The following is a 55,727-nucleotide window of genomic DNA, read 5'->3' on the forward strand; positions in this document are numbered from 1 at the left end:
TAGCCTTTGGGGCCGCAGTTTTTCATCACCAGCACCGAGTCGGCATCGACGTCCAGGTCCTCGTCGACGATGCGTGCCTTGTAGTGCTCGAAGTCCTCGAACACCACCGCCCGGCCGCGGTGCTGTAGCAGCGCCGGCGTGGCGGCCGAGGGCTTGAGCACCGCGCCGCGCGGCGACAGGTTGCCGCGCAGGATGCAGATGCCGCCGTCGGCGATGAGCGGGTTGTCGAGCGGGCGGATCACCTCGTCGTTGTAGCTGGGCGCTTCGCGCACGTTGTCCCAGAGCGAGCGGCCGTTCACCGTCAATGCATCCGGATGCGGCAGCAGGCCGTTCTCGCCGAGCCGGCGCAGCACGGCGGGCAGACCGCCGGCGTAGTAGAACTCCTCCATCAGGAACCGACCCGAGGGCATCAAGTCGACGATCGTCGGCGTGCCGCGGCCGATGCGCGTCCAGTCCTCCAGTTCGAGCCCCACGCCGATGCGGCCGGCGATCGCCTTCAAGTGGATCACCGCGTTGGTCGAGCCGCCGATCGCCGCATTCACGCGGATCGCGTTCTCGAAGGCCTCGCGCGTGAGGATCTTCGAGAGCGTAAGGCCCTCCTTCGCCATCTCGACGATGCGCATGCCCGACATCTGCGCGAGCACGTAGCGCCGCGCGTCGACCGCCGGAATGGCCGCGTTGTGCGGCAGCGAGGTGCCGAGCGCCTCGGCCATGCAGGCCATGGTGGAGGCCGTGCCCATGGTGTTGCAGGTGCCAGCCGAGCGCGACATGCCGCCTTCGGCCGAGAGGAAATGGTGCAAGTCGATCTCCCCGGCCTTCAGCGACTCGTGCAGTTGCCACACGGAGGTGCCCGAGCCGATGTTCTTGCCTTCGAGCTTGCCGTTGAGCATCGGCCCGCCTGTCACGACGATGGCCGGGACGTCGCAGCTGGCTGCGCCCATCAGCAGCGCGGGAGTGGTCTTATCGCAGCCGGTGAGCAATACGACGGCATCGATCGGGTTGCCGCGGATGGCCTCTTCCACGTCCATGCTCGCCAGGTTGCGCGTGAGCATGGCGGTGGGCCGCAGGTTCGATTCGCCATTGGAGAACACCGGGAACTCGACCGGAAGGCCGCCGGCCTCCGAGATGCCGCGTTTCACGTGTTCCGCGATCTTGCGGAAGTGAGCGTTGCAGGGCGTGAGCTCCGACCAGGTGTTGCAGATACCGATGACCGGGCGACCGTCGAACTCGTGGTCGGGAATGCCCTGGTTCTTCATCCAGCTGCGGTACATGAAGCCGTTCTTGTCGGCAGAGCCGAACCATTCGGTCGAGCGCAGTTTCTTCTTGCGGGTGTCTGGCATGGGTGTCCTTGACGGCGGGGTGAGGTGGGAAGGGTCAGCGCGTCGGGGTGCGCGCGTTGAAGAAGCGTTGCAGCAGGCAGAAGACGAAGAGCAACGCGCCGACCACGATGCGCGTCCACCAGGAGCTCAACGAGCCGTCGAAGGAGATCAGCGTCTGGATGATGCCGAGCATCAGCACACCGAACAGCGTGCCGGCCACGTAGCCAACGCCGCCGGTGAGCAGCGTGCCGCCGATCACCACCGCGGCGATGGCGTCGAGTTCCAGGCCGACCGCGTGCAGGCCGTAGCCCGAGAGCATGTAGAAGGTGAAAATCACGCCGGCCAGCGCCGAGCAGAAGCCCGACAGCGTGTAGACGCCGATCAGCGTGCGGCGCACCGGCAGGCCCATCAGCACTGCCGAATGTTCGCTGCCGCCGACGGCATAGACGGCGCGTCCGAAGGGCGTGCAGTGCGCGACAAACACGGCGACGAGCACCACGGCGATGGCGATCACTGCGCTGATCGACAGCGAGGCCTCGCCCCAGACCGGGATGCGGATCTGCGACACCTCCGAATAGAACGCGTTGGTGATGCTGATCGAGTCGATGCTGATCAGGTAGCAGAGGCCGCGCGCCAGGAACATGCCGGCCAGCGTCACAATGAACGGCTGCAGCCGGAAGCGCTCGATCACCAGGCCCATGAAGGCACCGAACAGCGTGCCCATCACCAGCACCAGCGGGATCACCACGGCCGGACTCCAGCCATGCTTTTCGACCAGCGAGGCCGAGACCATGGTGGTGAGGGCGATCACCGAGCCGACCGAGAGATCGATGCCGCCCGAGAGGATCACGAAGGTCATGCCGACCGCGACCACGATCAGGAAGGCGTTGTCGATCAGCAGGTTCAGGAAGACCTGCGCGGAGAAGAAGCCGTCGTAGGCTATCGAGCCCAGCGTGGCCATCAGCACGAAGAGCGAGATGGTGGCCGTGAGCGGCAGGTATTTGGGATTGAGCTTCATTCTCCCTCTCCCTCTCGCGGGAGAGGGCTGGGGTGAGGGTGTGACTTCAATCACCGCGCTCATGAACGCACCTCCCCGAGTGCCCGCCGCTGAGCCCAGACACGCACCGTCGCCCGGAACTCCGGCGACTGCAGCAGCATCACCAGGAACACCACCACGGCCTTCACCACCAGATTGATCTCGGGCGGTACGCCGAGCGAATAGATCGCATAGGTCAGCGTCTGGATGATCAGCGCGCCGATCACGCTGCCGACCAGGCTGAAGCGCCCGCCGGTGAGCGCGGTGCCGCCGAGCGTGACGGCGAGGATCGCGTCGAGCTCCAGCAGTTGGCCCGCGTTGTTGCCGTCGGCGCTTTTCACGTTGGAGCTGATCAGCAGCCCGGCGATGCCCGCGCACAGCCCGCAAAATACATAGGCACCGACCACCAGCCGGCGCGACTGCACGCCCGCCACGCGCGCCGCCGTGGGGTTGATGCCGATCGCCTGGATGAACAGGCCGAGCGCCGTGCGCGTGATCGCCAGGTAGAGCAGCGCGAACACGCCGGCCACGATGAACAGCGAGAACGGCAGGCCGAGCAGGGAGCCGCTGCCGAGGAAGAAGTAGGGCTTGTAGTAGACGGTGATGATCTGCCCGTTGGTGATGAGCTGGGCGATGCCGCGGCCGGCCACCATCAAAATCAGCGTGGCGATGATCGGCTGCATGCCCACGCGCGCCACCAGCAGCCCGTTCCAGAGGCCGCAGGCCAGGGCGATGGTCAGAGCCGCGAGGATGGCCAGCGGCAGCGGGAAGCGGCTCGCATCACCCGACACCGCTCCGCCGATCATCCAGGCCGCGGTGGCCGCGGCGATGGCGACCACGGCGCCGACCGAGATGTCAATGCCGCGCGTGGCGATCACCAGCGTCATGCCCAGCGACACCAGCACCAGCGGTGCGGCGCGGTTCAATATGTCGATCAGGCTGCCGTAGAGATGGCCGTCGCGCCATTCGATGTGCAGAAAGCTGGGGTTGAAGGTGGTATTGAGGGCCAGCAGGAGCAGCAGCGTGATGATCGGCCAGGCGAGGCGATGGCTTGTGAGGGTCGAAAGGCGCTTCATGTCAGCACGGCCCCGTTCTCTGTGCGGGAGACGCCGCGGAACCGGTGCGCGAAGCTTGGGGGAGAGTCATGTTGTCGCAGCAATCAATTCGTAGACCTCGTCTTCGGTGCTGCCACCCGGCAGCTCGCCCACCTTCTTCCGGTCGCGCAGCACCACGATGCGATGCGCTACACGCACCACTTCGCTCATCTCCGACGAGATGAAGATCACCGCCATGCCCGCCTGGGCCAGCCGCAAGATCTGCTCCATGATTTCCTGCTTCGCCGCCACGTCGATGCCGCGCGTGGGCTCGTCGAGGATCAGGAGGCGCGGCTCGGTGGCGAGCCAGCGCGCGATCATGGCCTTTTGCTGGTTGCCGCCGGAGAGCAGGCCGATCGGCGTCTCAATGCTTGCGGTCTTGATGCCCAGCGCCGCGACGAAGCGCTCGGCCAGCGCTGTCTGTTCGGCATGCGACAGGAAGCGTTTCGTGCCCAGACGCGCCTGCAGCGCGAGCGCGATGTTCTCGCGCACCGACAGCTCGGCCACGATCCCGTCGGTCTTGCGCTCTTCGGGACACAGCGCGAGGCCGCGGCGGATCGCATCGGCCGGGTCGGCGAAGCTCACGGCCTGCCCGTCGATGCGCAGCACGCCGCGGTCCGGCGTCTCCATGCCGAAGAGCAGGCGCGCGAGTTCAGTCCGGCCGGCGCCGAGCAGGCCGGCCAGGCCGACGATCTCGCCCGCGCGCACCCGCAGGTCCAGCGGCTGCAGCTGGCCGGCCTGCGCCAAGCCCTCGGTCTGCAGCAGCGCGGCGGCCGTGTCGTCGAAGGCCGGCGGCACGGCGGGCCGAGCCGACTGCGCCGCGAGTTCGCGTCCCAGCATCGCGGCGATCAGGGCCTGCGGCTCGAGTTCGCTCGCGCGCCATTCGCCGACCCACTGGCCGTTGCGCAGCACGGTGATGCGGTCCGACACCGCGTAGACCTGGTTCAGGAAGTGCGTGACGAAGACGATGGCCAGGCCTTCGGCGCGCAGCCGGCGCAGCACCTCGAACAGCTTGTTCACTTCTTCATCGTCCAGGCTGGAGGTCGGCTCGTCGAGGATCAGCACCTTGGCCGACACGCCCAGCGCGCGCGCGATCGCGACCAGCTGCTGCACCGCCACCGGGTAGCTGGAGAGCAGCCGCGTGACGTCGATGTCCAGACCGATGCGCGTGAGCAGTTCACCGGCCTGGCGGTTCACCGCGGCCCAATCGATGCGGTAGCCCTGCGCCAGGCCGCAGCGTAGGTAACGTCCGGCGAACACGTTCTCCGCCACCGAGAGGTTGGGGCAGAGGTTGACCTCCTGGTAGACCGTGCTGATGCCGAGCTGCTGCGCCGCCAGCGGCGTGCCGGGGCGGATCGCCTGGCCGTCCAGCCGCATCTCGCCGCCGCTGGAGCCAAGGACGCCGGTCAGCACCTTGATCAGCGTCGACTTGCCCGCGCCGTTCTGGCCCATCAGCGCATGGATCTCGCCGGGGTAGAGCCGCAACTGCACGTCGCGCAGCACCGGGATGCCTGTGAAGGACTTGTGGATGCCCGCGAGTTCCAGCACGGGCTTGGCGGCGACCGGGTCCATCGTCACTTGTTCTTGTTGTAGACGTCGATGAACACCGCGGCTAGCAGCACCAGGCCTTTGATCACCTGCTGGTAGTCGATGCCGATGCCGAGGATCGACATGCCGTTGTTCATCACGCCCATGATGAAGGCGCCGATCACCGCGCCCATCACCTTGCCGACGCCGCCCGAGGCCGAGGCGCCGCCTATGAAGCAGGCCGCAATCACGTCGAGCTCGAAGCCCAGGCCGGCCTTGGGCGTGGCAGTGTTGAGCCGTGCAGCGAATACCAGGCCCGCCAGCGCCGCGAGCGCGCCCATGTTCACGAACGTGAGAAACGCGAGCCGTTGTGTCTTCACGCCCGACAGCCGCGCCGCCTTCTCGTTGCCGCCCAGCGCGTAGATGCGCCGGCCGATGGTCGTGCGGTTGGTGACGAAGTCGTACATCACGATCAGCGCCGCCATCACGATCAGCACGTTGGGCAGCCCCTTGTAGGTCGACAGCAGGTAGCTGAAGAAAAGAATGATGGCCGCGAAGAACAGGTTCTTCACCAGGAAGAAAGCGTAGGGCTCCTGCTCCATGCCGTGCGCCTTCAGCTTGGCGCGCCCGCGCAGCTTGAAGAACACCAGTGCCACGGCGGCCAGCGCGCCGACGACCAGCGATGTGGTGTGCAGGGTTTCACCGCCCAGCGGATCGGGAATGAAGCCGGAACTTAGCCGCTGGAACTCCACCGGGAACGGCCCGACCGATTGGCCTACCAGCAGCGCCAGCGTGAGTCCCTTGAACACCAGCATGCCCGCGAGCGTGACGATGAACGACGGGATCTTGCGAAACGCCACGAACCAGCCCTGCGCCGCACCGATCGCCGCACCGGTCAGGATGCTCACGATGGCAGTGGGTACGAAGTGCCACTCGTACTCCACCATCAGCACCGCCGCCAGTGCGCCGATAAAGCCGCACACCGAGCCCACCGACAGGTCGATGTGCCCCGCCACGATCACCAGCAGCATGCCCAGCGCCATGATGACCACGTAGCTGTTCTGCAGTAGAAGGTTGGTGAGGTTCAATGGGCGTAGCAATGTGCCGTCGGTCAGCACCTGGAACAGCACCATGATCGCGACCAGCGAGATCAGCATGCCGTACTCACGCAGGTTGTTCTTCAGGAAGCCGGCATGCAGCTTCGGCGCATTGGCCAGGGGAACGGCGGACATCACTGCGTCGACGTCAGGCTGCGACATGAACCGAACTCCCCGCGCTCACGATGGCGTGCATGATGCGTTCCTGCGAGGCCTCGGCCGCCCCGAATTCGGCGACGAAGCGCCCCTCGTTCATCACGTAGATGCGGTCGCACATGCCGAGCAGTTCCGGCAGTTCCGAAGAGATCATCAGAATGCCTTTGCCCTCGCTCGCGAGCCGGTCGATGATGGTGTAGATCTCGTACTTGGCACCGACGTCGATGCCGCGCGTGGGCTCGTCGAGGATCAGCAGTTCGGGTTGGGTGAAGAGCCACTTGCTCAGTACCACCTTCTGCTGGTTGCCGCCCGACAGATTGACCACCGGTTGCTCGACGCCCGAGCAGCGGATGTTGAGCGCCTTGCGGTAGTCGTTGGCGATACTGAATTCGCGACCGGTGTCGATCACCAATTTGTCGGCCACAGCGGTCAGGTTGGCCAAGCTGATGTTCTTGCGGATGTCTTCCTCGAGCACCAGCCCCAGTCCCTTGCGGTCTTCGGTGACGTACGCGATGCCGTGGTCGATGGCCTTGCGCACCGTGCCCACGTCCACTGGTTGGCCGTGCATGAACACCGAGCCGCTGATGCGCTGGCCGTAGGACTTGCCGAACACGCTCATCGCGAACTCTGTGCGCCCCGCGCCCATGAGGCCGGCGATGCCGACGATCTCGCCGCGGCGCACGTTCAGGTTCACGCCCTTGATCATCTCGCGCTCGGCATGCAGCGCATGGTGCACGTACCAGCCGCGCACCTCGAACACGGTCTCGCCGATGACTGGATGACGCTGTGGATAACGGTGTTCCATGTCGCGGCCGACCATGCCGCGGATGATGCGATCCTCGCTGATCGGCTGCGTTCGGCAGTCCATGGTCTCGACGGTCTCGCCGTCGCGCAGGACGGTGATGGCGTCGGCCACCTTGGCGATCTCGTTGAGCTTGTGCGAGATCAGGATCGACGCGATGCCCTGACGCTTGAGTTCGAGCAGCAACATCAGCAGCGCATCGCTGTCGCGTTCGTTGAGGCTGGCGGTCGGCTCGTCAAGGATCAGAAGCTTCACGTGCTTGGACAGCGCCTTGGCGATTTCCACCAGCTGCTGCTTGCCGACGCCGAGGTCGGTCACCAGCGTGGTGGGCGTCTCGTTCAGGCCGACCTTGGCCAGCAGCTCGCGCGTCTTCGCATACGAGGCGAACCAGTCGATCACGCCACCTCGCACGATCTCGTTGCCGAGGAAGATGTTCTCGGTGATCGAGAGCAGCGGCACCAGTGCGAGCTCCTGATGGATGATGATGATGCCCAGCTTCTCGCTGTCGGCGATGCCGCGGAAGCGTCGCAGCTCGCCCTCGAAGTGGATCTCGCCCTCGTAGCTGTCGCAGGGATAGACGCCGCTGAGCACCTTCATCAGCGTCGACTTGCCCGCGCCGTTCTCGCCGACCACCGCATGGATCTCGCCCGCGCGCACGGCCAGCCGGACATTGCTCAGCGCCTTCACGCCGGGAAATGTCTTGGTGATGCCGCGCATCTCCAAAATGATGTCCGCGACCTGATTCACTTGACCTGGCTTTCCTTGTAGTAGCCGCTGTCGACCAACGTCTGCTTCCAGTTGCCGAGGTCGACGCTCACCGGCTTGAGCAGGTAGGAGGGCACGACCTTCACGCCGTTGTTGTAGGTCTTGGTGTCGTTCACCTCGGGCGTCTTGCCGGCCAGCATGGCGTCGACCATCGCCACCGTGACCTTGGCCAGCTCGCGCGTGTCCTTGAACACCGTGGCCGTCTGCTCCTTCTTCAGGATCGACTTGACCGACTGCACCTCGGCGTCCTGCCCGGTCACCACCGGCATCGGCAGCTTCGGCGTGCCGTAGCCCACGCCCTTGAGCGAGGAGATGATGCCGATCGAAAGGCCGTCGTAAGGCGACAGCACCGCGTCGACATGGTCCTTGGTGTAGTAGGCCGACAGCAGATTGTCCATGCGGGCCTGCGCCACCGCGCCGTCCCAGCGCAACGTCGAGACCTTGTCCATGCCCATCTGCTTGCTGCGCACCACCAGCTTGCCGCTGTCGATGTAGGGCTTGAGCACCGACATCGCGCCGTTGTAGAAGAAGAAGGCGTTGTTGTCGTCCGGCGAGCCGCCGAAGAGTTCGATGTTGAACGGACCCTTGCCGGCCTTCAGGTCGAGCGCCTTCTCGATGTAGCTGGCCTGCAGCACGCCGACCTGGAAGTTGTCAAAGGTGGCGTAGTAGTCGACGTTCTTCGAGCCCTTGATCAGCCGGTCGTAGGCGATGACCTTCACACCCTTGTCGGCCGCTTTCTGCAGCACGTCGGACAGCGTGGTGCCGTCGATGGCCGCGATCACCAGCACCTTCGAGCCCTTGGTCACCATGTTCTCGATCTGCGCGAGCTGGTTCGGGATGTCGTCGTCGGCGTACTGCAGGTCAGTCTTGTAGCCCTTTTCCTGGAAGTACTTGACCATGTTGGCGCCGTCGGCGATCCAGCGGGCGGAAGACTTGGTAGGCATCGAGATGGCGATCGGGCCCTTGTCCTGGGCCTGGGCAAGCTGGGCGATGGCCAGAACGCCGGTGACGGCAAGGGCGAGCAGGGTGCGGAGGAAGTTGCGCTTCATGGTGGGGCTCCTGGGCTCAGTACTTGCGCTTCGGGAACTCGGCCGCGGCCACTTCCATCGGAAAGATCGACTCCTCCGTCACGATGCGTTTGGGCATCGGCTTGTTGGCCTTGATGTCCTTCACCGCGCTCATGAGCTGCGGGCCGAGCAGCGGGCTGCATTCGACGGTGACGTTGAGCTTGCCGGCCATCATGGCCTCGAATGCGCCCTTGACGCCGTCGATCGAGATGATGGTGATGTCTTTGGCCGGCTTGAGTCCGGCCTCTTCGATGGCCTGGATTGCGCCGATCGCCATGTCGTCGTTGTGCGCGAACAGAACGTTGATCTTCTTGCCCTCGGCCTTGAGGAAGGCTTCCATCACCTCCTTGCCCTTGGCACGCGTGAAGTCGCCGGTCTGGGATCGAACGATCTTGAATTTCGGATCGGCCTTGATGATTTCTTCGAAGCCCTTCTTGCGGTCGATGGCCGGCGCCGAGCCCACCGTGCCCTGCAACTCGACGATGTTCACGTCGCCCTTTTGGTCTTTCATCTTGTCGACCAGCCAGCGTCCGGCCTTGCGGCCTTCCTCGACGAAGTCCGAGCCCATGAAGGTCACGTAGAGCGTGTCGTCCTTGGTATCGACTGCGCGGTCGGTCAGCACCACCGGAATCTGGGCGGCCTTGGCTTCGCGCAGCACCGTCTCCCAGCCCGACTCGACCACCGGCGAAAACGCGATCACGTCGACCTTCTGAGCGATGTAGGAGCGGATGGCCTTGATCTGGTTTTCCTGCTTCTGCTGGGCATCGGAGAACTTGAGTTCGATGCCGGCGTCCTTCGCGGCTGACTTGATCGACTCGGTGTTGGCGGTGCGCCATTCGCTCTCGGCGCCGACCTGGGCGAAACCGAGGACGAATTTCTTCTGCGCCAGCACGCGGGCGGGCAGCAGGCCCGCAAGCGTTGCAGCCGCCAGGGCACCGGTGAGGGCGCGACGTTGGATGGTCATGGGAGTCTCCTTTTGTTGTCGATGAAAGCGTTGACTTGCTGCCCTTTGGAGGGCCGCTGTAGTGAGGTCTCTAACCGGCCGCCAGTCTAGAAATGATTTTGATATCAATCCAATCATCTTTTGAATAAAATAGATATCGATAGCCGAATTCTGGAAAACCCCATGACCACCTCCATCCACTGGTTTCTTCGTGCGCGACTCAAGACCCGGCAACTGCTGCTGCTGGTCACGCTGGCGGAAGAAGGGAACATCCACCGGGCCGCGCAGGTGCTCAACATGACGCAGCCGGCTGCCTCCAAGTTGCTCAAGGATCTCGAGGACGTGCTGGAAGTGCCGCTGTTCGAGCGGCTGCCGCGCGGCATGCGTCCGACCTGGTACGGCGAGACCATGATCCGGCACGCGCGCATCGCACTGGGCAGCCTGAATCAGGCGCACGAGGAATTGCAGGCCTTGAAGGCCGGAAGCTTTGGCCAGGTGTGCGTGGGCGCGATCACCTCACCAGGCCTCGCGTTGCTGCCGCCTGCGGTGGCAGCAGTCAAGCGGGAGCAGCCAAATCTGCGTGTGTCGCTCGAAATCGAAACAAGCCCGGTGCTTCTCGAGCGGCTGGAACAGGGCAAGCTCGACATTCTTGTAGCGCGCCTGTTCGAAGAGCACGACAAGTCACGTTTGCGCTACGAGGCCCTGACTCAGGAACTGGTCTGTGCCGTCGTGCGGCCAGGCCATCCCCTGCTGGGCACTGCGGACCTCGCGCTGCCGGATGTGGTCGACGCCAGCTGGATCGTGCCGCCAGCGGGCAGCGTGCTGCGCCACCGCTTCGAGCTGATGTTCCAGGAGGACGGTTTGGCGCCGCCCGTCAACACCGTCGAGACCGCAGCGCTACTGTTCCTCACCAGCATGCTGCAGCGAAGCGACATGATCGCGGTGCTCGCGGCCGACGTCGCCCGCTACTACGCTGCACACGGCATCGTGGCCTTGCTGCCGCTGGAGATGCCCTGCCATATGGACAATTTCGGGATCATCACGCGCACCGACCGCCTGCTGTCGCCTGCGGCGAAGGTGATGATGAAGGCGCTCAAGGTGGCCAGCCTGTCGGTCTACAACCGCAAGCTGGACCTCGCGGACTCAGCGCCCGCCCGGGCGCTCAGATCCAGCCCGCGTCCACCGTGAACTCCTGCGCCGTGCACATGGCCGCATCGTCCGATGCGAGGAACAGCACCATGCGCGCGATGTCTTCCGGCATGAGCTTGTCCGGCAGGCACTGGTTGCGCTGGAGCGCCTTCTCTCCCTCCTCGTCGAGCCAGAGCCGCACTTGGCGCTCGGTCATCACCCATCCCGGCGACACCGTGTTGATGCGGATGCGATCGCGGCCCAGGTCGACCGCGAGCCCCCGCGTCAGGCCGTTTACCGACGACTTGGCGATCGCATAGCAGGGATAGCCCGCGCCCTTGCCCTGCCAGCCCGTCGAGCCCAGGTTGATCACCGACCCGCGGCCGAGGCGCTTCATGCCCGGCACCACCGCCTGGATCGCAAACAGTGCGGGCCGCTCGTTGATCGCCATGCGCTCGTCGTAGTAGCTCGGCGTGATCGATTCCAATGTATGGCGGTCGTCGCTCGCCACGTTGTTCACCAGTACCGAGAAGTCGCCCAGCGCGGCCGCCGCGTCGGCGATGGCGACCTGCAGCGCGTCGATGTCCCGCACGTCGCAGCGGCGCCACCAGGGCGCTGGGTGCCCGTCGCCGGCGATGCGTTGCGCCAGCGCGCGGCTCGCCTCTTCGGCGATGTCGATGAATGCGACCCGCGCACCCTGCGCAGCAAAGGCCGACACCATGGCCGCCCCGATGCCGCTGCCGCCGCCGGTCACAAAGACCGTACGACCATGCAAGCTGGGGAAGTGGGCGTTTTTGGAAAGAGGGGAAGGGTTGGTGCTCAAGGAGGTCTCCACGTCGAATCTTGTCATTGCAAAAGAGATATCAAATAATTAGATATTTTCTATTTCTCATATCAATATGCCCTGATACGATCCGGCGCGTCAAGGCCCCCGGACTCTCCGTGGCGCCGCATTCGACGGAGTCGTCCATGACCGCACCCGCTGCCCCTGCCTCGATCCCGCCGCGCGCACTCGGCGCGCCCGAATGCGTCTGGTCCGCCGGCGCCACGCTCGGCGAGGGCGCGCTGTGGTCGCCCCGTGAGCAGGCGCTCTACTGGGTCGACATCCTGGCGCATCGGCTGCACCGCTGGCACCCCGCAGAAGGCCTGCGCCGGAGCTGGCAGTTCGAAGAGGCCGTCTCGGCGCTCGCCGAACGCGCAGACGCGCCCGGGCTGCTGGTCACGCTGCACCGCGGCTTCGCGCTCTTCGATCCCGCAGGGCCCGCGCAGGCGCCGCACTACCTCCATCAGCCGGAGCCGGACCGGCCCGGCAACCGCTTCAACGACGGTAAGTGCGACGCCCAGGGGCGCTTCTGGGGCGGCACGATGGATTTCGCCTGCGAGTCACCGACCGGTGCGCTCTACCGCCTCGACTCGGACGGCCGCTGCACCCGCCACGACCATGGCTTTGCCGTGACCAACGGACCGACCTGGTCGGCCGATGGCCACACGCTCTACTTCAACGACACCGTGCGTGGCCGCGTGCTGGCCTACGACTTCGACCCTGCCGCGGGCACGCTCTCCCAGCGCCGCGAGTGGATTCGCTTCGGGCCTGGCGACGGCCTGCCGGACGGCATGACGACCGATGCCGCCGGCCGCCTCTGGATCGCGCACTGGGGCGGCGCCTGCGTAAGCTGCCACGACCCGTCGAGCGGTGACGAACTCTGCCGCATCGCGTTGCCGACCTCGCACATCACGAACTGCGCCTTCGGCGGCTACGACTTCCAGACGCTGTTCATCACCAGCGCCTGCAGCGGGCTGAGTGCGGATCGGCGCGCGGCCGAGCCGCTGGCGGGCGGGCTGTTCGCGGTACGGATCGACAGCCCCGGCCTGCCCGCGCACCGCTTCGGCGGCTAAAAAGCCTGGAACGACGGCGCCCGGGCGGGCCGCCTCAGCGCACGCTGAAGCGGTGCACCGTCGAACTGCGGAACAGTTCGCCCGGCCGCAGCACGATCGACGGAAACTCCGGCCGATTCGGCGAATCCGGGAAATGCTGGGTCTCCAGGCAGAGTGCGTCGCCCTGACGCACCACTTCGCCCGAGCGCCCGACCAGGGTGCCGTCGAGGAAGTTGCCCGAGTAGAACTGCACGCCGGGCTCGGTCGAGAAGACTTCCATCACGCGGCCAGAGCCCTCGTGCTCGAGCCGGGCCGCCAGCGCCAGACCGTCGGCAGGGCGATCGAGCACCCAGTTGTGGTCGTAGCCGCGGGCGCGCACGAGCTGGGGGTGCGGCATACGGATGCGCTCGCTGATGCGCGTGGGCGTGCGAAAGTCGAACGGCGTGCCTGCAACCTCGGCGACGCCGGTCGGAATCAGCATGGCATCGACCGGCGTATAGCGCGAGGCTGGCAACGTCAGCACATGGTCGAGCGCCGAGCCGTGACCCGCGAGGTTGAAGTAGTCGTGGTGGCTCAGGTTCAGCACCGTGGCACGGTCGGTGCGGGCGCTGTAGTCGATGCGCCAGCATTCGGCGTCGAGCGTGTAGCGCACCTCCACGTCCAGCCGACCCGGGTAACCTTCCTCACCATCGTCGCTCGTGTAGCGCAAGGTGAGCGCGGTCTCGCCCGGCACGCCGGTATCGAGCGGAGAGATGGCCCACCAGCGCGCGCCGAAACCAGCAATGCCGCCGTGCAAGGTGTTCGGCCCGTCGTTGAGCGGCAACTGGAACTCTTCGCCATCGAGCGTGAACCGGCCGTTCGCGATCCGGTTGGCGCAGCGCCCCACGATGGTACCGAAGTGGGGGTTGCGCGCGATGTAGTCGTCCAGCGTGGGCAAGCCCAGGACCACGTTCGCGCTGGCACCGCTGCGATCGGGCACTTCCAGGGATGTGACGATCCCTCCCAGGTTAATGGCGCTCAGACGCAGCCCGGAGCCGTTGTCGAGCGTGTATTCGGTGACGGGATGACCGTCAGGCAACGCGCCGAGCAGGTTCGTGTCGAAGGTGGTTGGCATGGTTAACTGAGAGGCCTGACGCTGCGCGCCGACCCTTCTTTGGCCGAAGAGGACGGCTGACACGAGCCCGCAGCAAGAACGGTTTTGAATTCACTGCCGGCCCGGAACCAACGAGGGTTCGTGAGATGGTAGCCCGAGCAGGACCGGTTCACCGACGGGCACTTTCTGAGGTGGCTTCCGGTCGGCGGCCATCCGGCTAGGCAATCAACTTCGACAGATTTGCCAGCACATTTCGACCTAAGCGCAGCGGCGCGCAGTTCAATGTTCAACCTCAAAGGCGGCAATGGCGAAACCGTTCTGACCAGCGAGCGCTACACGACCAAACAGAGCGTCCGATTTCAGCTGGCAGGACATGCACCTTCACAGAGTTCGCGGCGGCCAGTGTGACCACTGGGCGCGAAAAGAAATGCCACATCGCATCGCATCGCATCGCATCGCATCGCATCGCAGCATGGTGCGTCCTCGACGGATTGCTACAGCAAAGCTCCTCTCCGGCGCGGTCGCGACGTGTCACAAGGTCACACGCACTTTGATAGGTGCTCGGGTGGGTGAAGGCAGTACCAGACGCCAATGGATGGCGTCCTCCGCCGGCGGCAGCCTCCCCTGCTTGCGTTCATGCGGTCAAACCCGCTTGACAGGATTTCACGAATTGATGATATTTATGATCATAAACACCAAACGCACATGCCACCCCAACCCAAGCCTCCCCTGCCGCGCGCCAAGCGCGTCAAACGCTCCGACCAAGTGGTCCACGGCATCAAGCGCTGGATCGTCCAGACGCAGCAACAGGTGGGCAGCAGGCTGCCCCAAGAGAAAGAGCTGATCGAACAGATGGGCGTTTCGCGAGGCACAGTGCGCGAAGCGCTGGCCGCGCTGCAGGTGCAGGGGCTGGTGGCCCTCAGCACCGGACCGAACGGCGGCGCCACGCTCACGCAGACCTCCTACGAACAGTGCCTGGAGGCGGTGTCCAACTTCCTCTACTTCCAGCCCGTCGACATCACCATGCTGTACGCGTTGCGCCGCGTGGTCGAGCCCGAATTGGCCGCCAACGTGGCCACGCGCCTGAGCGAGGCCGACCTGGCCGAGCTCGAGGCCCTGATCGGCCACAGCCACCCGGCGCATGGCGGCAGCGAAGACTGGAACGAGCGCCGCGAGGCCGACCTGCGATTCCATGACCGGCTGATCGACGCCTGCAGCAGCCCCTTTCTGGGACTCGTCTGCCGCCTGCTCAACGACGTCATCCGGCGAGTGATCATCGTGCGCCATGCGCTTCCGGAGTTCGACCGCTTCGACGAGGAAATCCTGCACAGCCACACCGACTTGCTGGATGCACTGCGCGCCCGCGACGCCTCGCGGGCGCGCGAGATCATGCGGCTGCACATGGAGCATGCCGAAGCGCTGGCCCTCGAAGCCGAGTCCCGGGTCGACCGCGGCAGTCTGCTGATGAACCCGAGCGGCTAGGCGCGATCGCGGCGCGGATCACCCGCTGCCGCCGCCTCACTTCCAACACCTTCCTTCACCCCGGTCGAGCCGGGGTGCCGGGTTTCCTTTGCCTGAATTTTCTGGAGTCCCTACATGAATCAGCAACAAGCGCTGTGGCAACTGAGTGCCGTCGATATTGCCGCTGCCGTGCGTCGGCGCGACCTGTCCTGTCGCGAAGTGACGACCAGCGTGCTGGCGCGCATCGAGCAACTCAACCCGCAGATCAACGCCCTGGCCGAAGTGCTGGCCGATGAAGCGCTGGCCAGCGCCGATGCCGCCGACCGGCTCACGCTGCGTGGCGATGAACTGGGCCCGCTGCACGGCGTGCCGGTCAGCATCAAGATCAATGTGGACCAGGCCCACCATGCGACCACCAACGGCGCGATCCCGCTGCGCGAGCACATCGCACGCGAGGATGCGCCGCTGGTGGCGCACTGGCGCAACGCCGGTGCCATCGTCGTCGGGCGCAGCAACACGGCCACCTACTCGTCGCGCTGGTTCACCGACAACGGCCTTCATGGGCGCACGCTGAATCCCTGGGATGCGGCCATCTCGCCCGGCGGCTCCAGCGGCGGCGCCGCTGCCGCAGTGGCCAGCGGCATGGGCGCATTGGCGCACGGCAACGACATCGGCGGCTCCATCCGCTACCCGGCCTATGCCTGCGGTGTGCTCGGCCTGCGCCCCACGATCGGCCGAGTGCCGGCCTACAACCCGAGTGCAACCGCCGAGCGCGGCATCACGCCACAGCTGATGTCGGTACAAGGGCCGCTGGCGCGCAACCTCGCCGACCTGCGCCTGGGTTATGAGGCGATGGCACGCCACGACCCTCGCGACCCCAACTGGGTGCCGGTGCCGCTCGAGCTGCCGCGGCCTGCGGGTCCGATTCGCGTGGCGCTCTTCAGAAGTTCCCCCGGCTTCCCCGTGGACCCGGCCGTGACCCAGGCACTGAACGACGCCGCACGCTGGCTGCAGCAAGCGGGCTATGACGTGCAGGAAGCCGAATTGCCCTTCTTCGCCGAAGCCGCCGCCTTGTGGCGCACGCTGACGGTCGACGACAGTCGCCGCAACATCATCGCCGGCGTTGAAGACCACGGCGACGAGATCATGCAGCGAAGTCAACGCAACCTGCTGGCCGGCATGGCCGAAACCGATCGCGACGGCTTTCTGGATGCACTGGCGCGGCGCCAGGCGCTGGTTCGCAGCTGGTCCGTCTTTCTGCAATCCCATCCGCTGGTGCTGATGCCGGTGTCATGGCAACGCCCGTGCCCGCAAGACGAAGACGCCGGCACGCTGGAACAGGCGCGCGCGTTGATCGACGCCCAGAGTCCGCTGCTGGCGACCGCCGCGCTGGGCCTGCCAGGCCTCTCGGTGCCCACCGGGATGGCAGGTGGCGTGCCCATCGGCGTGCAACTGCTGGCTTGGCGCTTTCGCGAGGATCTGCTGCTGGACGCGGGCCAGGTCCTGGAAGAGGCAGCGCAGTTCACCCCATTCACCGCCCGGTGATTCCCTCTCCGTCTCCATCACTTCAACCAGGAGTTTTCCGATGAGTCAACGCAACCCCGCCTCCGCCACCCCGCTTTCGCGTCGCAACGTGCTGGCGGCTGTCGCCATGGGCCTCGGTCTGGGGGGCATGCTTCCGACCGCAGCGCTGGCGCAAAGCGTCAATCGCATCATCGTGCCCTTCCCGCCCGGCGGCCCGGCCGACTTCATGGGCCGCCTGCTGTCGGAGAAGCTGAAGGACGAACTCGGCCGCACCATCATGGTCGACAACCGTCCCGGCGCCGGCACCCGCCTGGCCGCCGAGGCGCTGAAGAACGCGCCTGCCGATGGCACCACCGTGCTGCTGGCACCCGTGGACCCGATGTTCATCGGCCCGGCGATCTACACCAACATGCGCTTCAATCCCGCCACCGATTTCAAGCCCATCACCGACGTGACCGGCGTGCAGTTCGGTCTGGCCGTCAGTGCGGCCTCGCCGATCAAGACACTGGCCCAGTTCGTCGAGGCCGCCAAGGCGCATCCCGACCAAGGCTCGATCGGCATCACCACGGTGGGCTCGCTGCTGCACTTCCTGGCGATGGACTTCGTGGCCCTGTCGCACTCTGGCGCCACCCTGGTGCCCTATCGCGGCGGCGCCCCCATGGTCACGGAACTGCTCGGCGGCCAGGTGAGCGCCGGCATGGACGCCACGACCACGCTCACCGAGTACCACCGGGCCGGCAAACTGCGCGTGCTGGCGGTGGCCGGCAACAAGCGTGCCGACGGACTGCCCGATGTTCCGACCTTCGCCGAAGCCGGCTACCCGACGCTGGTGGCCTCGTCGCGCTACGTGCTCTATGCCCATGCCAACACGGCACCGGCCACCATCGCACAGTGGAACCGGGCCATGCGCAAGGTGCTTGCCATGCCCGACGTGCGCGAAAAATTGGGCCGGGTCGGCTACGACCTGCTGCCCGGCGCGTCCACGGAGGAGGTCGTCCAGTACACCGACGCCCTCGCCGCACGCTGGCTGCCGGTGATCAAGGCCTCGGGCTACAAGGGCGACTGAAGAGTGGCGTACGACGCGCGGCCGATCGCCAGCAGGCGGTCCTTGTCGTCGAACACATCGACGTCGGCCACGCCCACGGTGCGGCCATTGCGGCGCACGCGCGCGACCACCTTCAAGTCGGTGGCGATGGCCGGACGCGAGAACCCCCAGGGGTTCGCCGATTCGCTGCTGAATGCGTTGAAGCCGGCGCCGTAGACCGGCGGTTACACATTTTTCATGACACGCCGACTACAACTTGGCTCATGGCCGCCGATACATAGGCAGCATGGACAAGCCACATTCAAACCGGTCGCCGGCGCTGCTCACCCAGCTCCCGAGAGAAAGCGTCCTCCAGGACGACGGAGTGCATATGCTCGTGTCGACCAAAGGCGTGGAAGGCTCGAGGAGCGATGGCATGCTCCTTCGCCGATGCGCCTTTTCGCTGGCTGCGCCGCTTGGCTGCGAATTCCTGGGCCAGCACAGGCAGCTTTCGGATGGGTTCTGGCACGCGTCCATGCGCAGCAGGGCCCGCAGCGACGGCTCCTTCGGCCCGCCCCAGGTGGCGATCTATGCGACGGAACTCGACGCGCTGGTCAACCTCTGGGCGAACCGCCGGCGCTTCGATCTCGGTATGCGGGTCTGAGGGCCTGGAGGCCTCGCGGGAGCACTCAGGCCGCGGGCACGGCCGCGCCCACCTGCTGGTACACCGCCATCTCGAAACCCATGAGCGTCTCGATGACGGGCATGTCGAAGAAGGGCAGCAGCTGCGTCATCAGGACCCCGCCGATGCCCTTGGCGCGGTCGATCCAGTAGTACGAGTTGAAGACGCCCGCCCAGTCCCCGGTTCCGTTGCTGCGCATGCCCGGCAGATCGGCCAGCGTGAGATGGAAGCCCAGGCCCCAGCTCTGCGGCACCGGCAGTGCGGGCACGTCGTTCGACAGCTCGGGCACCGTCGACTTCAACAGCGTCGGCAGCTGGATCCGGCCGAGGTGGTCTTGCAGCGCCATCTGCACGGTGGCGGGTTTGAGGATGCCGGCGCCGTCGTTCAGCCAGGCCTGCACGAAGCGGCCATAGTCCTGCACCGTGCCGTAGGAGCCGTGGCCGGCCGCGTCCCACTCCGAGGTGGGCGGCAAGTCGAGCGGCGATGGCGCGAGCTTGCCATCGCCTTGGCGCTGCATCACGCGCAGCAGCCGTTCGCGCTGTTCGGCGCTGGGCGCGAAGGTGGAATCATTCATTCCCAGCGGCCCATAGACGAATTGCTGCAGGTAGCTGCCGAGGCTCTGCCCCGAGAGCTTCTCGACGACGAGCCCCAGCCAGTCGGTGTTGACGCCGTACTCCCACGCGGTGCCCGGGTCGTTGACCATCGGCACCGACAGGCTGCGCTTCAGGCCCGACAAAGGGTTGGGCTCCCCCGTCAGCGCGTGGTACCGAAGCAGCTTTTCGTTGAGGAAGAAGTACCCCAGGCCGGCCGAGTGCGTCATGAGCTGGCGCACCGTGGCCTTGCTGGCCGGCGGTCGAAGGCGCGGCGTGTCGCCGTCGAAGCCGTCCAGCACGGACAACCGACCGAATTCCGGAAGGATGGATTCGACGGTGGCATCGAGGCTCAGCCGCCCCTGCTCCACCAGCTGCAGTGCCGCCGTCGTGGCGACTGCCTTGGTCATCGACGCGTTGCGGAACAGCGTGCGCTCGCCCGCTTCGCCGGCCGCATGATGGAACAGCGGACCGTTGCGGTCGACCACCACCGCCGCAACGCCGTGCAGGGCGCCCCTCGATACAGCGCCATCCAGCAATGCCACGATGGCCGAACCGTTGAATGCCATGATCGCCTCCGATGTTCAGGTGGAGAATCCGCGCGCGGGGTTTGTTGCTGGCACGGGTGGGACATTCTGCCCAAACGAGCAGGACAGTGCCACCTCGGCCGGCGTGCGGCGAAACGCCCCGCACCCCTGCATGGCCTGCCCTTTGGTGCAAGACCCTTTGCATCCAAGGCCACTTGATGCACGCCCCATCTTCGAAATAATGCAGGCCAAACAGGGGGCGGCTCTTCCAGGATCGGAACATGAAAAAGTCGGACGCGAGCCAAGGCCAGTCGGCCTCGGCGCTCATCTCGGAACGGATCGCCGAGCTCGGGGACTGGCGCGGGGAAACCCTCGCCCGGATGCGCAAGCTCATCCAAGAGGCAGACCCGGAGGTCGTCGAAGAGTGGAAATGGATGGGCACCCCGGTGTGGTCGCACAACGGCATCCTCTGCACCGGCGAATCCTACAAGGACAAGGTGAAGCTCACCTTCGCCAAGGGCGCGTCCCTGAAGGACCCGGCCGGTCTCTTCAACGCGAGCCTCGACGGCAACATGCGCCGCGCGATCGACATCCACGAAGCAGAGGAAGTGGACGAGTCCGCCTTCAAGGCGCTCGTTCGCGAGGCGGTCGGCCTCAACGGTTCCACCAAGTCGAAACCTGCGAGGCAAGCGAAGTCCTGAGGAAATCCGCCCCCTGGGCAGCTTCTGCATCGGGGTGTGGTGGATACCGTTCTCGCGCGATTCCCTTCGGGCGTATAAAGCGTCCCGGGAGAATCCATCACTTGAACATCATCATCCTCGGCGCAGGCCGGATCGGCGAGAGCGTGGCCGGCACGCTCGTGTCGGAGCGCAATGACATCACCGTCATCGACACCGATGCGGCGCGCCTGCGCGAACTCGAGGAACGCCTCGAACTGCGCGGCGTCGTGGGCAGCGGCATCGAGCCCGACGTGCTGGCCGAAGCCGGTGCGCGCGATGCCGACATGCTCATTGCCTGCGCCGCGCAGGACGAGACCAACCTGGTCTGCTGCAAGGTCGCCCATCAGGTGTTCGGCATTCCGACGCGCATTGCGCGCGTGCGATCCGATGCCTACAAGGAAGACAGCCCGCTCCTTGGCAAGGAGGGCTTCGCCGTCGACTGCGTGATCTGCCCCGAGGAATCGCTCACGCGCTACATCGGCAAGCTGGTCGAGTACCCCGAGGCGCTGCAGGTGCGCGAGTTCGCCAACGGGCTGGCCTGCCTGGTGTCGGTGCGGGCGGTAGCAGGCGCGCCGTTGGTGCGCCACAGCATCGCCGAACTGCGCGAATGCGTGCCCGGTGCCGACATGCGCATCGTCGCGATCTACCGCCGGCTCGAAAACGAGCCCGACCGCTTCATCATCTGCGAAGGCCAGACGCTGATCGAGCCCGGCGACGAGGTGTTCGTGCTGTCGGCGCGCGAGCACCTGCAATCGGTGCTGTCGGCGCTGCACCGCTACGACCAGGCGGATCACCGCGACGTCGAGCGCATCATGATCGCGGGTGGCGGGCGCGTGGGGCTGCGGCTGGCAAGACAGCTCTTCGAGACCGGCCGCAACTATCAGATCAAGGTGCTGGAGCGCAACCATGCACGCTGCGTTCAGCTCGCGTCCGAACTGCCCGCCGGCGTGCTGGTGCTGCATGGCGATGGCACCGACGAGGATTTGCTGGAGGACGAGGGCATCGAGGGCATCGACCTGTTCCTCTCGCTCACCAGCGACGACGAGGACAACATCATGGCCAGCCTGCTGGCCAAGCGCCTGGGCGCGCGGCGCGTGCTGGCGCTGATCAACCGGCGCAGCTATGCCGACCTGATGCACGGCACGCAGATCGACATCGCGCTGTCGCCGGCGCAGACCATGCTCGGCGAGCTGCTGGCCTATGTGCGGCAGGGCGACGTGCAGGCGGTGCACAGCCTGCGCCGCGGCGTGGCCGAAGCGCTGGAGATCGTGGCGCGCGGCGACCGCAAGACCTCGCGCGTGGTCGGACGCAAGATCTCGGACATCCGGCTGCCCAAGGGGGCGCAATTCGGCCTCGTCATGCGCGGCTTGCCGGAAGTCGGCGCGGGCGTGGTCCCGGCCGGCGAGGTGCCGCCGATGCCGGCCCAAGTGATCATCGCGCGCGGCGACACCGTGATCGAGAGCAATGACCACATCGTGATCTTCGTGCCGCGCAAGCGCCAGGTGCGCGACGTGGAAAAGCTGTTCCGCGTGAGCGCCACCTTCTTCTGACGGCACCGGCCTCGTTCCATGAGCGACTTCTTTCCGGTGTTGCGCGTGCTCGGCGCGCTCTTGGGCTTCTTTTCGTTCGGCATGTTCGTGCCGTGGGTCATCTCGTGGACGCACGCCGACGGCCTGCGCCATGTGTGGGCCATCTCGGCGGCGATTTCGTTCGTCTGCGGGGTCGCGTTGTGGGGCGGCCTGAACCGCCACCGGCGCGAGCTGCAGCCGCGCCACGGCATCTTCCTGGTGTCGCTGACCTGGGTGCTGCTGCCGCTGTTTTCCACGCTGCCGCTGATGTGGGCGCTCGACAGCATCGGCCGGCCGGTCAACTTCGCGCATGCGTATTTCGAGTCGGTGTCGGGCCTCACGACCACCGGCGCGACGGTGCTCTCCAGGCTCGACGAGCTGCCGGTGTCGATCAACGTGTGGCGCACCTTCCTGCAATGGATCGGCGGCATGGGCATCCTGGTGCTGGCGGTGGCCATCCTGCCGCTGCTGGGCGTGGGCGGCAGCCAGCTCTTCAGGGCCGAGGTGGCGGGCCCGATCAAGGACAGCAAGCTGACGCCGCGCGTGAAGGAAACCGCCAAGGGGCTCTGGGGAATCTACGCGACCTTCTCGGCGGTCTGCTTCCTCGCGTACTGGGCCGGCGGCATGACGGCCATCGACGCGATGATGCACATGTTCACCACCGTGAGCCTGGGCGGGCTCTCGTCGCACGACGCGAGCTTTGCGTACTTCAAGTCGCCGCTGCTCGAAGGGGTGGCCGTGATCTTCATGCTCGCGGCCAGTTGCAACTTCGCGCTGTATTTCATCGCGATGCGAAAGGGTCACTGGCGCGGCTTCTGGCGCGACCCGGAGCTGCGGGGCACGCTCATTGCGCTGATCGGCGGCGGCCTGCTGGTGGCGGTGGTGCTGTGGGCGAAGGGCGTCTACGGTCCGGTGGATGCGCTGCGCTACGGCGTGTTCAACGCCATCTCGGTCGGCAGCACGACCGGGTATGCGACCGTCGACTACCTGGCCTGGCCGGTGTTCGCGCCGCTGTTCATGCTGCTGCTCTCGGGCGTGGCGACCAGCGCAGGCTCGGCCGGCTGCGGCATCAAGATGGTGCGGGTGCTCATCCTGGTGAAGCAGGCGCGGCGCGAGATGACGCGCCTCGTGCATCCGCGCGCGGTCCAGCCGGTGACGCTCGGCAGCATGGTGGTCGACCACCGCGTGATCTTCTCGGTGCTGGCCTTCATGCTGGTCTACGGCGTGACCACGATCTCGCTGAGCATGCTGCTGGTACTGACCGACCTCGACCCGGTCACGGCCTTCAGCGCGGTGCTGGCCAGCGTGAACTGCACCGGCCCGGGGCTGGGCAGCGTCGGGCCGGCCGGCAATTTCAGCAGCCTGACCGATTTCCAGGTGTGGGTCTGCACCTTCGCGATGGTGCTCGGCCGGCTCGAGATGCTGAGTTTCATCGCCCTGCTGACCCCCTCGTTCTGGCGCAAGTGAGCATGGGCCGCCGCGCCTGGCTGGGTGCCAATGAGACGCAAGCGGAGATTTCTGGTTGGGGAAAGTCCTCAGGCAAGAAACCGATTTCCAGGCGCTCCACTGTTGCTGCAGCGCAATAGAGGCCGTTTGGCGCCCGCTACGATGGACGCATGGACTGCACGACCAAACTGGAGGCCGAACTGGACGTCTGCTTCGCGTGGCTCGCCCAGTTCGAGGCCGACATTCCTCACGCGCACGATGTGGTCTCGCGCTGGTACACGAGCCCCGAGCTCCAGGCGTACATGCGCTATTCCTGGTTCAAGGCCTCCACGCCCGGAGAGCCTGCCCTCTGCCTGGCCCACATCCACGTCGCCGAGGGCGCGAGGGGCCAAGGGTATTTCGCGAGGCTGATCGAGCGCTTCCTGGATGGAAGCGACGGCCTGCAGGCGCGCGTGCTCTACCTCGAGAACATCGCGAGCCCGCGGTTCGAACGCTGGCTGCTTCGAGTCGGGTTTCAGCGCTGCGCGCACAGCGCCGGCGAATTCTCCGCGTACTACGTGGTCCGATAGGCGGCGGCGGAAACCGCTCAGGCTGCGGACGGGTCGCCGCTTTTCGGCGGCTGCAACTGCGTGGCGATCCCGTAGAGCGCCAGCAGGCCCAGCACGTGCCCGATCGCGACGCCTGGTTCACCCGATTCGATCCGGGCGATGGTCTGGACATGCACACCCAGTCGGGCGGCAGCCGCGGCCTGGCCGTCGCCGGCACTGGTACGGGCCAGCCTGGCGGCCGCACCCATGTCCTTGATCGCCTGCAGGGCGTCGCCGCCGATGTCTGCCGAAATCCGCTTGCCTTGAGCCATCTGCGGATTGTCGCCGCACAATCGAAGCGTGCCTCGAACCCTGCCCGACCCGCCACCCAAGCCCTACTGGCTCTACCTCCTGGAATGCAAGGACGGCGCGTACTACGCGGGGATCGCGCTCGATGTGGAGCAGCGCTTCTTTCAGCATGTCTTCGGACTGGGCGCCAAATTCACGCGCGCGCGGCCTCCAGTGCGGGTATTGGCGGCCCGCGAATACCCGAGCAAGGGAGATGCATTGCGAGCGGAGCTCAGGCTCAAGGCACTGCCGCGCGCCAGGAAGCTGGGCTTCTTCGACGCCGAGGCGTCCCCCTGAGCGTCTCGATTCCCGCGCAGCACGTCGCCCTATGCCTTGAGCCCCAACCGCCGCGCCAGTTTGTGCAGGTTGCTGGCATCCAGTTCCAGCTGACGCGCGGCTGCGGCCCAGTTGTCATCGTGCAGGGCCAGGGCCTGCCTGATCGCCTCGCGCTGACTGGCCTCCACGACCTGGTGCATGCTGGCGAGGCGTGAAGCGGCCGCACCGCCCGCGGCCTCCACAGGCAAAGGTGCGCCTGCGCTGGCGGGCATTTCCAAGGCATCGAGATCCAGCATGTCCGCCTCCAGAGTCACGATGTCCGTGCGATCCGCGCCCCGGCTCACGGCTTTCAGCGCGGCGCGGCTGATCACGTGCTCCAGTTCGCGCACGTTGCCGGGCCAGCGGTAGTGGCGCAGCGCGTCCTCGGCCTCGATGGACAAGCGCAGGCTGCGCAGGCCCAGGCGTGCACGGTTGAGTTCCAGGAAGCGCCCAGCCAGCAGCAGCACGTCATTGCCGCGCTCGCGCAGTGGAGGAATCGGGATCGGATAGACGGACAACCGGTGGTACAGGTCGGCCCGAAACGATCCGTCGCGCACGTGGTCGCGCAGACTCCGGTTGGTCGCGGCGATCACGCGCACGTTCACGCGTCGCGGCCGGTCCGCGCCCAGGCGCTGGATCTCGCCGTTCTGCAAGGTACGCAGCAGCTTGGCCTGGATCGACAGCGGCAACTCGCCCACCTCGTCGAGAAACAGCGTGCCGCCCTCGGCCGCTTCGAAGCGGCCGGGCCGGTCGCTCACCGCGCCGGAAAACGCGCCACGCGCATGGCCGAACAGTTCGCTCTCCGCCAGCGACTCCGGCAATGCCGCGCAGTTGACATGCACCAGAGGCTTGCCGGCGCGTCGCGACAGTCGATGCAGCCGGTGAGCGAAGAGTTCCTTGCCCACGCCGGTTTCACCCAGCAGCAGCACTGGCAGCTCGGAATCGGCGACCACCTGCAACTCGTGCAACAACTGCGTGATGGCTTCGCTCTGGCCCACGACGTCGCTGTCCTCGCGTGGCGCATGCGCATCGGCAGGCAAGGCGCCCCCTGACAAGCGCAAGCCGCGGATCTCGGCTTCAAGGCGGGTGACGCGCACCGCGGCTTCGACGGCGCAAGCGAGCTCCCCCAGATCGCGCTGGGCCTGCGCATCGAAAGCACCGACCTCCAGTGCGTCCAGCGTGATCACACCCCAGCGCTCGCCCTCGACGTCGAGCGCCATGCCCATGCAGTCGTGCACCGGCATCGGCTCGCCGGCGCGCTCGGCGATCAGGCCGTCGTAGGGATCGGGCAGCACGCTGTCGTGATGGAAGCAGGTGACGCCGCGCCGCTGCAGGATGGCCGCGAGGCGCGGATGGTCCTTGACGGCGAAGCGGCGCCCGAGCGCGTCGCTGACCAGTCCATCCACGGCCAGCGGACGCAGGTGCTCCTCTTCCAGTTTGAGCAACGCCACGGCCCCGCACCCGAAGTGCGCGCGCAGGCTGCCCACCAGCCGTTGCAGGCGCACCGCCACCGGAAGATCGGCCACCAGATCGGCCAGCAGAAGGAGGGAGGTCGCAGCAGTGGTCATAAACACCCCAAATGGTACATGAGACCATTTTCAAATAGGGTTGTATGTACCATTTACTTTTCAAGGCATTGATTCATAAGGACTTTTTCTTGGCATGCCGTTCGCATAGGACCTGCAACCCTTTCCCACCACCAAGGAGATCTCCATGGACCTGATGAACCAATCCCTGGGCCAGTTGGCCCGGCGCATCCCGGGCGCCACGCGCGTTTTCGATGCACACCAATTCGACTTCTGCTGCGGTGGCAACCAGACCCTGCGCACGGCGGCCGAGGCGGCCGGCGTCGATGCCGCGCCGATCGTCGAGGAACTGCGCACGCTGGAAGGCCGCGCTGCGGCCGGCGACGCGCAAGACTGGGGCGAAGCAAGCGCCACCGATCTGGTCAACCACATCCTCGCGCGCTTCCACGCCGTGCACCGCGAGCAGCTGCCCGAGCTGATCCGCCTGGCGCGCAGGGTCGAGCAGGTGCATGGCGAGCGCGCCGACTGCCCGCGCGGCCTGGCCGACCACCTCGTGGCCATGGCGCAGGAACTGGAGAGCCACATGCGCAAGGAGGAGGACGTGCTGTTCCCGATGATCGCGCGCGGCCTGGGCGCCAGCGCCACCGCGCCGATCACGGTGATGCGCATGGAGCATGACGAACATGGCGCCGCGCTGCGCCGTCTGGCCGAACTGACCGATGACATCACGCCGCCGCGCGCGGCCTGCACCACCTGGCGTGCGCTCTACGCCAACCTGCGGACTTTCCGCCAGGACCTGATGGCGCACATCCATACCGAAAACAACATCCTGTTCGAGCGCTTTGCGCCGGCCGTGGTGCATTGACCCAGGAGAGACCGACATGGGTCCCTACAAGAAGCTCTGGTTCACGCTGATCGGCGTGTTGATCGTGACCTTTTCGCTGCTGGGCTACTACGGCGCCGAGGTCTACCGGCAGGCGCCGCCGATTCCCGCGCAGGTTGCCACTCAAGACGGCAAGGTGCTGTTCGACCGCGAGGGCATCCTCGACGGCCAGACGGCCTGGCAGTCGGTGGGCGGCATGCAGCTCGGCTCCATCTGGGGCCACGGTGCCTACCAGGCGCCCGACTGGACGGCCGACTGGCTGCACCGCGAGCTGACGGCCTGGCTCGAACTGGCCGCGCAGCAGGCACACGGCAAGGCCTACACGGCGCTCGACGGCCCCACCCAAGCCGGGCTGCGCGAGCAGCTCAAGGCCGAGTACCGGGCCAATCGCGTCGATGAAGCGCAGGTGCTGAAGCTCTCGGAGCGCCGCGCACAGGCCATCGCCCAGACCGCCGCCTACTACGACCAGCTGTTCTCCGACGCACCCGCGCTCCAAAAAAGCCGCGAGCACTTCGCGATGAAGGAAAACACGCTGCCCAGCGCCGAGCGGCGCCAGCAGATGACGCAGTTCTTCTTCTGGACTGCCTGGGCCGCCGCCACCGAGCGGCCGGGCCAGAAGGTCACCTACACCAACAACTGGCCGCACGAGCCGCTGATCGGCAACCAGCCGAGTGGCGAGAACATCGTGTGGTCGGTCGCCAGCGTCGTGGTGCTGTTGGCGGGGGTGGGATTTCTGGTCTGGGGCTGGGCCTTCCTGCGCGATCACGATGAGCCGCTGCCCGCCGCGGGTGCGCGCGACCCGCTCACCACCTTCGCCCTCACGCCCTCGCAGCGGGGACTGGGCAAGTACCTGTTCCTGGTCGTCGCGCTGTTCATCTTCCAGGTGTTCATCGGCGGCTTCACCGCGCACTACACGGTCGAGGGGCAGCAGTTCTACGGCGTCGACGTCTCGCGCTGGTTCCCCTATGCGCTGACCCGCACCTGGCACATCCAGGCCGCGCTGTTCTGGATCGCCACCGGCTTCCTCGCCGCGGGGTTGTTTCTTGCGCCGCTGATCAACGGCGGCAAGGATCCGAAGTTCCAGCGCCTGGGCGTGGACGTTTTGTTCTGGGCACTGGTCGCCGTCGTCGTGGGTTCCTTCACCGGCAACTACCTGGCGATCGCGCAGGTCATGCCACCCGAATGGAATTTCTGGCTCGGCCACCAGGGCTACGAGTACGTGGACCTGGGACGCCTGTGGCAGATCGGCAAGTACATCGGCATCCTGCTGTGGCTGGTGCTGATGCTGCGCGGCGTCGTGCCGGCCCTCCTGAAGAAGGGCGGCGACAAGAACCTGCTGGCGCTGCTCACCGCCTCGGTCGGTGCCATCGGCCTGTTCTACGGCGCGGGCCTGTTCTACGGCGAACGCACCCACCTCTCGGTGATGGAGTACTGGCGCTGGTGGGTGGTGCACCTCTGGGTGGAAGGCTTCTTCGAGGTCTTCGCCACCACGGCGCTGGCCTTCATCTTCTCCACCCTCGGCCTGGTCTCGGTGCGCATGGCCACGGCGGCCAGCCTGGCCTCGGCCTCGCTCTTCATGCTGGGCGGCATTCCCGGCACCTTCCATCACCTGTACTTCGCCGGCACCACCACGCCGGTGATGGCGGTCGGCGCGAGTTTCTCCGCGCTGGAGGTGGTGCCGCTGATCGTGCTGGGCCATGAGGCCTGGGAGAACTGGCGCCTGAAGGCCCGCGCGCCCTGGATGGAAAACCTGCGCTGGCCGCTGATGTGCTTCGTCGCCGTTGCCTTCTGGAACATGCTGGGCGCGGGTGTCTTCGGCTTCATGATCAACCCGCCGATGTCGCTGTACTACATCCAGGGCCTGAACACCACGCCGGTGCATGCACACGCCGCGCTGTTCGGGGTCTACGGCTTCCTCGCGCTGGGCTTCACGCTGCTGGTGCTGCGCTACCTGCGGCCTCACTACTCGTTCAGCGCCCCCCTCATGAAGACCGCCTTCTGGGGCCTCAACGCCGGCCTGGTGCTGATGATCTTCACCAGCCTGCTGCCGATCGGCATCATCCAGTTCCACGCCAGCGTGAGCCAGGGCCTGTGGTACGCGCGCAGCGAGGACTTCATGCAGCAACCGCTGCTGCAGACGCTGCGCTGGGTGCGCACCTTCGGCGACGTGGTGTTCATCGTCGGGGCCGTCGCGATGGCGTTGCAGGTGGTGCTGGGCCTGCTGGGCCAGGCGCCCGCGCTGCCCCAGCCCAAGCGGCGTCTGGGCGAGGCGCGAGGCTGAGCGTCTGCGGTCCGGCTTCCGACCGTGGCCGAGACCAACTCCGCCCAGGTGGCGTGCTCGCGGATCCTTGAGCGAATGCGCTCGAAATACGCAGCCTCGTCCATGCCCTTTGGCACGATGATCCCCCGCGTGTCGGACAAGGCGGCTTCGAGCCTTGACCCGTAGGGATTGGCATTGTTCATGTCCGGCCGACCACAGGAAGGGCCCGTGTCGTGTGACAGCGATTCAGCGAAACGTTATGGCTCCGCCGGACCCTCCCAGGTCCGGCAGGCCGAGGAACGCGGCAAGCGAATCTTGACGTCGTGCAGGGAACGGCTTGGCGGACTGGTTGCCTGCGCACCGTGCCAGAAACTCCTATTGAAGTGTCGATTCCCGAATCGTGTCTGCGGACTGTCGGAGCTGGCGCTGGAGCTTTCGATCGAGCCGGCTGGACTCACGGTGGGCGACGATCTCCCAGAGCCATCCACCCGCCACGGCAATCGCGACGACACCCAGCGACACAATCGAATCCATACGCTCCTCCCGCGAACACAACCCGCTCACTGTGCCGCCGCGTGCGATGCGTGGCATCCCCCCGATTGTTGAGACGTCGCAGCCTGGCAGCCCCCGGCGGCCACCAAGGCGTTCAAGACCCGGTCCCCTTGGCACCGCGGCGCCGCAACGCATGGGGGTGATGTCGACCGAGATGATCGCGCGTCGCAGCCTCGACGGCCGGCAAATTCTCATGCAGACGGCGCAGAAGGTCGAGAAGAACCTTGCGCTCGGCCACCGTCAGTACCGACATGAAGGCCCGCTCGCGCTCCATCGCGATGTCGCGAATCTGATCGTGAATGGCGCGGCCGGACGGCGTGAGCGTGGCGATTCGCGCCCGTCCGTCCTGCGGATCCAGCGCGAGTTCGATGAAGCCGCGCGCCTGCATGCTCTTGAAACAGCGGCTCATCGAGGCCTTGTCCATGCCGATGATGCCGCAGGCCTTCTGCGCCGAGATGGACCCTTCGATCGCGAGCAGCACCAGGACGCGCCAGCTCTCGATCCCGACATCGAACGCGGCAAGATAGGCCTGCGAGGCCCCGCTCGACAGCTTGTTGGCGATCCAGCTGAGATAGGCGGGCGCGTAGTTGTCCAGATCGACAACGTCGCCCCTTGCTGCCTTGGAAGGGGTCTTGCGCGCGGAAGTGGTCTTGGTACGAGGCATCGAATGAGGACTGGAGTTGCTGGCGCCACTGTAGCCGCCCCGGGAAGCCGTCAGGCTTCGATCGCGCCCGCTGCGGCCTGCTTCTTGAGCAACTCGGCGACGATGCGCCTTGCCCTGTTCGCGCCCGCATCGACGTGGATGTCCGTCCAGGTTGCCCTCTCGCCGAACTCCAGCATGTTCCGGTATTGCGCTTCGATGACGGTGCGGTCCTCGTCGAACGTGAAAGCCGTCTGTTGAATCACGGCGTCGATGTTCTCCGGCATGTCCGGGTGCTTGGTGCTGGCCATGCTCCAGAAGTAGTGGCAGGTCTCGTCGGTTTCCGGGGTGATGCCGTGGAAGCCGCGCATGTGGAAGCCGCCGCGTTTGGGATCGTCGATGGCGTCGGTGCCCGGCTCCACGGCACCGGTCCAGATGCGCAGGTGGGTGAGATCGAATTCGATCTCCTGCCAGCGCTCACATTTCTCGCCGAAGGGCCAGGCGGCGCGGTAGGTCGGCGGTGGCGACGAATTGGGCATCAGGCGCACGACCTTGACCTGCTCGCCTTCGGATGACACCTTCATGGGTGCGTTCATGTGCAGCTTGGCGTCACCACCGATGGTCTGCAGATGGACATAGCCCAGGTGGCTCAGGTCGAGCAGGTTGTCGTGGATCAGCTGCCAGGGTGACTTGTAGTGGTAGTTGCCGCTGCCGAACTTGAAGCGAGGGTCGTCATGGAACGGATAGTCCGGCGCTGGGCGCACCGGCATGGCGGCTTCATCCCGGGGCATCCAGATCCAGATGATCTGGTTCTTCTCGACCACGTGGTAGGCCTTGACCCTGGCCTTGGCCGGGATGCGCTCCTGGCCGGGAATCTCGATGCATTGCCCATTCGGTGCGTACAGGAGGCCGTGGTAGCCGCAGCGCACGCCAGCGCCTTCGACCGTCCCGCACGACAGCGGCAGCGAACGGTGGCAGCAGCGGTCTTCCAGCGCCGCGACCTGCCCATCACCCGTGCGGAAGAGGACCACCTTCTGATTCAGGAAGGTCCGGGCAATGGGTTTGTCCGTGAGTTCGGACGAGAAGCCTGCCACATACCACTGGTCGAGTAGAAAGCGACTGGCATCGGCGTTCTCGGTCACGTTCTTGATGGGAATGCAGGTCGTCGTCATTCAGATTCTCCTTGGGGGGAAGAGTGGCAATTCAAAGGTCGAGCACCAGGAGCGGGGACAGGGCTCGCGAACAACATGGCGTGAACTGGTCGTTCGCCGCGCGCTCGGAATCGGTCAGGAAGGTGTCGCGGTGATCGGGGGTGCCTTCCAGCACACGCGTCAGGCAGGTCCCGCAAACGCCGGCTTCACAGGATGTCGGCACTTCCACGCCGTGCGCCGCCAGCACCTCGATCACGGTCTTGCCGGCCGGCACCCGGCAGCTCAGGCCGGTGCTTGCAACGCGCACCTCGAAGCTCTCGTCGGTTGCCGATGCGGTGTCAACGCCGGCGAAGTATTCGCGATGCAGCTGCCCTTCGGGCCAGCCCTGCCGCCTGGCAGTCTCCAGCACATGGTCCATGAAGCCGGTCGGTCCGCACACGTAGAGGTGGGTGCCATCGGAAGGGTTGGCCAGCACGCGCTGCGCATCGAATTTCTGCTCGGGAATGTCGTCCGCATGGAGCGCCACGCGGCTCGCGAAGCCCGCCGCCCCGATCTCTTCGAGAAAGGCCATGCGGCTCGCGGAACGGCCGCAGTAGTGCATCTCGAAAGGCCTGTCGCAGGCGTGCAGGGCGCGGGCCATTGCCAGGATCGGCGTCACGCCGATACCGCCTGCCAGCAGCAGGCTTCGCGCAGCCTCTGCCAGGGGGAAATGGTTGCGCGGCGAACTCACGCGCAGGAGGTCGCCGATCTGCACCCGCTCGTGCATGCCGGCTGATCCGCCGCGTGACTGCGCCTCGCGCAACACCGCGATGCGATAGCGGTTTCGCTCCGAAGGATCGTTGCTGAGGGAGTACTGGCGTATCAGCGAAGGCGCCACGTGGACGTCGATGTGCGCGCCGGCCGAGAAAGCGGGCAACGCGTCCCCGTCGACCGGCACGAGTTCGAAACTGCAGATGCCGTCTGCCTCTTCGACTCGCCGAGCGACACGAACCATCAATTCATTCGTCATGGAGTTTCATCGCCTCTTCGCCGCAGTCGGCCGGCTGCCCTGTGAATCGCGTGCGCACGTAGTCCTGCGTGGAGGCTTCCACCGCCGGGAGGTTTGCGTGAAGGCGGCGCAGCAATCCGAGCAGCACCTCCACTTCGTTGTCTTCCAGGACTGACAGGAAGGCGCGTTCGCGATCCAATGCCATGCCCATCATCTGGTCGTGCAGATGCCGCCCCTTGGACGTGAGCGCCGCGAGGCGAAGCCGGCCATCGGCACCGTCGAGCTCGGTGCGAATCAGCCCGCTTTCCTGCATGCTCTTGAAGCAGCGGCTGACCGAGCCCTTGTCCATGCCGATGACGACCGACACCTGCTGCGCCGAGATCGCACCCTCGGTCGCCAGCAAGACGAGGCAACGCCAGGTCTCGATGCCGACGTTGAAGGTCCCGAGGTAGTGCTGCGAGGCACCGCGCGACAGCTTGTTGGCGATCCAGGTCAGATAGGCGGGAACGTAGCGCTCCAGGTTCACCGTGTGCGGCGCAGCGCTTGCCTGAGGCGCAGCGACGGTGCTGAGTGTGCGATCGGTCATGTTGCAATGCTCGGCGGCCGCTCAGTGCACGGCCATGCCGACCCAGCGCTCGAGCGTCTCCGGGTCGGCCAACAGCGATGCGGCGTCGGCGTTGTGCACCACCGTCCCGTGGTCCAGGATGAGGGCACGCTCCGCGTAAGCCAGCGCCTCGTCCACCTGCTGCTCGACGATGACGACGGCAATGCCGGTCTCCCGGCTCAGGTTGCTGAAGGCGCGCAGCAACTCCTGCCGGATCAGCGGCGCGAGGCCCTCCAGGGGCTCGTCGAGCAGAAGCAGCGAGGGCCGGCCGAGCAGGGCCCGGGCGACCGAAAGCATCTGCTGCTCGCCACCCGACAGCTGGGTGCCCCCGTTGCGCCGACGCTCGGCGAGCCGCGGGAACAGGGCGTAGGCCTCGTCCAGCGCCCCGCGCGGCCGCCGCTTGAGGCCGGCCAACAGGTTTTCCTCGACGGTCAGCGATGGAAAGATGTCCCGTGTCTGCGGCACGTAGCCCAGGCCGAGGTCCGCACGCTGGTGCGGCGCAAGCGCCGAAATGTCATCCCCGCAGAACGTGATCCGGCCACTGCGAAGCGGCACCAGGCCCATGATGGCTCGCAGCGCGGTGGTCTTGCCCACGCCGTTGCGCCCGACCATCGCCAGGCGCTCCTGATCCGCCATTTCGAATGACAGGCCGTTCAATACGGTGGTGGGACCGTAACCCGCCACCACGCCCTCGAGCTTGAGGATCGATCTCGCCATGTTCAGTTTCCCAGGTAGGCTGCCCGCACCATGGGGTCGCGGCGGATGTCGTCGGGGGAGCCGTCGGCCAGCACCGCGCCGTCGGCCAGCACCAGGATGCGGTTGGCGAAGCGGAACACGAGGTCCATGTCGTGCTCGATGATGAGCACGGCCAGGTCTCGCGGCAGTGCGTCCAGTGCCGCGAGCAGGCGCGCGCCATCGCCCTTGGGGACACCGGCCATCGGCTCGTCCAGCAGCAGGACCTTGGGCCGCAGCGCCAGTGCCAGCGCCATCTCGATCAGGCGCTGCTCGCCATACGCAAGGTCCTGCGTCGCTGTGCTTGCATGCGCATTCAGGCCGAAGCGAGAGAGGATCTCCCGTGCCTCCGCTTGCAGGGTGGGGTACGCATCGATGCTGCGCCACATCCCGCCGGTCAACCGTTCGCGCTCGAACAACGCGAGCTCGATCTGGCGCTGCACCGCGAAGTGCGGCGCCAGCGTCGTGATCTGGAAGGTGCGGGCCAGGCCGGCGCGCACCCGCTGGGCCTGGTTCAGCCGCGTGGCGTTCTCGCCGCGGAGCCAGATTTCGCCCGCGTCGGAGGCCAGGACGCCGCTCATTTGATTGACCAGCGTGGTCTTTCCCGCACCGTTGGGACCGATCAGCGCCATGCGGTCGCCGGCGCTCAGCGCAAACGACACACCACGTGTCACGTGGAGGCCACCGAAGCGCTTGTCCAGGGATTTGAGCTCGAGCAGGACGCTCATCGCACACCTCCGGCACGGCGACGCAGCCAGGCCCAGGCCTTGGCCGGCGACACCAGGACGACCAGCATCAGCAAGGCGCCGACCACGAACAGCCAGTGGTAGGGATTGATGGAGGCCGCCGTGTGGTGCAGCAGCGTGAACACTGCAGCGCCGACCAGCGCGCCGGTGAGCCGCCCTGCCCCGCCGAGGATGAGCATGACCAGTGCCTCGGCGGACAGCGCGAACGACAGGCTGTCCATGCCGACGACCGCATTGGTCTGCGCCGACAGCGCCCCGGCGGCACCGGCAACGGCGCCGGCGACCGTGTACAGGACCAGGAGCCGTGCGAACACCGGAGTGCCCAGCGCCGCCATCCGGGCGCGGTTCTCATGGATGCCGCGCACGGCGAGGCCGAACGGCGAATCGACCAGCCGGCGCGCGACGTAGAAGAGAACCACCAGCACGGCCAGCGCATAGAGGGCCGCGACCCGACCCTCGAGATCGAAGGCAAAACGCCCCAGCACAGGCCCCATGACGAAGCCGGACAAGCCGTCGTCGCCACCCGTCCAGTCGCGCGCCTTTTGCGCCAGGTTCAGCAGGATCTGCGACACCGCGACCGTGAGCATCAGGAAGGTGAAGCCCTGGTAGCGCAGCAGGAACGCGCCCGACAGCAGCGCCAGGCCCGCGCCGGCGGCGATGCCGACTGCCAGGCCGATCAAGGGGTCGGGGTGGACCTGCAGCGCGAAGATGCCCGCGGCATAGGCGCCCATCCCGAACAAGGCGGCATGGCCCAGGGTCGCCAGGCCGGCGATGCCCACCACGAGGTCCAGGGACAGCACGAACAGCGCGGTGATGAAGATGCGGGTCAGCAGGCCCAGCTGCTCCGGCATCCAGGCGCAGGTCGACAAGCCGATCACGAGAAGCGCAGCGGGCGCGCGCCAGGCCGGCGCGCAGCGCGGAGCGGCGGCTTGCTGCGGCGGCACCGCGAGCGCCGGCGTTGTCGTCATGGTGTTCATCGTTTCAGCAGGCCATCGGGACGCCAGGCCAGCAATGCGGCCATGGCAACAAAGAAGAAAAGGCTTCCCCATTCCGAGGCGAGGTACTTGCTGGCGGTTTCAATGACGCCGAGCAGCACGGCCGCAACCAGCGAGCCGGTGATGCTGCCCATGCCACCCACCGCGACGACCACCAGGACCAGCACCAGGTACTTGAGGGCGTAGTAGGGCTCCAGCGGCATCAGCTCGGCGCCCAGAATGCCACCCAGGCCGGCCAGGGCTGCCCCGGCGGCGAAGCTCGCGCATTGCACCGTCCGAATGGGAATGCCCAACGTCGAGGCGGTGCCACTGTGGTCGACGGCCGCACGCAGCCAGATACCGAAGCGCGTGCGTGTGACCGTCCAGGCCGTCAAGGCGGCCACTGCACAGCCGGCAGCGATGACCAGCAGGCGTTGGGTGGGCAGCGTGCGAAAGCCCAGATCCACCGAGCCCGCCAGCAAAGGCGGCAGCGGGATCATCTGCACCTGGGGGCCGACCAGCGCGTTGGTGGCGGCGATCAGCACGAAGCTCAGTCCGATCGTGAACAGCACCTGATCGAGTTCCTTGCGGCGGTACAGGTGACGCAGCACGAGCAGCTCGAGCACGGCGCCCAGCAAACCCGTCGCCACGATGGCCGCGGGCACGGCAAGCCAGAAGCTCCATTGGGCTTCGCGGGTCAGGAGAGCGGCGCAGTAGCCGCCCACCATCGCGAAGGCGCCATGGCTCAGATTGACGAAGCGCATCAGACCGAGCGTCACCGACAGGCCGACGGCAATGACGAACAGCACCATGCCGTAGGCCAGCCCGTCGATCAGGATGTTGAGGAAAGTGTTCACGGGACGGAACTCAGGGGATGCGATGCGGACAGGAGTTCACTTCTCCAGGCCGAAGTCGGTCTGGGGCCCGAAGCTCTGCAGCTCCTTGTTGACCAGTTGGTCGCCCACCTTCTCCACCTTGCGCAGATAGACGTTCTGCACGATGTGACGCGTCTTGGGATCGATGTTCACGGGTCCACGGGGGCTTTCCCACTTGAGGGTGCGGGCGGCGGCGAGCGCCTTGGCACCGTCCTTCTTGCCGCCCGTCGCCTCGATCATCTGGTGGATGACGTACATGCCGTCCCAAGCGCCGACCGATGCGTAGTTGGCGACGGCGTTCGGATCCCGCTTCTTCAGCGCGTCGACGAATTTCTTGTTCTCAGGCGAGTCGTGCGCGCCTGAATAGTGGAAGGCCGTGGTCAGGCCCAGCGCGGCGGCACCGAATTTCTGCAGGTCGAACTCGTCGGTCTCGGCGCTTCCGAGGAACTGCACGCCGGCCTTGGCCAGCCCGTTCTCGTTGTAGGCCTTGACGAAGCCCAAATTGGGTGGGCCGCCGGGGAGGAAGGTATAGACCGCTTGCGCGCCGCTCGCCTTGATGCGCTGCACGAAGGGGCCGAAGTCGGTGGTGGCCATCGGCATGCGGATGCTCTCGACCACCGTCCCGCCCTGCTTGGTGAACTCGCTCTTGAAGGCCGTCTCGGCGTCGATGCCGGGCCCGTAGTCGGTGACGGCCGTGACGATCTTCTTCATGTTCTGCTTCGCCGCCCATTGCGCGGCCGGCACGGTGACCTGCCACAGCGTGTAGCTCGTGCGGACGAAGAACTCGGACTTCTCGGTGATGGCCGAAGTCGCGGCATTGAAGATGACCGTCGGCGTCTGCGACTGCTGAATCAGCGGCGCCACCGCCATGGCATTGGGCGTGAACACGAACCCGCCCAGGTAGTCCACCTTGTCCTTGACGATCAACTCCTGAACCAGGGTCTTGGTCAGGCTTGGATTGGGTCCTCCGGTGTCCCGGTAGATGAACTCGATGTCCTTGCCGGCCAGTTTGCCGCCCTGGCTGGCGACATAGCTTTCCGCGGCAGCCTTGAACAGGGACCCGTAGTGCGCGAACGGCCCCGAAAAGGGTCCGATGATCCCGACCTTGACGGCTTGCGCCATGGCCTGGGGTGCGGCGAGCGACAGCCCTGCTGAGGCGAAGAGTGCACACGCAATGGCGCGACGGTTGAGTTTCATCGTGGTCTCCAGTTGTGGGTCTGCCTGTGCAGCGGCCGTGGTTCCTGCTCAGGCTGGACGTGATTGTGATTGCCATATCAACTAGTTGCAATGCCAACTAGTTGGGGGTTTACCCTAGAAGGCGTGGGGAGCGGCCCTGCACAATCGTCGAGAATCCCGGCGACCACCCATTCCACGGACGGGGTCGCCCGGCTGGAGCGCCAACTCGGCACATCCTGCGATACGCAGCGCTATACCCAACGCTGGACGGCTTCGGCGGTGTCGCTCGGCTTGGTGTTGAAGCAAATTCGGGCCTGAGGTGCAGCTCGATGCACCACATTGACCAGTTGCTCGAAGAGAAGAAAGTAAGCGGGGATGGCCCGGATGCCCGCACCGATGACCACGCAGTCGAACGGCTTTTCGGAGAGCTTCCGGGCAACCACATCTGCAGCCGTATCCCCGAGGTCCGTCAGGCAGAGTTCCGCTTCATAGCCCAGTGCGGCAAGTCTTGCCTGGTCCGCCCCAAGCCCAGAGCGAACCTTGTCTGCGTTCATGTCCGGCATCGTGCTGAAGTCGACCAGGTCCGGCTCCAACCCGATCACCAGCACCAGCGTCTTCTTCATTCGCGCCCGATCACAAGTCGCAATCGATGGTTCGCAGTTGCCGTCAATGCGCTGGCCTAACTCTTCTTGGAGGTCTTTGCGAAGAACTGCGTCGGCTGATGCTGAACGGCCTCACTGTCGCATTTGGGGCAACGCAAGCGAGCAGTCTCATGCTCAGCGACGTGTTCGATGTGCTCGAAAACCTCGCCGCACTTTGTGCAACGATACTGGTACGTAGGCATGGCACTTCTCCACCGCAGGGACGGAGGCAAGCGCCCGCCCCTAGCGTCTTATCCTACGACGATGGCGCCGCCTTGGAAACCCTTTTTCGGTCGAGGTCGGCCAGTGGCCGGCCGACTGCCGACCACGGCATGATGGCCGCCAAGCTCGACCTCAATGGCTCCCGATGCGGTGAACCTCCAGATCCGGATTGAAATGAATCGACGACACCTTCTCATGCTGGCCGGCTTGCAGTCGGCCTTGACGCTTTCGGCCTGCGGCAAGCGCAAGCCTTCTGTTGCGGCGCTGAAATCCGATGCGCGTGTCCTGGCGCTGGGCGACAGCTTGACCATGGGCTATGGCGCCACGCCCGAGCAGGCCTGGCCAACGCGACTGGCGCAATTGACGGGCTGGCAGGTCGACAATGAAGGCGTCAGTGGCGACACCTCCGCCGGTGCGTTGCAGCGCCTGGAGGCATTGCTGGCGATGAACAGCTACGACGCGGTTCTGGTCGGCATCGGTGGGAACGACATGCTGCGCGGCATCTCGCAGCAGACCACGACGGACCACGTGGCGGCGATCGTGCGCATGGCACTCGCGCACACGCCTTACGTGGCGGTGATCGCGACGCCCGCGCCCGAGCCGCTGCGCGCGACCGTCGGTTCCCTCAGCGATGCCGGCTTCTACGAAGTGGTGGCGAAGGCCGAGAAGGTGCTTCTGATACCGGACGTGTACGCCGCCGTTCTGTCGGATGCGGCACTGCGGTCGGACCGCATTCATGCGAACGCGCAAGGCTACGCGGTGGTGGCGCAGCAACTGGCCGACAAGCTGAAGGCGGCGGGCTGGCGCTGAGAGGGAAGGTCCATGTCGGGCCTATTTCTTCGCCGCGCCGCTGTCGAGCCCCAGGATCACGACCTTTGCATGCCTCGGCTTCGTGGGCCAGGCGACCATGGTGAAGCCCTCCGCCACCGCAACCTTCTGTACGCCGTCGACGGCGTACGTGATCACGCCGCCCCCGATTCCGCCGCCACTTCCGAGCGGCCCTCCCCAGAGTTTCTGTCCGGTGGAAGCATCCAGCGCATAGAAATTGCCTCCGAGGTCGGCGAAGAACACGATGCCACCGGCCGTCGGCGTGATCGCTGCGACGACGGGATAGTTGGACTTGACGCGCCATTTCCAGACGCCGGTGTCGGCATCGCTGGCGTAGACCCATCCAGCCCAATGTCCGTCGGTGCGGTCTTCCTTGCCGAACATGTTGATCGGGTTGAGGGTTGCCATTCCGGTCCAGGGCTGGCCGACAGCCACCGACCGCAGCCTTTCATCGGTCTTGATCTTCACGGTATCGCACCAGTCCACGGTGCCGGTGATGATGAGGTTCGTGGTCGGATCGAAGCCGGGGGTGTTCCATTCGGTGCCTCCGACCGGACCCGGACAGAAGTGAACGTCCTGGCCGACGGCGAACGTGCCCTCGGCATTCTCGATCGTCGTGACCGGCACGCGGTAGAGCAGCTTGTTGCCTGGGAGCTCGTAGCCGTAGAGGTGCCCATCCTTCGGCGCGAGCGACATGATCTGCTTGCCGCCCATGGTTTGATGCAGGATCGGCGGACTGGACACGTCCCAGTCATGCCAGTCCTTCTTCACGACCTTGAAGTTTTTCTTGTAGTCGCCTGTCTTGGCGTCGAGCACCACGACCGAATCCGTGAAGAGGTTGTCGCCCTCGCGCGCGCCGGAAGCAAAGTCGGGCGCGGGGTTGCCTCCCGGGACATACAGCAGGCCGTTCCTGGTATCGAGCGTGTAGGAGGTCCAGGTCCCGCCGCCGCTGATGGGTATGCCTGGTGCGTTGTTCCAGGACTTCTCGTCGAGTGGCGACTTGCCCACCGGACCACGGACGACGTCGCCCTCGGTTTTGGGAACGAGGAAGAACTGCCAGACGACCTTGCCGGTCTTTGCGTCGAGGGCGTAGACCTTGCCCTTGCCACCCTTGTAATCCCCGCCGGCATTGCCGACGTACACGAGGCCATCCCACGCGATCGGTGCCGACGGCACCGACTCGCCGCGTTTCGGGTCGCAGATCGTCGTCTCCCACGCCTGCTTGCCGGTCTTGAAGTCGAAGGCCATCACCCGGCAGTCCTGGGTGCCGCGAAACAGCAGGCCGTCCATGTGGGCGGCGCCGCGGTTGGCTGGCAGGAGCGCGCCGGGATAGTCCAGGCGCGTGCGCCAGTTCTCGGCGCACGTGACCGGATCGATGGAGAAGATCTCGAACTCGGCGGTGCCGATCAATGCGTTGTTCACCATGATCAGGCCGGATTCGAAGGCCGTGAACATGCCGAGGTCGTAGGTGCACTGGACTTTCAGGTTTCCGACATTCTTCGTGTTGATCTGGTCGAGCGGCGAGAAGCGCTGCGAGGTGGGCGTCCGGTTGTAGCTCGGCCAGTCGCCGGCCGCCGCGTCGGGCCATGCCGCGTCGGCGGGGAGCGCAGGGGACGCCGCGGCAGCGGGCGCCCTGTAGGCAGGATTCGATTCGAGAGCCAACGCACCCGGCGGCGCAGTCAGCGACTTGAGAAAGTTGAGTCCCATGCCCCCGTAGGTTGTCATCGGCACCGGGAAAGCAACGTAGAGCGCCCCCGCGATTGCCGCGCCTGCAACAACCAGCACGCCGATGATGGTGACTGTCTTTTTCATGCTTCTAACCCTATGTAGGAGGGAAGACGGTGTGGAACTCGAGCACGTAGCAATCGAGGGCGATGGGCAGGTCGCATCGAGGGATCCTGTTCCCGCATGAAAGATTTTGGAAGCAGGGCCTCCGAAAGCGCAATCCCGACAGCCACGTATGTCCACGTACGTGGCAAGCCCATCCGAGAGCGCTGCGACACAGGGCCTTCCTCAGCCCCCGGTGCCGCGCGAGCTCTTCATTCGTGCGGCGACCGCTCGCTCCTTCGCGTACTCTTCGCGGCAGGCGTTCGCATAGTCCGCCGGGCCGAGGTAGGCGATCTCCTGGTCGTACCTTGCCAGGTCTTCGGCGAACTGTGGGTTGAACAGGGCTTTCTTGAAGGCGCCATGCAGCACGTCCAGTACGTCGACTGGCAATCCGCGCGGGCCGGCCAGCCCATAGGGCGACATCGCCACGATGTCGAAGCCAAGTTCGCGCAATGTCGGCACCTGCGGCCAGCGCCCGGAGCGCCGCGCCCCCAAGGTCGCGAGCAGACGCAGGCGTCCCGCATCGACCTCCGGCGCGAAACCGGTGGAACTGACCCCCACCATCACCTGGCCCGACGCCACGCCCAGGGTCAGCTCGGCGGTGCCCTTGTATGGCACATGGATGTAGCTCAGCCCGCGCTCGGTGAACAGCGCCTCGAGCACGAGATGCGGCGTGGTGCCGACGCCATTGGTGGCGATGCTCAACTCGCCCGGCCGTGCGCGTGCGAAGTCGAACAGCTGGCCGAGCGAGCGCAGCGGGCTGGCAGCGCGCACCAGCACCCCGAATGTGACGCCCGAAATCTGGATGATGGGCGTGACGTCTCGCACCGGATCCCACAGCACCTTTTGCATGAACGGCGCGCGAAAGACCGGCTGCGGCATCTGCGCAATGGTGTAGCCGTTGGCTTCGGCCTGCTGCAGGATCGGCATCGCCAGCGTGCCGCCGGCGCCGGGGCGGTTCGCCACCACCACGGGCTGGCCGAGCGCCGGCGCGGCGAGTTCGGCCAGGAGCCGCAACGACAGGTCGGTCGCGCCACCCGCCGCCCATGGCACCCACAGCATGATCGGCCGCGAAGGAAAGGCTTCGGCTGCCAGCGCATGCGGCAGAGGTCCCGCAGTCAGCGCCAGCGCGGCCGCACGTCCCAGCCAGCGGCGGCGACCGGTGTTCATGCCGCACCTCCACCGCGCTTCGTCAATCCACCAAAACCGCGCTGCGGGTCGTAGCCCCAGCAGGCCAGCATGAAGAAGACCGCCAGGCAACCGAGCACGATCCACGGGGCCTCGCCGGGATCTTTGCCATACAACGCAAACCGGATCCATTCGACGGCGTGGGTGAACGGGTTGAAGCGGGCCAGCTGATAGACCCATCCGGCGCCCGACTCGCGCAGCTTCCACAGTGGGTAAAGCGCGGTGGACATGAAGTACATCGGAAAGATCACGAAGTTCATCGTGCCGGCAAAGTTCTCCAGCTGCTTGATGTACACCGACAGCAGCAGACCGAGCGCGCCCAGCATCAGCGCCCCGCAGACCAGCGCCAGCAAGGCATGCAGCCCGCCCAGCGAAAGCAGCGGCAGGTCGGTGCCGACCAAGGTCGCGACGATCACGAAGGCAAGGGCCTGCAACACCGACAGCAGGGCCGTCGCGCAGAGCTTGCAAAACAGCAGCCATGCGCGCGGCAAGGGTGCGGTGAGCAGCAGCCGCATCAGACCCATCTCGCGGTCGTAGACCATCGCGAGCGACGACTGCATCCCGTTGAACAGCAGCACCATGCCCACCAGGCCCGGCGCGATGTAGACGTCATAGGGGATGTAGGTGTCGTAGGGCTCGACGATCGCGACGCCGAACACGTTGCGAAAGCCCGCCGCGAACACCGCCAGCCACAACAAGGGGCGCACCAGCGCCGACACCAGCCGGCCGGTCTGCTGCGAGAACTTGAACAGTTCGCGCATGACGATCGCCTGCATGGCCTGCAGCGCATGCGCGACGCCGCGGCGCGGTGCAAGTTCCGCCGCGCCGGCTTCGACGGGGGTCATCGCGTCGTCGTGCATCGCTTCTCCGGGGCGTCCGCGCCCAGTGTATCCAGCACGTTGCTCGGATGCAGCAGGCCATCGACCGGCGCCTGCGAAATCACGCCCTGGCCGTCGGTGAGCAGGACGGTCTGGCGCAACTGCCCATCCCAGGGACGAAAGGTGAGATTCGTGCCCTTGGAACCATCGAGCGGCGTCTTGGCGAGCGCCTGCGCCCAACTGGCGGCGGGCCCTTTCGGTGCCGCGATGGCGGCCGCCACCAGCGCCTTGCCCGCCATCCACGCCGCCCAGTCGCTCGCGGCCATGGGCCGGCCGGCCGCCTTGGCGAAGCGGCGCGACACTTGCGGCGCGCCGTAGCGCTCGAACTGTGCATGCCAGGCCAGCGCCACCAGCCCCGCATCACCCACCACCGGACGAGGCAACACGATCCGGTACGGCAAGCCGCGCGCAAATTCGCCGTCGCTGTCGAGCACCCAGACGGCGTCGTAGGTGCTGCCGGCCGTCAGCAGCAGCGGATTGGCCAGGTCGCGCTCCCGCGGGTCGCCAGAAAGCTTGAAGGGCCGCATCGCGACCACCTGCAAGCCATAGCGCTTGATCGAAGCCTGCGCCGTGGCAGCGCGCAACTGGTCCTGCGCACTCGGACCCACGAGCAGCAGCAATTTGCTCCACTTGCGCGACACGAGCGTTTGCGCCAATGCGTCGGCGCGCATGCGCTCGCTCGGAAGGATGTGGAACAGGCGGGCCCGGCAGTCCTGTTCGCGCAGGCGGTCGGCGGCCTCGCCGATGTTGATCACCGGCAGCTTCACGGCATCGACCACGGCCAGCGTCCAATCCGCGGGAAGATCCGTCACGAGCACGGCGGCGCCGGACTTTTCGGCCGCCTGCGCGGCCGCGCGTGCGGCCTCCGGCGAGCCGGCGGACTGCTTGGCCAGCGTGACGGCCGCATCGACGGCGTCGAGTTCGAACTGGCCTTCGTCCAGCGCGACCTGCAAGCCGTCACTCGCAGGGCCCTCAGGGTGGCCCAGGAAATGGCGCTCAACGCGCGACCGTTCGAGCCGCGCGTCGGGACTGGGCGAGATCAGCGTCGCCTTCAATGGCGTGACGGCACCCGTCGGCTGTCCGCTCGACGCCGGCCCCGCAAGCAGCAGCGACACGCCGACGCAGCAGGCGCACCACTTCATTCGACCACCACCAGGCCGTAAGGCACACGGCCGACGGGGATGCTCTTGATCGGCCTGGCCGCCGCGACATCGACCACGGTGACGTCGTCGCTCAAGCCGTTGACCACATACAGCCGGGCTTCGGCCTTGTCGAGCGTGACGTTCCACGCGCGCTTGCCGACCAGGACGAGATTCGTGACCTTTCGCTGCGGCACGTCGACGAACGCGACGTGGTTGGCCCTTCCCAGCGCCACGAAGGCGCGTTTGCCGTCGCGCGAGATCTGGATGCCCACCGGCGTGATGTCTTCGCTGCGCGCGCCCTTGACTTCGAACTTCAGGCTGCCGACCACATGGCGGGTGGCCGTATCGATGATGCTGACGCTGGCGTCGAGTTCGTTGGTGACCCACAGTTCCTTGCCGTCGGGCGTGAAGGCCATGCGGCGCGGCCGCTTGCCGACTTTCACGTTCTTGACGATGGCACCGCTGGCGACGTCGATCACGTGCACGAGACTGGCGACTTCGGAAGTCACGTACAGCGTCTTGCCGTCTGCGCTGACCTTCACGCCTTCGGGTTCCTTGCCGACCTTGATCGACTTGAGCACTTTGCCGTTCGCCGCATCGATGAAGCTGACCGCGCCTTCGTCCTCGTTGGAGACATAGATGGTCTTGCCGTCCGGCGACAGGTCGAAGGCCTCGGGCTCGTCGCCCAGCGGGATGCGGCGCAGCGACTTGCCCGTCGCCGGGTCGATCACATCGGCGGCGTTCGACTCGCTGCAGGCGAGCATGATCAGGTGATCCGCCGTGAGCTGGATGTGCCGTCCCCGATTGCAGGTCGGGATGGTGCCCTTGACGCTGAGGGTGGCCAGGTCGATCAGCGTGATCGCCTGGTCTTTCTCGCTCGATACATAGGCGGTGCCTTGCGCCACCGCGGCCATGCCGACGCACAAGCCCGACAGGGCCGCAACCGAACGAGCCACACGCTTCAGGACACGGGCAACTTCATTCATATCGATGTCTCTCCTGTGTGATTCAGCTTTGCGTTCAACTCGTGCGCGCGATGAAGCCTGCTTCAAGCGTCGACTCCCCTAGCGCTCGCGTCACCTCGACGGGCGTGCCGTCGGCCAGGAGTTCTCCCTTGTGCAGCACCAGTACCCGGTCGGCGCCTTCGGCCTCCTCCACCCGGTGCGTCGCCCACAGAACGCAGACGCCGCGCTCCTGCACGTTCGCATGCAGGGCAAGCATCAGGTCCTGGCGTGACTTGGGATCCAGGCCGACCGTGGCTTCATCCATCAGCAGCACGGTGGGTCGATGCAGCAACGCGCGCACGAGTTCGACCTTGCGTCGATTGCCGCCGGACAGTTCACGCACCTTGCGATCGAGGTCGGCGTCGATGCCGAGCTGGGCACAGGTCGCCGCGACGCGAGACGCCGCCAGCCGCCGCGGCAGGCCGTGCAGGTCGGCCTGGAAGAGCAGGTTCCGGCGGATGCTGAGATCCAGATCGAGCGACACCTGCTGGAACACGACGCCGATGTGGCGCAACGCCGCCGTCGCGGATCGAGCGAGCGAATGACCGGCCACTTCGACCTCGCCCTCGTCGGCCGCAAACAGCCCGGTGAGCACCTGGAACAGTGTCGACTTGCCTGCGCCATTGGGCCCCAGCAGGGCCACGAACTGCCCTGCCGCCAGCGTCAGCGAAAGGTCCTTCAACGCCGTCCGCGCGCCGTAGCGCTTGGTCAGGCCGGTGGTCCGCAGCATGGCCGTCGATGGGAGCGCCTGTGGCATGAATCCGCTGCGCTGGCCCATTCGTCACCGGTAGCCGCCGCGGACCTTGCCGCGGAACACCCAGTAGACGCCGAAGGTGTAGATCGCGATCACCGGCAGTACCACCACGCCGCCGTAGAACAGGAACCGAAGCGACGCCTCCGGCGCCGCCGCACTGGCCACGGTGACCGCGTACGGCACCATGTAGGGCCAGAACATCACGCCGAGTGCCAGGTACGCCGCCGCGATGAACACCACGGTCAGCGCGTACGCGACGCCATCGCGGCGCGCGCGAGCGCCCGCCACCACGCCGACCAATGAGGCGGTCGCCACCGCGACGAAGGCCCATCCCCAGGGCCGATCCTTGAAATGGCTCTGGGCGATTGCGCCAGTGTCGACCGTCAATGACACGGCGAACGCGAGGCCGAGCACCAGGAAGACGGCTGCCGCAAGCCATGGGATGCGCCGATAGGCCCAGTCGCGCAGATCGCCTTCGCTCTTGAGCACGATCCAGCCCGCGCCCAGCAGCGCGTAGCCGAAGACGAGGCCGATGCCGGTCAGCACCGAGAACGGATGCAGCCATTCGAACGAGGTGCCGGCGTACTGGTCGTTCGCCACCGGAAGGCCGCGCATCAATGCGCCCACGGCGGCGCCCTGCACGAAGGCGACCACCGTCGACCCGAGAAAGAACCCCGCATCCCACAGCCAGCGCGTCTTCACGCTGCGATAGCGGAACTCGAAGGCAACGCCGCGAAAGATGAGGCCGACGAGCAGCAGCAGGACGGGCAGGTAGAACGCGCCCAGGAACACCGCATACACCACCGGGAAGGTCGCGAACAGGCTGGCGCCGATGATCACCAGCCAGGTCTCGTTGCCGTCCCAGAACGGCGCGATGGTGCCCATCATGTTCAGGCGATGGTTCTCCTCGCGCGTGGTGCCGTAGAGGATGCCGACGCCGAGGTCGAAGCCATCCAGGATCACGTAGACCAGGATCGAGATGGCGATGACCGCCGCCCAGAAAAGCGCCATGTCGCTGGGCACGGCCGGGCTCACTGCGTGCCTCCGGATCCGCCAACGGGCGGGGCGTCCGTGCGCGCGCCGACGGCCAGCGGCCGGCTGCCGGTGATGTTGGCCGTGGCTTGCGTCTTGGCACGCGGTCCCTGGCGCAAGAGCTTGTAGATGTAGTAGATGCCGAAGGAAATGAAGAGCCAGTACACCGCCACGTAGATGATCAGCGAGGTCAGCACGTCACCCGTGGTCAGGGAGGGCGTGACCGCGTCCTTGGTCCGCAGGAGCCCGTAGACCACCCAGGGCTGGCGTCCGATCTCGGCGGTGTACCAGCCGGTGAGGATGGCCACGAAGCCGGTCGGGAAGGCCGCCAGGGTGCACCAGAGAAACCAGCGCGACGACTCCAGCTTGCTGCGCCATCGCAGGAAATTGCCGAGCCACGAGACGGCCAGCATGATGAGGCCCATGCCGACCATCAGCCGGAAGGTCCAGAAGGGAATCAGCACCGGCGGCCAATCTTCGCGAGGAAAGGACTCGAGGCCGCGCTCGGGGGCGGTGAGGTTGCCCGACGCGATCAAGCTGCCCAGCTTGGGCACCGTGATGGCGTAGAGATTGCGCTGGTTCGCCTCGTCGGGGATGGCGACCAGGACTTCGCTGGCCGGCTGCTCGTTCTTCCAGCGCGCCTCGATCGCGGCGAACTTGGCGGGCTGGTGCTCGAGCACGTACAGGCCCGTCAGATGCCCGAAGAACAGCTGGACCGGGATCAGGACCGCGGCCAGCCCCAATCCCCAGTGCAGCATCATCCGGCCTTCGTCGAAGTGCACCCGGCGAAGCAGATACCAGGCGCCGGTGGCCGACACGCACATCGCGGTCGTCAGCAAGGCGGCCAGCAGCATGTGCGGCCAGCGCACCATCTGTATCGGTCCCAGGACGATCTGCATCCAGTCGACCGGAATGATCTTGCCGTCCACCACCGCATGGCCCAGCGGCACCTGCATCCAGCTGTTGTTGGCCAGGATCCAGAACGACGAGAACATCGTGCCCAGCGACACCATGCAGCAGGAAAAGAAATAGAAGCGCGGCGACACCCGGTCGCGCCCGAGCAGCATCACGCCGAAGAAGGTCGCCTCGAGCATGAAGGCCGTGAAGCCCTCGTAGCCGAGCAACGGGCCCTGGATCGCGCCGGTCTTCACGGCCAGCACGCCCCAGTTGGTGCCGAACTGGAAGGCCATCACGATGCCCGTGACCACACCCATGCCGAAGGAGACCGCGAAGATCGGCAGCCAGAAGTCGAACACCCTGCGATAGAGCAGGTTGCCCGTCGCCAGCCGCGCGCCCTCGATCGTGGCCAGCCACGCCGCCAGTCCGATCGTGAACGCGGGGAAGATGATGTGGAAACTGATCACGAACCCGAACTGGATTCGCGACAGTATGACCGGATCGAGGTCCATGGCGACGCGGCGGCTACGGCATCAGCTTGTTGACGACGACGCGCTCGAGAGCGTGCCGGGCGTAAGGCGGATAGCGCACGCCGGGGTCGACGGCGCTGCTGTGGTGGAGCACGCCGCGCGCATTGGTGAAGGCTTCGAAGCCCCAGCGGCCGTGGTACTTGCCCATGCCGGAATTGCCCACGCCGCCGAACGGCAACTCGGGAAAGAGCGGATGGATCGCGCAGTCATTGACTTCGGCGTCGCCGGAGCGCGTGGACGACAGGATCCTGTCCACCACGTCCCTGTCCTCGGCGAAGATGTAGACGCCCAACGGACTCGGCCGGCTGTTGACCCACTGGACGACCGCGTCGACCGACCCGATCTCGAGCACCGGCAGGATGGGGCCGAAGATCTCTTCCTTCATGATCGGCGAATCCACCGCCACGTCCACCAGCACGGTCGGCGCGATGTAGAGCGCGTCGGCATCGGTCTGGCCGCCGGCGACGGCCCGGCCGCTGTCGAGCAGCGCGGCCAGCCGATCGAAGTTGCGACGGTTGATCACACGTCCGTAGTCCGGGCTCTGCTTCGGGTCGTCGCCATAGAACTCGCGGATCGTGTCCTTCAGGTGCTGCACGAATTCATCCTTCACCTCCGGCCATGCCAGCACGTGGTCGGGTGCGGTGCAGATGTGGCCGGAGTTCAGGTAGCGCCCATACGCGATGCGCCGCGCGGCCACCTTGAGGTTGGCCGACGAATGGACGATGGTCGGGTTCTTGCCGCCGAGTTCGAGCACGCACGGCGTCAGGTTCTTCGCGGCCGCCTGGTGCACGATCTTGCCGACCGGCGGACTGCCCGTGAAGAAGATCATGTCCCACTGCTGTGCCAGCAGGGCCGTGGTCTCGGGGACGGCGCCCTCGACGACCGCGACCGCACGCGGATCGAAGTACTCGGGCACCAGCCGCGCCGCCGCGGCGGCGCAATGGGCCGCGACCTCGGAAGGTTTCAGGACGGCGGTGTTGCCCGCGGCCAGTGCCGCCACCAGCGGCCCGAACACCAGCATGAAGGGCTCGTTCCAGGCGCCGATGATCAGCGCCACGCCCAGCGGGTCGCGATTCACCCGGATGTAGCCCGGCTCGAACACCAGCGGCATCGGCTCGTGCAAGGGCTTCATCCACGCGTCGATGTGCTCGAGCGCGTAGGCGGCCTCCTTGGCGCAGTAGTCGACGTCCATCAAGTCGGCATCGTTGACGTTGCGACGCAGGTCTTTCCAGAGCGCGTCGCACAACGCGTCGTGGTGGTCGGTGAACATGGCCCGGACGGACTCGAGCTGGGACTTTCTCCACGCGACCGGGCGCGTATGGCCTTCCAGGAAGAACGCCCGCTGGCTGGCGACGAGGGCGGCGTAGTCGGGCAGGGACATGATGGATGGACCTCGTGCTTTCAGAAAGGCGTCAGACGCGAAGCGCAATCTCGTCGCCCAGCTCGCGGACTGGACCGGAAAGGAGCGAATGATGGGCTTGAGCGCGCGCGTTTGCCAGCCCTGCGGCCACGTACGTGGCGTGGCACACGCTGGAGCGCAGACGCGAGTTCATTTCGGATCCGATCGCGCCCGACGCACCGCGGCGCGCAGTTCGCGCACGCTGACCGGCCGCTCCAGGAAATCGGTCGCCTCCAGTCGCGCGATGTCGACCGCCGTGCGAAACGCCGTGTGCGGGCCCAGGACGATCACGGGCAACGCGATCCCCCGGTGCCTCAACTCACGCACCAGCCTGAGGGTTGCGGCCCCGTCGACATCGGCCGACGCAATCAGGCATTGGCCCGGACCACTCGGCGAGCGGGCCAGCAACGCCTCGCCGTCGTCCACGAAGACCACGGCATCGACGCTTCGCCCGAGCGTCGATTCGATCCAGGCGCGCTCATCCGCCTTGAAACCGACGACGTAGACGGTGGTGGACATGGCTTCGGCGTCTCCCACTGCGTTGGGGGGTGCCGGATCTTCCGCAGTGTGGGGCTTGCGCAGCGATCCGCACGCGATGCGGCCGAGGCGTTCAACACCACGCGCAACGCCTTCAAGCCGCCTCCGTTCACCTGCGTCGAACCGGTTCTCTATGGTGCGACCATCCGGGCGATGCGGCCATCCCGGCGACCACGCAGCACCACGTACGTGGGAGGCCGGCCCGGGACGCGAACACCTGCTCGGCCGCCGCATGCGCCGTCGGCCTGCGGCTAGCGACGGAATCCGACGAATGCGGGGCCGCCCCAGCCGCCCCAGCCGCCCCAGTCCATGGAATTCATCTCGTTCATCTGGGCGGCCTCGAGATTGTTGTTGCTGAGCTGCTTGGCGACGCGCAGCCGCTGGTAGTCCTGGTACTGGGGCAGTCCGCCGACATAGGCGAGGTTGTTCATCGAATCCGGCAGGACGTAGTAGGTGGCGCCCTGGTAGGTGACGGGCGACACCTTGTCCTTGGGGAGCTTCGCGAGCATGGCCTGCTGGTCCGGCTTCGTGGGCGTGATGACCTTGAAGCCGGCGGCAATGGCAAGATTGTCATTGCTGAGCGCCGTGTTGCTGGTGGCGCAGCCGGCGACCAGCACGAACGAAGCCGCGACGGTCAGGTATTTCAATGCGTTGAATCGTTGAGTCATGGTCGTTCACCCAGTGAATAATTTTGAGATGGTCGGCCGGCCCACGCGCCGGCGTCAATCCCGGCAACTACTCAAACCACGTACGTGGACGCGCCGCGCCGACGAGCACGTACGTGGCCGCACAGGGGCCGCGGCTGGCGAAAGCGCGCTCCAATGGGTCCGGGTGCATGGCCGCACTTCGCCACCGGAGAGACGTCATGTCGGTCATCGAAATTGTTCATCGGGCCATCGATCTCCTCCCCTCGCTCGCCCGCTTCGCGGTCATGATGGCGCTGATCCTCGCCATTCCACGCATCTCGCGGGTCCTTCGCATTCCGACGGTCGTGGGATTGCTGTTGAGCGGCGTGCTGCTCGGGCCGCACATGCTCGATGTCTTCCCGCGCGAGCATCCGGTGTCCGCATTCTTCTCCGAGCTCGGCATGCTGCTGCTGATGTTCTTCGCCGGCTGGGAAATCGATCTGGACCTGTTTCGGCAGAAGATCTTCCGCTCGATCGTGTTCGGCGTGGCCACGACCACCCTGCCGCTGCTTCTCGGCACGCTGGTCTCCCTGTGGCTCGGCTACGCGGTCCTGCCGGCGATCGTCATCGGGTCGCTGCTCGCCTCGCACACGCTGCTGGCACTGCCGATCGTCACCAGCCTGGGCGTGCAACGCCAGGAAGCGATCGTGGTCGCGGTCGGCGCGACGATGATGTCGGACACCCTGTCGCTGCTCGTGTTCGCGGTCTGCGTGCCGATGTTCGTCAGCGGCTTCTCGGCGTCGGCGCTGATCCTGCAGGTCGCCGAGATCGTGGCGTTCGTCGTCTTCGTGCTGGCCGGCTTGAGCCGTGCGGCCGGCTACATCTTGAAGAAGGTGGAGAACGACGAGGAGACGTACTTCGTCCTGATGCTCGGCATTCTGGCGCTGACCGCGCTGCTCGCCCAGTACATCAACCTGCCGGGCATCGTCGGCACGTTCATGGCGGGGCTCGCGGTCAACGCGGCCGTGAAGGACAAGCCCGCCAAGTCCAAGCTGGAATTCATGGGCACCACGCTGTTCATTCCGGTCTTCTTCGTCGTCACCGGCTTCCTGATCGATCCGTTCGCACTCGCGCGCAGCCTGTCGGCAGACGCCCTGCTGGCCGTCGGGATCATTGGGGCCCTGCTCCTGGGCAAGTGGATCGCCGCGGAATCCTGCGGGCGGGCCTTCGGCTATGCGCCCGCCGCGCGCAGGACCCAGTGGGCGCTGACCCTGCCCCAGGTCGCCGCGACGCTCGCGGCCGCCCTGGTGGCGACCAAGACCTTCAACGCCGCGGGGCAGCCCTTGCTCGACGCGCGGATGTTCAACGGCGTCCTGCTCATGGTCTTGGCCACCTCCATTCTCGGGCCGCTGCTCGTGCAACGGTTCGCGCCAGCCATGCGGACCGCGCGAGAGAACTCCCGCCCCGGCGGCGCCGGCGCCCGCGACGGGTCATCCGGCGCCTGAGGCCTGAGGGCGGAGCGACCGCAAGGGATCACCGGGTCACGATCGGGAAGGTCCCCGGCGCCTTGTCGATCAGCGACAGGAAGCGCACGAGGTCGATCTTGCTGCCGTCGACCGACAGCTGGTCCGACAGCAGCGTGTCCTTCACGCCCGCGGTGCCGGCCATCATCTTGACGAAGATCGGCTTGGTCAGCGTCAGCGTGGCGTTGGCGTCGGCCGCCGGCGCGGCCTTGCGGTGGTGCAGCACCGAGTTCTCGAGCCAGAGCTGGAAACTCTCGCCGGTGTCGCTGAAGACGAGGTTGATCTTCGTGTCCTTGCCCTCGGCGGCAGGGCCGTCGAGGCCGGCCGCCATGGCCTCGAGGAAGCGCTCGACCGGCGTGTGCGTGAGCATGTCGACGAAGCCCGAGCGATCGACCCCCTTCGTGGGCGGCCCCTGGCGCAGTTCCGCCGCAGCGCTCAGGTAGCTGTTGCGCCAGGTGGCGGCCTCGGCCACGTAGCCAAGCTGTTCGTAGGTGCGCGCGAGCAGCTCGCGGGCGGCCTTGTCGCCGCTGTCGGCGAACACCACATGGTTGAGCAATTCGGCCGCCCACCGGTAGTCGCCCTTGTCGAAGGCGGCATGTGCCGCCTGCAGGGCACGATCGGCGCCGCCGGCCAGCGCCACGTAGCGCTTGGCCGACTCCTGCGGCGGCAGCGGATCGAGGTTCGCCGGATTGCCGTCGTAGGCGCCGAGGTAGAACTGGTAGACCGCCTTGACGTTGTGGCGCAGGTCGCCGTAGTAGCCGCGCGCGCCGAAGTGCGTCTGCAGCGATTTCGGCAGCTTGATCCGGTCGGCGATCTCCCGCGGCGTCAGGCCGGCATTGATCAGGCGCACCGTCTGGTCGTGCGTGTACTTATAGACGTCGCGATGCTTGGTGATGAAGTCGACGATGCGCTGGTGGCCCCAGATCGGCCAGTTGTGCTGGCCGAAATAGACCTCGGCGCCGTCGAGCTGGTCGAGCGCCTGCTGCATGTAGTCGGCCCATTTCAGCGCATCGCGCACCTTGGCGCCGCGCACCGGCAGCAGGTTGTGCATGGTCTGCGCCAGGTTCTCCGCGCCGCCATAGGCCTTCAGCGCCGGAATCGAGAAGGTCATCTCCGCCGGCGCCTCGGCGCCCGGCACGTTGTGGAAGACGAAGCGCACGCCGTCGAGCGTCATCTCCTCGGTCGGCTGCGTGACCAGGACGGTCGGCTCCAGGATGCCGAAGGTGCCATAGCCCACCGCCTTGCCGAGGCCGGTGTCGACCAGACCCTTGGGCGAGCGCTCGAGCTCCTTGCCGAACTGGTAGAACGAGCGCCGACCCATGGCGGTGCCGACCATCACGTTCTCGCTGGTCGCCTCCTCCATGAATCCCGCCGAAGCGACGATCGGCACCTTGCGAGTCGCCGCCTCCTCGGGCGAGATCACGCCCAGCGCACCGCCGAAATGGTCGATGTGGCTGTGCGAGAAGACCACCGCGCTGACCGGCTTGTCGCCCAGGTGCTTGCGCGCGAAGGCCAGCGCCGCGGCGGCGGTCTCCCTGGCCGTCAGCGCGTCGATGACGATCCATCCGGTCTTGCCCTCGACGAGCGTCATGTTGCCCACGTCGAAGCCGCGCAGCTGGTAGAGGCCGTCGGTCACCTTGAACAGCCCGATCTGCGCGTTCAGCTGGGCATGGCGCCACAGGCTGGGGTTGACGGTCGGCGGCGCGGCGCCATCGACGAACTTGAACGCATCGAAGTCGATCAGCACGCGGCCGTCGGGGGCCGTGATCTTGCCTTCGGGGCGCGCGATCAGGCCCCGTCGGGCGTCTTCGAACGCCTGTCGATCGCCGAGCGGCAGGATTTCTTCGAACACCGCGTTGGCCGCGACGGTCGGGGCCGTCGCATCGCCCGTGGGAGCGGCGTTGCGTGGGCCGCAGGCCGCCAGCATGAGAATCAGCGCCGCCGCGAGCGGCGCCTTGAGAGTTGGCTTCATGGGAGAGTCTCCGGGGTCTGGGGTCTGTCTGTCAGTGCGGATGCGCGGTCAAGGCATCGGCGCGGATCATCTCGGCGGCCTTCTCGCCGATCATGATGGTGGGGGCGTTGGTGTTGCCGCCGACGATCGTCGGCATGATCGAGGCGTCGGCGACGCGCAGGCCGGCGATGCCGCGCACGCGCAGCCGCGCGTCGACCACGGCCTGATCGTCCGAACCCATCCTGCAGGTGCCCACCGGGTGGTACTGGGTGTCGGCGCGGGCCCGGATATCGGCGACCAGCGCCTTCGTGTCGCCGGCGGCCACCGGGTACAGCATCGCGCCGCGGATGCCGTCGAAGGGGGCCGATTCGACAATGCGCTGCTGCGCCTGCGCGCCCTTGACCAGCAGCGCCAGGTCGCGCTCGTCCTCGAGAAAACGCGGGTCGATGCGCGGTGCCTGGGCCGGATCGAGGCCCGCGAGCTCGACACTGCCCCGGCTGTGCGGCCGCAGCACGTCGACATGGCAGGAGATGCCATGCCCCAGGTGCTGCTTGCGCGCATGGTCGTCGGCGATGGCCATCACGAACACCAGTTGCAGGTCGGGCACCTCGACCTCGGGGGACGAGCGCAGGAACGCGCCCGACTCGGCGATCGAGCTCGTGATGCGGCCGGTGCGCTTGCGCTTCCATTCGAGCATCGCCGCGCCGACCTGGAGGCCGCCGCGCAACGAGACGCCGAAGGTGCGGCTGTCGCTGCGGGTGCGCCACGTCTGCACGTAGTCGATGTGGTCCTGCAGGTTGCGCCCGACGCCGGGCAGGTCGCGCTGCACCGGAATCCCCATCTGCTGCAGATGGCCCCCGGGACCGATGCCCGACAGCATCAACAATTGCGGCGAACCGAACGCGCCGGCGCTGACGATGACTTCACGCCGCGCCCTCAACTGCTGCGTCGCGCCGCCGTGCAGGTACTCGACGCCGACGGCGCGGCCCGACTCGAGGACGATGCGCG

Annotated in this window: 54 protein-coding genes (2 of these 54 cut by a window edge); 16 read left to right on the forward strand and 38 right to left on the reverse strand. The window is 66.4% G+C overall.

The window, feature by feature from the left end; genetic code table 11:
• The 8 genes from AC1D2O_RS03205 to AC1D2O_RS03240 all read right to left on the reverse strand — a co-directional run.
• A protein-coding gene (locus AC1D2O_RS03205) for an IlvD/Edd family dehydratase (RefSeq protein ID WP_478156155.1) crosses the window boundary here: on the reverse strand, positions 1-1,340 show its 5' portion. Its footprint begins 400 nt before the window's first position; 1,340 of the gene's 1,740 nt are visible here — the first part of the coding sequence; its start codon is at positions 1,338-1,340; its stop codon lies off the left edge, out of view.
• 34 nt (positions 1,341-1,374) lie between these two features.
• The gene (gene yjfF, locus AC1D2O_RS03210; RefSeq protein WP_478156156.1) at positions 1,375-2,400 is read right to left on the reverse strand and encodes a galactofuranose ABC transporter, permease protein YjfF; all 1,026 of its coding nucleotides are present in this window, start codon (positions 2,398-2,400) and stop codon (positions 1,375-1,377) included.
• Positions 2,397-3,431 (reverse strand): ABC transporter permease, encoded by a 1,035-nt coding sequence (locus AC1D2O_RS03215; RefSeq protein ID WP_478085498.1) that lies wholly within the window; start codon positions 3,429-3,431, stop codon positions 2,397-2,399. The genes yjfF and AC1D2O_RS03215 overlap by 4 nt, the downstream gene beginning before the upstream one ends.
• A 66-nt stretch (positions 3,432-3,497) precedes the next feature.
• A complete protein-coding gene (locus tag AC1D2O_RS03220; protein WP_478085500.1) occupies positions 3,498-5,021 on the reverse strand; it encodes a sugar ABC transporter ATP-binding protein in 1,524 nt (507 codons plus the stop codon).
• Positions 5,022-5,023: 2 nt separating this feature from the next.
• On the reverse strand, positions 5,024-6,235 hold the full coding sequence (gene mmsB, locus AC1D2O_RS03225) for a multiple monosaccharide ABC transporter permease (RefSeq protein ID WP_478085502.1): 1,212 nt from the start codon (positions 6,233-6,235) through the stop codon (positions 5,024-5,026).
• The gene (gene mmsA / locus AC1D2O_RS03230; RefSeq protein WP_478085508.1) at positions 6,222-7,748 is read right to left on the reverse strand and encodes a multiple monosaccharide ABC transporter ATP-binding protein; all 1,527 of its coding nucleotides are present in this window, start codon (positions 7,746-7,748) and stop codon (positions 6,222-6,224) included. Before mmsA ends, mmsB begins: the two co-directional genes overlap by 14 nt.
• A gap of 26 nt (positions 7,749-7,774) precedes the next feature.
• Positions 7,775-8,845: a multiple monosaccharide ABC transporter substrate-binding protein gene (chvE, locus tag AC1D2O_RS03235; protein ID WP_478156158.1), complete on the reverse strand. Its 1,071-nt coding sequence runs from the start codon at positions 8,843-8,845 to the stop codon at positions 7,775-7,777.
• Positions 8,846-8,861: 16 nt separating this feature from the next.
• Positions 8,862-9,827, reverse strand: a complete 966-nt coding sequence (locus AC1D2O_RS03240) for an ABC transporter substrate-binding protein (RefSeq protein ID WP_478085505.1) — start codon at positions 9,825-9,827, stop codon at positions 8,862-8,864.
• 162 nt (positions 9,828-9,989) lie between these two features.
• Here AC1D2O_RS03240 and AC1D2O_RS03245 point away from each other — a divergent pair, with 162 nt between their 5' ends.
• Entirely contained in the window at positions 9,990-10,994 is a 1,005-nt protein-coding gene (locus AC1D2O_RS03245) for a LysR family transcriptional regulator (RefSeq protein WP_478093425.1), read from the forward strand.
• On the opposite strand, the gene AC1D2O_RS03250 is transcribed toward AC1D2O_RS03245, so the two are convergent.
• Positions 10,969-11,784 (reverse strand): SDR family NAD(P)-dependent oxidoreductase, encoded by an 816-nt coding sequence (locus tag AC1D2O_RS03250; RefSeq protein WP_478093417.1) that lies wholly within the window; start codon positions 11,782-11,784, stop codon positions 10,969-10,971. The two genes, AC1D2O_RS03245 and AC1D2O_RS03250, sit on opposite strands and share 26 nt — an antisense overlap.
• Positions 11,785-11,903: 119 nt before the next feature.
• On the opposite strand from AC1D2O_RS03250, the gene AC1D2O_RS03255 reads away from it, so the two are divergent.
• Positions 11,904-12,830 carry an SMP-30/gluconolactonase/LRE family protein gene (locus AC1D2O_RS03255; protein ID WP_478093419.1) on the forward strand — a complete coding sequence of 309 codons (927 nt, stop codon included), beginning with the start codon at positions 11,904-11,906 and terminating at the stop codon, positions 12,828-12,830.
• 34 nt (positions 12,831-12,864) lie between these two features.
• On the opposite strand, the gene AC1D2O_RS03260 is transcribed toward AC1D2O_RS03255, so the two are convergent.
• A complete protein-coding gene (locus AC1D2O_RS03260; protein ID WP_478093427.1) occupies positions 12,865-13,923 on the reverse strand; it encodes an aldose epimerase family protein in 1,059 nt (352 codons plus the stop codon).
• Positions 13,924-14,184: 261 nt separating this feature from the next.
• On the opposite strand from AC1D2O_RS03260, the gene AC1D2O_RS03265 reads away from it, so the two are divergent.
• From AC1D2O_RS03265 to AC1D2O_RS03280, 4 genes are all read left to right on the forward strand, one after another.
• Positions 14,185-14,310: a YegP family protein gene (locus AC1D2O_RS03265; protein ID WP_478093421.1), complete on the forward strand. Its 126-nt coding sequence runs from the start codon at positions 14,185-14,187 to the stop codon at positions 14,308-14,310.
• Positions 14,311-14,607: 297 nt separating this feature from the next.
• Positions 14,608-15,384, forward strand: coding sequence for a FadR/GntR family transcriptional regulator (locus tag AC1D2O_RS03270; RefSeq protein WP_478156160.1), 777 nt, complete (start codon positions 14,608-14,610; stop codon positions 15,382-15,384).
• A 114-nt stretch (positions 15,385-15,498) separates the two neighbouring features.
• A complete protein-coding gene (locus tag AC1D2O_RS03275) occupies positions 15,499-16,908 on the forward strand; it encodes an amidase family protein (RefSeq protein ID WP_478156162.1) in 1,410 nt (469 codons plus the stop codon).
• Positions 16,909-16,948: 40 nt separating this feature from the next.
• Positions 16,949-17,953 carry a Bug family tripartite tricarboxylate transporter substrate binding protein gene (locus AC1D2O_RS03280; RefSeq protein ID WP_478091618.1) on the forward strand — a complete coding sequence of 335 codons (1,005 nt, stop codon included), beginning with the start codon at positions 16,949-16,951 and terminating at the stop codon, positions 17,951-17,953.
• Here the strand turns inward: AC1D2O_RS03280 and AC1D2O_RS03285 are convergent.
• A complete protein-coding gene (locus AC1D2O_RS03285; RefSeq protein WP_478091620.1) occupies positions 17,938-18,069 on the reverse strand; it encodes a hypothetical protein in 132 nt (43 codons plus the stop codon). The genes AC1D2O_RS03280 and AC1D2O_RS03285 overlap by 16 nt on opposite strands.
• A 233-nt stretch (positions 18,070-18,302) precedes the next feature.
• Here AC1D2O_RS03285 and AC1D2O_RS03290 point away from each other — a divergent pair, with 233 nt between their 5' ends.
• Positions 18,303-18,575: a hypothetical protein gene (locus AC1D2O_RS03290; protein ID WP_478091621.1), complete on the forward strand. Its 273-nt coding sequence runs from the start codon at positions 18,303-18,305 to the stop codon at positions 18,573-18,575.
• Positions 18,576-18,600: 25 nt separating this feature from the next.
• Here the strand turns inward: AC1D2O_RS03290 and AC1D2O_RS03295 are convergent, their stop codons facing one another.
• Positions 18,601-19,752, reverse strand: coding sequence for a serine hydrolase domain-containing protein (locus tag AC1D2O_RS03295; RefSeq protein WP_478091623.1), 1,152 nt, complete (start codon positions 19,750-19,752; stop codon positions 18,601-18,603).
• Positions 19,753-19,991: 239 nt separating this feature from the next.
• Here AC1D2O_RS03295 and AC1D2O_RS03300 point away from each other — a divergent pair, with 239 nt between their 5' ends.
• From AC1D2O_RS03300 to AC1D2O_RS03315, 4 genes are all read left to right on the forward strand, one after another.
• Positions 19,992-20,411: a DUF1801 domain-containing protein gene (locus AC1D2O_RS03300; protein WP_478091625.1), complete on the forward strand. Its 420-nt coding sequence runs from the start codon at positions 19,992-19,994 to the stop codon at positions 20,409-20,411.
• Between the two features lie 101 nt (positions 20,412-20,512).
• Positions 20,513-21,979, forward strand: coding sequence for a Trk system potassium transporter TrkA (gene trkA, locus AC1D2O_RS03305; protein WP_478156163.1), 1,467 nt, complete (start codon positions 20,513-20,515; stop codon positions 21,977-21,979).
• An 18-nt stretch (positions 21,980-21,997) separates the two neighbouring features.
• Positions 21,998-23,464: a TrkH family potassium uptake protein gene (locus tag AC1D2O_RS03310; protein WP_478156165.1), complete on the forward strand. Its 1,467-nt coding sequence runs from the start codon at positions 21,998-22,000 to the stop codon at positions 23,462-23,464.
• 149 nt (positions 23,465-23,613) lie between these two features.
• Positions 23,614-24,012 carry a hypothetical protein gene (locus AC1D2O_RS03315; protein ID WP_478092364.1) on the forward strand — a complete coding sequence of 133 codons (399 nt, stop codon included), beginning with the start codon at positions 23,614-23,616 and terminating at the stop codon, positions 24,010-24,012.
• A gap of 17 nt (positions 24,013-24,029) precedes the next feature.
• On the opposite strand, the gene AC1D2O_RS03320 is transcribed toward AC1D2O_RS03315, so the two are convergent.
• Positions 24,030-24,302 (reverse strand): helix-turn-helix domain-containing protein, encoded by a 273-nt coding sequence (locus tag AC1D2O_RS03320; RefSeq protein WP_478092367.1) that lies wholly within the window; start codon positions 24,300-24,302, stop codon positions 24,030-24,032.
• Between the two features lie 28 nt (positions 24,303-24,330).
• Here AC1D2O_RS03320 and AC1D2O_RS03325 point away from each other — a divergent pair, with 28 nt between their 5' ends.
• Positions 24,331-24,615, forward strand: coding sequence for a GIY-YIG nuclease family protein (locus tag AC1D2O_RS03325; protein WP_478092368.1), 285 nt, complete (start codon positions 24,331-24,333; stop codon positions 24,613-24,615).
• A gap of 29 nt (positions 24,616-24,644) precedes the next feature.
• On the opposite strand, the gene norR is transcribed toward AC1D2O_RS03325, so the two are convergent.
• Positions 24,645-26,201 (reverse strand): nitric oxide reductase transcriptional regulator NorR, encoded by a 1,557-nt coding sequence (gene norR, locus AC1D2O_RS03330; RefSeq protein WP_478092370.1) that lies wholly within the window; start codon positions 26,199-26,201, stop codon positions 24,645-24,647.
• Positions 26,202-26,346: 145 nt separating this feature from the next.
• Here norR and ytfE point away from each other — a divergent pair, with 145 nt between their 5' ends.
• Positions 26,347-27,024 (forward strand): iron-sulfur cluster repair protein YtfE, encoded by a 678-nt coding sequence (gene ytfE / locus AC1D2O_RS03335; RefSeq protein ID WP_478092371.1) that lies wholly within the window; start codon positions 26,347-26,349, stop codon positions 27,022-27,024.
• A gap of 16 nt (positions 27,025-27,040) precedes the next feature.
• On the forward strand, positions 27,041-29,323 hold the full coding sequence (locus AC1D2O_RS03340; RefSeq protein WP_478092373.1) for a nitric-oxide reductase large subunit: 2,283 nt from the start codon (positions 27,041-27,043) through the stop codon (positions 29,321-29,323).
• A 625-nt stretch (positions 29,324-29,948) separates the two neighbouring features.
• Here the strand turns inward: AC1D2O_RS03340 and AC1D2O_RS03345 are convergent.
• From AC1D2O_RS03345 to AC1D2O_RS03395, 11 genes are all read right to left on the reverse strand, one after another.
• Positions 29,949-30,518 carry a MarR family winged helix-turn-helix transcriptional regulator gene (locus tag AC1D2O_RS03345; RefSeq protein ID WP_478156166.1) on the reverse strand — a complete coding sequence of 190 codons (570 nt, stop codon included), beginning with the start codon at positions 30,516-30,518 and terminating at the stop codon, positions 29,949-29,951.
• A 50-nt stretch (positions 30,519-30,568) separates the two neighbouring features.
• Entirely contained in the window at positions 30,569-31,666 is a 1,098-nt protein-coding gene (locus AC1D2O_RS03350) for a Rieske 2Fe-2S domain-containing protein (RefSeq protein WP_478090522.1), read from the reverse strand.
• A 31-nt stretch (positions 31,667-31,697) separates the two neighbouring features.
• Positions 31,698-32,654 carry a PDR/VanB family oxidoreductase gene (locus tag AC1D2O_RS03355; RefSeq protein ID WP_478090521.1) on the reverse strand — a complete coding sequence of 319 codons (957 nt, stop codon included), beginning with the start codon at positions 32,652-32,654 and terminating at the stop codon, positions 31,698-31,700.
• Entirely contained in the window at positions 32,644-33,219 is a 576-nt protein-coding gene (locus AC1D2O_RS03360; RefSeq protein ID WP_478090520.1) for a MarR family winged helix-turn-helix transcriptional regulator, read from the reverse strand. Before AC1D2O_RS03360 ends, AC1D2O_RS03355 begins: the two co-directional genes overlap by 11 nt.
• A gap of 21 nt (positions 33,220-33,240) precedes the next feature.
• On the reverse strand, positions 33,241-33,954 hold the full coding sequence (locus AC1D2O_RS03365) for an ABC transporter ATP-binding protein (RefSeq protein ID WP_478090519.1): 714 nt from the start codon (positions 33,952-33,954) through the stop codon (positions 33,241-33,243).
• 2 nt (positions 33,955-33,956) lie between these two features.
• Positions 33,957-34,697: an ABC transporter ATP-binding protein gene (locus tag AC1D2O_RS03370; protein WP_478090518.1), complete on the reverse strand. Its 741-nt coding sequence runs from the start codon at positions 34,695-34,697 to the stop codon at positions 33,957-33,959.
• On the reverse strand, positions 34,694-35,683 hold the full coding sequence (locus AC1D2O_RS03375) for a branched-chain amino acid ABC transporter permease (RefSeq protein WP_478090517.1): 990 nt from the start codon (positions 35,681-35,683) through the stop codon (positions 34,694-34,696). The genes AC1D2O_RS03370 and AC1D2O_RS03375 overlap by 4 nt, the downstream gene beginning before the upstream one ends.
• A 5-nt stretch (positions 35,684-35,688) precedes the next feature.
• Positions 35,689-36,546, reverse strand: a complete 858-nt coding sequence (locus tag AC1D2O_RS03380) for a branched-chain amino acid ABC transporter permease (RefSeq protein ID WP_478156167.1) — start codon at positions 36,544-36,546, stop codon at positions 35,689-35,691.
• 36 nt (positions 36,547-36,582) lie between these two features.
• The gene (locus AC1D2O_RS03385) at positions 36,583-37,761 is read right to left on the reverse strand and encodes an ABC transporter substrate-binding protein (protein WP_478090515.1); all 1,179 of its coding nucleotides are present in this window, start codon (positions 37,759-37,761) and stop codon (positions 36,583-36,585) included.
• Positions 37,762-37,991: 230 nt separating this feature from the next.
• Positions 37,992-38,363: a hypothetical protein gene (locus tag AC1D2O_RS03390; RefSeq protein ID WP_478090514.1), complete on the reverse strand. Its 372-nt coding sequence runs from the start codon at positions 38,361-38,363 to the stop codon at positions 37,992-37,994.
• A gap of 56 nt (positions 38,364-38,419) precedes the next feature.
• Positions 38,420-38,584, reverse strand: a complete 165-nt coding sequence (locus tag AC1D2O_RS03395) for an FmdB family zinc ribbon protein (protein WP_478090513.1) — start codon at positions 38,582-38,584, stop codon at positions 38,420-38,422.
• A gap of 193 nt (positions 38,585-38,777) precedes the next feature.
• Between AC1D2O_RS03395 and AC1D2O_RS03400 the strand changes: the two genes are divergently transcribed.
• Positions 38,778-39,413, forward strand: coding sequence for a GDSL-type esterase/lipase family protein (locus tag AC1D2O_RS03400; RefSeq protein ID WP_478090512.1), 636 nt, complete (start codon positions 38,778-38,780; stop codon positions 39,411-39,413).
• Positions 39,414-39,434: 21 nt separating this feature from the next.
• Here the strand turns inward: AC1D2O_RS03400 and AC1D2O_RS03405 are convergent, their stop codons facing one another.
• The 11 genes from AC1D2O_RS03405 to AC1D2O_RS03455 form a co-directional block, all read right to left on the reverse strand.
• A complete protein-coding gene (locus AC1D2O_RS03405; RefSeq protein ID WP_478156169.1) occupies positions 39,435-41,243 on the reverse strand; it encodes an outer membrane protein assembly factor BamB family protein in 1,809 nt (602 codons plus the stop codon).
• A 201-nt stretch (positions 41,244-41,444) separates the two neighbouring features.
• Positions 41,445-42,428, reverse strand: coding sequence for a Bug family tripartite tricarboxylate transporter substrate binding protein (locus AC1D2O_RS03410; RefSeq protein ID WP_478091787.1), 984 nt, complete (start codon positions 42,426-42,428; stop codon positions 41,445-41,447).
• The gene (locus AC1D2O_RS03415) at positions 42,425-43,291 is read right to left on the reverse strand and encodes an ABC transporter permease (protein ID WP_478091785.1); all 867 of its coding nucleotides are present in this window, start codon (positions 43,289-43,291) and stop codon (positions 42,425-42,427) included. The genes AC1D2O_RS03410 and AC1D2O_RS03415 overlap by 4 nt, the downstream gene beginning before the upstream one ends.
• A complete protein-coding gene (locus AC1D2O_RS03420; RefSeq protein WP_478091784.1) occupies positions 43,288-44,466 on the reverse strand; it encodes a type 1 periplasmic-binding domain-containing protein in 1,179 nt (392 codons plus the stop codon). The genes AC1D2O_RS03415 and AC1D2O_RS03420 overlap by 4 nt, the downstream gene beginning before the upstream one ends.
• Positions 44,463-45,452, reverse strand: a complete 990-nt coding sequence (locus AC1D2O_RS03425; RefSeq protein ID WP_478091782.1) for a PQQ-dependent catabolism-associated beta-propeller protein — start codon at positions 45,450-45,452, stop codon at positions 44,463-44,465. Before AC1D2O_RS03425 ends, AC1D2O_RS03420 begins: the two co-directional genes overlap by 4 nt.
• Positions 45,453-45,486: 34 nt before the next feature.
• Positions 45,487-46,200, reverse strand: coding sequence for an ABC transporter ATP-binding protein (locus tag AC1D2O_RS03430; protein WP_478091788.1), 714 nt, complete (start codon positions 46,198-46,200; stop codon positions 45,487-45,489).
• Positions 46,201-46,251: 51 nt separating this feature from the next.
• A complete protein-coding gene (cydB, locus tag AC1D2O_RS03435) occupies positions 46,252-47,259 on the reverse strand; it encodes a cytochrome d ubiquinol oxidase subunit II (protein WP_478156171.1) in 1,008 nt (335 codons plus the stop codon).
• A complete protein-coding gene (locus AC1D2O_RS03440; RefSeq protein ID WP_478091779.1) occupies positions 47,256-48,665 on the reverse strand; it encodes a cytochrome ubiquinol oxidase subunit I in 1,410 nt (469 codons plus the stop codon). Before AC1D2O_RS03440 ends, cydB begins: the two co-directional genes overlap by 4 nt.
• Positions 48,666-48,678: 13 nt before the next feature.
• Positions 48,679-50,064, reverse strand: coding sequence for an aldehyde dehydrogenase family protein (locus tag AC1D2O_RS03445; protein ID WP_478156173.1), 1,386 nt, complete (start codon positions 50,062-50,064; stop codon positions 48,679-48,681).
• A gap of 168 nt (positions 50,065-50,232) precedes the next feature.
• The gene (locus tag AC1D2O_RS03450) at positions 50,233-50,601 is read right to left on the reverse strand and encodes a response regulator (protein WP_478156175.1); all 369 of its coding nucleotides are present in this window, start codon (positions 50,599-50,601) and stop codon (positions 50,233-50,235) included.
• 269 nt (positions 50,602-50,870) lie between these two features.
• Entirely contained in the window at positions 50,871-51,287 is a 417-nt protein-coding gene (locus AC1D2O_RS03455; protein ID WP_478090465.1) for a hypothetical protein, read from the reverse strand.
• 197 nt (positions 51,288-51,484) lie between these two features.
• Between AC1D2O_RS03455 and AC1D2O_RS03460 the strand changes: the two genes are divergently transcribed.
• A complete protein-coding gene (locus AC1D2O_RS03460) occupies positions 51,485-52,750 on the forward strand; it encodes a cation:proton antiporter (RefSeq protein WP_478090466.1) in 1,266 nt (421 codons plus the stop codon).
• Between the two features lie 28 nt (positions 52,751-52,778).
• Here the strand turns inward: AC1D2O_RS03460 and AC1D2O_RS03465 are convergent, their stop codons facing one another.
• Both AC1D2O_RS03465 and AC1D2O_RS03470 read right to left on the reverse strand, forming a co-directional pair.
• Positions 52,779-54,740: an alkyl/aryl-sulfatase gene (locus AC1D2O_RS03465; RefSeq protein WP_478156177.1), complete on the reverse strand. Its 1,962-nt coding sequence runs from the start codon at positions 54,738-54,740 to the stop codon at positions 52,779-52,781.
• A gap of 31 nt (positions 54,741-54,771) precedes the next feature.
• On the reverse strand, positions 54,772-55,727 hold the 3' portion of the coding sequence (locus AC1D2O_RS03470) for a GMC family oxidoreductase (RefSeq protein WP_478156179.1). The gene runs 655 nt beyond the window's last position; the window shows 956 of its 1,611 coding nt (coding positions 656-1,611); its start codon lies beyond the right edge, outside the window; the stop codon is at positions 54,772-54,774.

It is taken from the genome of Variovorax sp. P1_G12, from assembly GCF_056405555.1.

Excerpts from the sequence above, each read along its gene's own strand:
- AC1D2O_RS03425 (WP_478091782.1), bottom strand. The coding sequence starts at position 45,452 with ATGAATGAAGTTGCCCGTGTCCTGAAGCGTGTGGCTCGTTCGGTTGCG.
- AC1D2O_RS03340 (WP_478092373.1), top strand. The coding sequence starts at position 27,041 with ATGGGTCCCTACAAGAAGCTCTGGTTCACGCTGATCGGCGTGTTGATC.
- AC1D2O_RS03295 (WP_478091623.1), bottom strand. The coding sequence starts at position 19,752 with ATGGCATTCAACGGTTCGGCCATCGTGGCATTGCTGGATGGCGCTGTA.
- AC1D2O_RS03300 (WP_478091625.1), top strand. The coding sequence starts at position 19,992 with ATGAAAAAGTCGGACGCGAGCCAAGGCCAGTCGGCCTCGGCGCTCATC.
- AC1D2O_RS03310 (WP_478156165.1), top strand. The coding sequence starts at position 21,998 with ATGAGCGACTTCTTTCCGGTGTTGCGCGTGCTCGGCGCGCTCTTGGGC.
- yjfF (WP_478156156.1), bottom strand. The coding sequence starts at position 2,400 with ATGAGCGCGGTGATTGAAGTCACACCCTCACCCCAGCCCTCTCCCGCG.
- AC1D2O_RS03265 (WP_478093421.1), top strand. The coding sequence starts at position 14,185 with ATGTTCAACCTCAAAGGCGGCAATGGCGAAACCGTTCTGACCAGCGAG.
- AC1D2O_RS03280 (WP_478091618.1), top strand. The coding sequence starts at position 16,949 with ATGAGTCAACGCAACCCCGCCTCCGCCACCCCGCTTTCGCGTCGCAAC.
- AC1D2O_RS03430 (WP_478091788.1), bottom strand. The coding sequence starts at position 46,200 with ATGCTGCGGACCACCGGCCTGACCAAGCGCTACGGCGCGCGGACGGCG.
- AC1D2O_RS03450 (WP_478156175.1), bottom strand. The coding sequence starts at position 50,601 with ATGTCCACCACCGTCTACGTCGTCGGTTTCAAGGCGGATGAGCGCGCC.
- AC1D2O_RS03375 (WP_478090517.1), bottom strand. The coding sequence starts at position 35,683 with ATGACGACAACGCCGGCGCTCGCGGTGCCGCCGCAGCAAGCCGCCGCT.
- AC1D2O_RS03270 (WP_478156160.1), top strand. The coding sequence starts at position 14,608 with ATGCCACCCCAACCCAAGCCTCCCCTGCCGCGCGCCAAGCGCGTCAAA.
- norR (WP_478092370.1), bottom strand. The coding sequence starts at position 26,201 with ATGACCACTGCTGCGACCTCCCTCCTTCTGCTGGCCGATCTGGTGGCC.
- AC1D2O_RS03420 (WP_478091784.1), bottom strand. The coding sequence starts at position 44,466 with ATGAAGTGGTGCGCCTGCTGCGTCGGCGTGTCGCTGCTGCTTGCGGGG.
- AC1D2O_RS03345 (WP_478156166.1), bottom strand. The coding sequence starts at position 30,518 with ATGCCTCGTACCAAGACCACTTCCGCGCGCAAGACCCCTTCCAAGGCA.
- AC1D2O_RS03465 (WP_478156177.1), bottom strand. The coding sequence starts at position 54,740 with ATGAAGCCAACTCTCAAGGCGCCGCTCGCGGCGGCGCTGATTCTCATG.
- AC1D2O_RS03215 (WP_478085498.1), bottom strand. The coding sequence starts at position 3,431 with ATGAAGCGCCTTTCGACCCTCACAAGCCATCGCCTCGCCTGGCCGATC.
- ytfE (WP_478092371.1), top strand. The coding sequence starts at position 26,347 with ATGGACCTGATGAACCAATCCCTGGGCCAGTTGGCCCGGCGCATCCCG.
- AC1D2O_RS03350 (WP_478090522.1), bottom strand. The coding sequence starts at position 31,666 with ATGACGACGACCTGCATTCCCATCAAGAACGTGACCGAGAACGCCGAT.
- chvE (WP_478156158.1), bottom strand. The coding sequence starts at position 8,845 with ATGAAGCGCAACTTCCTCCGCACCCTGCTCGCCCTTGCCGTCACCGGC.
- AC1D2O_RS03440 (WP_478091779.1), bottom strand. The coding sequence starts at position 48,665 with ATGGACCTCGATCCGGTCATACTGTCGCGAATCCAGTTCGGGTTCGTG.
- AC1D2O_RS03260 (WP_478093427.1), bottom strand. The coding sequence starts at position 13,923 with ATGCCAACCACCTTCGACACGAACCTGCTCGGCGCGTTGCCTGACGGT.
- AC1D2O_RS03245 (WP_478093425.1), top strand. The coding sequence starts at position 9,990 with ATGACCACCTCCATCCACTGGTTTCTTCGTGCGCGACTCAAGACCCGG.
- AC1D2O_RS03390 (WP_478090514.1), bottom strand. The coding sequence starts at position 38,363 with ATGAAGAAGACGCTGGTGCTGGTGATCGGGTTGGAGCCGGACCTGGTC.
- mmsA (WP_478085508.1), bottom strand. The coding sequence starts at position 7,748 with ATGCGCGGCATCACCAAGACATTTCCCGGCGTGAAGGCGCTGAGCAAT.
- AC1D2O_RS03255 (WP_478093419.1), top strand. The coding sequence starts at position 11,904 with ATGACCGCACCCGCTGCCCCTGCCTCGATCCCGCCGCGCGCACTCGGC.
- AC1D2O_RS03320 (WP_478092367.1), bottom strand. The coding sequence starts at position 24,302 with ATGGCTCAAGGCAAGCGGATTTCGGCAGACATCGGCGGCGACGCCCTG.
- AC1D2O_RS03355 (WP_478090521.1), bottom strand. The coding sequence starts at position 32,654 with ATGACGAATGAATTGATGGTTCGTGTCGCTCGGCGAGTCGAAGAGGCA.
- AC1D2O_RS03240 (WP_478085505.1), bottom strand. The coding sequence starts at position 9,827 with ATGACCATCCAACGTCGCGCCCTCACCGGTGCCCTGGCGGCTGCAACG.
- AC1D2O_RS03275 (WP_478156162.1), top strand. The coding sequence starts at position 15,499 with ATGAATCAGCAACAAGCGCTGTGGCAACTGAGTGCCGTCGATATTGCC.
- AC1D2O_RS03405 (WP_478156169.1), bottom strand. The coding sequence starts at position 41,243 with ATGAAAAAGACAGTCACCATCATCGGCGTGCTGGTTGTTGCAGGCGCG.
- AC1D2O_RS03415 (WP_478091785.1), bottom strand. The coding sequence starts at position 43,291 with ATGACCCCCGTCGAAGCCGGCGCGGCGGAACTTGCACCGCGCCGCGGC.
- AC1D2O_RS03360 (WP_478090520.1), bottom strand. The coding sequence starts at position 33,219 with ATGACCGATCGCACACTCAGCACCGTCGCTGCGCCTCAGGCAAGCGCT.
- AC1D2O_RS03315 (WP_478092364.1), top strand. The coding sequence starts at position 23,614 with ATGGACTGCACGACCAAACTGGAGGCCGAACTGGACGTCTGCTTCGCG.
- AC1D2O_RS03400 (WP_478090512.1), top strand. The coding sequence starts at position 38,778 with ATGAATCGACGACACCTTCTCATGCTGGCCGGCTTGCAGTCGGCCTTG.
- mmsB (WP_478085502.1), bottom strand. The coding sequence starts at position 6,235 with ATGTCGCAGCCTGACGTCGACGCAGTGATGTCCGCCGTTCCCCTGGCC.
- AC1D2O_RS03220 (WP_478085500.1), bottom strand. The coding sequence starts at position 5,021 with ATGGACCCGGTCGCCGCCAAGCCCGTGCTGGAACTCGCGGGCATCCAC.
- AC1D2O_RS03455 (WP_478090465.1), bottom strand. The coding sequence starts at position 51,287 with ATGACTCAACGATTCAACGCATTGAAATACCTGACCGTCGCGGCTTCG.
- AC1D2O_RS03370 (WP_478090518.1), bottom strand. The coding sequence starts at position 34,697 with ATGAGCGTCCTGCTCGAGCTCAAATCCCTGGACAAGCGCTTCGGTGGC.
- AC1D2O_RS03290 (WP_478091621.1), top strand. The coding sequence starts at position 18,303 with ATGCTCGTGTCGACCAAAGGCGTGGAAGGCTCGAGGAGCGATGGCATG.
- AC1D2O_RS03250 (WP_478093417.1), bottom strand. The coding sequence starts at position 11,784 with ATGACAAGATTCGACGTGGAGACCTCCTTGAGCACCAACCCTTCCCCT.
- AC1D2O_RS03445 (WP_478156173.1), bottom strand. The coding sequence starts at position 50,064 with ATGTCCCTGCCCGACTACGCCGCCCTCGTCGCCAGCCAGCGGGCGTTC.
- AC1D2O_RS03365 (WP_478090519.1), bottom strand. The coding sequence starts at position 33,954 with ATGGCGAGATCGATCCTCAAGCTCGAGGGCGTGGTGGCGGGTTACGGT.
- AC1D2O_RS03385 (WP_478090515.1), bottom strand. The coding sequence starts at position 37,761 with ATGAAACTCAACCGTCGCGCCATTGCGTGTGCACTCTTCGCCTCAGCA.
- AC1D2O_RS03410 (WP_478091787.1), bottom strand. The coding sequence starts at position 42,428 with ATGAACACCGGTCGCCGCCGCTGGCTGGGACGTGCGGCCGCGCTGGCG.
- AC1D2O_RS03460 (WP_478090466.1), top strand. The coding sequence starts at position 51,485 with ATGTCGGTCATCGAAATTGTTCATCGGGCCATCGATCTCCTCCCCTCG.
- AC1D2O_RS03395 (WP_478090513.1), bottom strand. The coding sequence starts at position 38,584 with ATGCCTACGTACCAGTATCGTTGCACAAAGTGCGGCGAGGTTTTCGAG.